The organism is Mycobacterium scrofulaceum (assembly GCF_001667885.1).
Classification (GTDB): domain Bacteria; phylum Actinomycetota; class Actinomycetes; order Mycobacteriales; family Mycobacteriaceae; genus Mycobacterium; species Mycobacterium scrofulaceum_C.
In genome coordinates, this window is record NZ_LZJW01000075.1 from 57005 (window position 1) to 113229 (window position 56225).

Annotated in this window: 57 protein-coding genes, 2 pseudogenes and 1 riboswitch (2 of these 60 running past the window's edge); of the genes and pseudogenes, 25 read left to right on the forward strand and 34 right to left on the reverse strand. The window is 68.4% G+C overall.

The window, feature by feature from the left end; translation table 11 throughout:
- The 12 genes and pseudogenes from A5681_RS10680 to A5681_RS10730 all read right to left on the reverse strand — a co-directional run.
- A protein-coding gene (locus tag A5681_RS10680; protein WP_082968304.1) for a cytochrome P450 crosses the window boundary here: on the reverse strand, nt 1-314 show its start. 934 nt of this gene lie to the left of the window's left edge; the window shows 314 of its 1248 coding nt (coding positions 1-314); it begins with the start codon at nt 312-314; the stop codon falls past the left edge of the window.
- Nucleotides 286-1488 carry an acyl-CoA dehydrogenase family protein gene (locus A5681_RS10685; protein ID WP_067273411.1) on the reverse strand — a complete coding sequence of 401 codons (1203 nt, stop codon included), beginning with the start codon at nt 1486-1488 and terminating at the stop codon, nt 286-288. The genes A5681_RS10680 and A5681_RS10685 overlap by 29 nt, the downstream gene beginning before the upstream one ends.
- Nucleotides 1485-2510, reverse strand: coding sequence for an acyl-CoA dehydrogenase family protein (locus tag A5681_RS10690; protein ID WP_067273415.1), 1026 nt, complete (start codon nt 2508-2510; stop codon nt 1485-1487). Before A5681_RS10690 ends, A5681_RS10685 begins: the two co-directional genes overlap by 4 nt.
- Nucleotides 2511-2521: 11 nt before the next feature.
- Entirely contained in the window at nt 2522-3664 is a 1143-nt protein-coding gene (locus A5681_RS10695) for an amidohydrolase family protein (protein WP_156737933.1), read from the reverse strand.
- A complete protein-coding gene (locus A5681_RS10700) occupies nt 3627-4898 on the reverse strand; it encodes an amidohydrolase family protein (RefSeq protein ID WP_067273422.1) in 1272 nt (423 codons plus the stop codon). The genes A5681_RS10695 and A5681_RS10700 overlap by 38 nt, the downstream gene beginning before the upstream one ends.
- A 145-nt stretch (nt 4899-5043) precedes the next feature.
- On the reverse strand, nt 5044-5733 hold the full coding sequence (locus A5681_RS10705; protein WP_067273423.1) for a TetR/AcrR family transcriptional regulator: 690 nt from the start codon (nt 5731-5733) through the stop codon (nt 5044-5046).
- Between the two features lie 116 nt (nt 5734-5849).
- Nucleotides 5850-6287 (reverse strand): nuclear transport factor 2 family protein, encoded by a 438-nt coding sequence (locus tag A5681_RS10710; RefSeq protein ID WP_067273425.1) that lies wholly within the window; start codon nt 6285-6287, stop codon nt 5850-5852.
- A pseudogene (locus tag A5681_RS10715) lies at nt 6284-7507 on the reverse strand (CaiB/BaiF CoA transferase family protein). Before A5681_RS10715 ends, A5681_RS10710 begins: the two are co-directional and overlap by 4 nt.
- Before the next feature lie 25 nt (nt 7508-7532).
- A complete protein-coding gene (locus A5681_RS10720) occupies nt 7533-9128 on the reverse strand; it encodes a GMC family oxidoreductase (protein ID WP_067273427.1) in 1596 nt (531 codons plus the stop codon).
- A 238-nt stretch (nt 9129-9366) separates the two neighbouring features.
- Nucleotides 9367-9600 (reverse strand): hypothetical protein, encoded by a 234-nt coding sequence (locus A5681_RS10725; RefSeq protein ID WP_067273429.1) that lies wholly within the window; start codon nt 9598-9600, stop codon nt 9367-9369.
- Nucleotides 9601-9646: 46 nt separating this feature from the next.
- Nucleotides 9647-9787 carry a hypothetical protein gene (locus A5681_RS27085; RefSeq protein WP_156737934.1) on the reverse strand — a complete coding sequence of 47 codons (141 nt, stop codon included), beginning with the start codon at nt 9785-9787 and terminating at the stop codon, nt 9647-9649.
- A gap of 84 nt (nt 9788-9871) precedes the next feature.
- The gene (locus tag A5681_RS10730) at nt 9872-11353 is read right to left on the reverse strand and encodes a DUF4185 domain-containing protein (RefSeq protein ID WP_067273434.1); all 1482 of its coding nucleotides are present in this window, start codon (nt 11351-11353) and stop codon (nt 9872-9874) included.
- Nucleotides 11354-11701: 348 nt separating this feature from the next.
- On the opposite strand from A5681_RS10730, the gene A5681_RS10735 reads away from it, so the two are divergent.
- The 5 genes from A5681_RS10735 (at nt 11702) to A5681_RS10755 (ending at nt 17196) form a co-directional block, all read left to right on the forward strand.
- A complete protein-coding gene (locus A5681_RS10735) occupies nt 11702-11971 on the forward strand; it encodes a hypothetical protein (RefSeq protein WP_156737935.1) in 270 nt (89 codons plus the stop codon).
- Between the two features lie 336 nt (nt 11972-12307).
- The gene (locus A5681_RS10740; protein ID WP_067273449.1) at nt 12308-13720 is read left to right on the forward strand and encodes an MFS transporter; all 1413 of its coding nucleotides are present in this window, start codon (nt 12308-12310) and stop codon (nt 13718-13720) included.
- 254 nt (nt 13721-13974) lie between these two features.
- Entirely contained in the window at nt 13975-15201 is a 1227-nt protein-coding gene (locus A5681_RS10745) for an acetyl-CoA acetyltransferase (RefSeq protein WP_067273452.1), read from the forward strand.
- 1 nt (nt 15202) lies between these two features.
- On the forward strand, nt 15203-16717 hold the full coding sequence (locus tag A5681_RS10750) for a carotenoid oxygenase family protein (RefSeq protein ID WP_067273455.1): 1515 nt from the start codon (nt 15203-15205) through the stop codon (nt 16715-16717).
- The gene (locus A5681_RS10755; RefSeq protein ID WP_067273457.1) at nt 16717-17196 is read left to right on the forward strand and encodes a VOC family protein; all 480 of its coding nucleotides are present in this window, start codon (nt 16717-16719) and stop codon (nt 17194-17196) included. The genes A5681_RS10750 and A5681_RS10755 overlap by 1 nt, the downstream gene beginning before the upstream one ends.
- A gap of 4 nt (nt 17197-17200) precedes the next feature.
- On the opposite strand, the gene A5681_RS10760 is transcribed toward A5681_RS10755, so the two are convergent.
- The 7 genes from A5681_RS10760 to A5681_RS10790 all read right to left on the reverse strand — a co-directional run bounded on the left by A5681_RS10760 (nt 17201) and on the right by A5681_RS10790 (nt 24394).
- Nucleotides 17201-17635 carry a hypothetical protein gene (locus tag A5681_RS10760; RefSeq protein WP_067273460.1) on the reverse strand — a complete coding sequence of 145 codons (435 nt, stop codon included), beginning with the start codon at nt 17633-17635 and terminating at the stop codon, nt 17201-17203.
- A 117-nt stretch (nt 17636-17752) separates the two neighbouring features.
- Nucleotides 17753-18226, reverse strand: coding sequence for an SRPBCC family protein (locus A5681_RS10765; protein WP_067273464.1), 474 nt, complete (start codon nt 18224-18226; stop codon nt 17753-17755).
- A 4-nt stretch (nt 18227-18230) separates the two neighbouring features.
- Nucleotides 18231-18419 (reverse strand): antitoxin, encoded by a 189-nt coding sequence (locus A5681_RS10770; RefSeq protein ID WP_067273466.1) that lies wholly within the window; start codon nt 18417-18419, stop codon nt 18231-18233.
- A gap of 61 nt (nt 18420-18480) precedes the next feature.
- Nucleotides 18481-20853, reverse strand: coding sequence for a cation-translocating P-type ATPase (locus A5681_RS10775; protein WP_067273470.1), 2373 nt, complete (start codon nt 20851-20853; stop codon nt 18481-18483).
- Nucleotides 20850-22427 carry a serine hydrolase gene (locus tag A5681_RS10780; RefSeq protein ID WP_067273473.1) on the reverse strand — a complete coding sequence of 526 codons (1578 nt, stop codon included), beginning with the start codon at nt 22425-22427 and terminating at the stop codon, nt 20850-20852. Before A5681_RS10780 ends, A5681_RS10775 begins: the two co-directional genes overlap by 4 nt.
- 117 nt (nt 22428-22544) lie before the next feature.
- On the reverse strand, nt 22545-23657 hold the full coding sequence (locus tag A5681_RS10785) for an MBL fold metallo-hydrolase (protein WP_156737936.1): 1113 nt from the start codon (nt 23655-23657) through the stop codon (nt 22545-22547).
- Between the two features lie 5 nt (nt 23658-23662).
- Nucleotides 23663-24394, reverse strand: a complete 732-nt coding sequence (locus tag A5681_RS10790; protein ID WP_067273475.1) for an enoyl-CoA hydratase — start codon at nt 24392-24394, stop codon at nt 23663-23665.
- A 27-nt stretch (nt 24395-24421) separates the two neighbouring features.
- Here A5681_RS10790 and A5681_RS10795 point away from each other — a divergent pair, with 27 nt between their 5' ends.
- Nucleotides 24422-25894 carry an acetyl-coenzyme A carboxylase carboxyl transferase subunits beta/alpha gene (locus A5681_RS10795; RefSeq protein ID WP_067273478.1) on the forward strand — a complete coding sequence of 491 codons (1473 nt, stop codon included), beginning with the start codon at nt 24422-24424 and terminating at the stop codon, nt 25892-25894.
- A 67-nt stretch (nt 25895-25961) separates the two neighbouring features.
- On the opposite strand, the gene A5681_RS10800 is transcribed toward A5681_RS10795, so the two are convergent.
- Nucleotides 25962-26525 carry a TetR/AcrR family transcriptional regulator gene (locus tag A5681_RS10800; protein ID WP_067273489.1) on the reverse strand — a complete coding sequence of 188 codons (564 nt, stop codon included), beginning with the start codon at nt 26523-26525 and terminating at the stop codon, nt 25962-25964.
- Between the two features lie 104 nt (nt 26526-26629).
- Here A5681_RS10800 and A5681_RS10805 point away from each other — a divergent pair, with 104 nt between their 5' ends.
- From A5681_RS10805 to A5681_RS10825, 5 genes are all read left to right on the forward strand, one after another.
- Entirely contained in the window at nt 26630-27769 is a 1140-nt protein-coding gene (locus A5681_RS10805; protein WP_067273492.1) for an FAD-dependent oxidoreductase, read from the forward strand.
- A gap of 226 nt (nt 27770-27995) precedes the next feature.
- Nucleotides 27996-28706 carry a two-component system response regulator PrrA gene (prrA, locus tag A5681_RS10810; RefSeq protein WP_007168707.1) on the forward strand — a complete coding sequence of 237 codons (711 nt, stop codon included), beginning with the start codon at nt 27996-27998 and terminating at the stop codon, nt 28704-28706.
- A gap of 14 nt (nt 28707-28720) precedes the next feature.
- Entirely contained in the window at nt 28721-30061 is a 1341-nt protein-coding gene (locus A5681_RS10815) for a sensor histidine kinase (protein WP_067273495.1), read from the forward strand.
- 115 nt (nt 30062-30176) lie between these two features.
- A complete protein-coding gene (locus A5681_RS10820; protein ID WP_067273496.1) occupies nt 30177-30440 on the forward strand; it encodes a DUF2630 family protein in 264 nt (87 codons plus the stop codon).
- The gene (locus tag A5681_RS10825; protein ID WP_067274067.1) at nt 30437-31999 is read left to right on the forward strand and encodes a phytoene desaturase family protein; all 1563 of its coding nucleotides are present in this window, start codon (nt 30437-30439) and stop codon (nt 31997-31999) included. The genes A5681_RS10820 and A5681_RS10825 overlap by 4 nt, the downstream gene beginning before the upstream one ends.
- 103 nt (nt 32000-32102) lie before the next feature.
- Here A5681_RS10825 and A5681_RS10830 read toward each other — a convergent pair whose 3' ends face one another.
- Nucleotides 32103-33395 carry a citrate synthase gene (locus A5681_RS10830; RefSeq protein WP_067273497.1) on the reverse strand — a complete coding sequence of 431 codons (1293 nt, stop codon included), beginning with the start codon at nt 33393-33395 and terminating at the stop codon, nt 32103-32105.
- Nucleotides 33396-33524: 129 nt separating this feature from the next.
- Complete coding sequence (gene pdxH, locus A5681_RS10835; protein WP_067273498.1) at nt 33525-34184, reverse strand: pyridoxamine 5'-phosphate oxidase; 660 nt, start codon at nt 34182-34184, stop codon at nt 33525-33527.
- A gap of 72 nt (nt 34185-34256) precedes the next feature.
- Here pdxH and A5681_RS10840 point away from each other — a divergent pair, with 72 nt between their 5' ends.
- Nucleotides 34257-35378 carry a citrate synthase 2 gene (locus A5681_RS10840; RefSeq protein ID WP_067273501.1) on the forward strand — a complete coding sequence of 374 codons (1122 nt, stop codon included), beginning with the start codon at nt 34257-34259 and terminating at the stop codon, nt 35376-35378.
- A 132-nt stretch (nt 35379-35510) separates the two neighbouring features.
- Nucleotides 35511-35969 carry a VOC family protein gene (locus tag A5681_RS10845; RefSeq protein ID WP_067273505.1) on the forward strand — a complete coding sequence of 153 codons (459 nt, stop codon included), beginning with the start codon at nt 35511-35513 and terminating at the stop codon, nt 35967-35969.
- On the opposite strand, the gene A5681_RS10850 is transcribed toward A5681_RS10845, so the two are convergent.
- On the reverse strand, nt 35966-37657 hold the full coding sequence (locus A5681_RS10850; RefSeq protein ID WP_067273510.1) for an FAD-dependent oxidoreductase: 1692 nt from the start codon (nt 37655-37657) through the stop codon (nt 35966-35968). The genes A5681_RS10845 and A5681_RS10850 overlap by 4 nt on opposite strands.
- 20 nt (nt 37658-37677) lie before the next feature.
- Nucleotides 37678-38703: an AurF N-oxygenase family protein gene (locus tag A5681_RS10855; RefSeq protein WP_067273514.1), complete on the reverse strand. Its 1026-nt coding sequence runs from the start codon at nt 38701-38703 to the stop codon at nt 37678-37680.
- 244 nt (nt 38704-38947) lie between these two features.
- Here A5681_RS10855 and serC point away from each other — a divergent pair, with 244 nt between their 5' ends.
- A complete protein-coding gene (gene serC / locus A5681_RS10860; RefSeq protein ID WP_067274071.1) occupies nt 38948-40066 on the forward strand; it encodes a phosphoserine transaminase in 1119 nt (372 codons plus the stop codon).
- Between the two features lie 118 nt (nt 40067-40184).
- Nucleotides 40185-40958 (forward strand): septation protein SepH, encoded by a 774-nt coding sequence (gene sepH, locus A5681_RS10865; RefSeq protein ID WP_067273518.1) that lies wholly within the window; start codon nt 40185-40187, stop codon nt 40956-40958.
- Between the two features lie 13 nt (nt 40959-40971).
- Here the strand turns inward: sepH and A5681_RS10870 are convergent, their stop codons facing one another.
- Genes A5681_RS10870 through A5681_RS10880 form a run of 3 tightly spaced genes read right to left on the reverse strand, consistent with a single transcriptional unit; the run spans nt 40972 to nt 42502 of the window.
- On the reverse strand, nt 40972-41244 hold the full coding sequence (locus A5681_RS10870) for a DUF2537 domain-containing protein (RefSeq protein ID WP_067273521.1): 273 nt from the start codon (nt 41242-41244) through the stop codon (nt 40972-40974).
- Nucleotides 41241-42074, reverse strand: coding sequence for a TrmH family RNA methyltransferase (locus A5681_RS10875; RefSeq protein WP_067273525.1), 834 nt, complete (start codon nt 42072-42074; stop codon nt 41241-41243). Before A5681_RS10875 ends, A5681_RS10870 begins: the two co-directional genes overlap by 4 nt.
- Nucleotides 42071-42502, reverse strand: a complete 432-nt coding sequence (locus tag A5681_RS10880) for a MarR family transcriptional regulator (RefSeq protein WP_067273529.1) — start codon at nt 42500-42502, stop codon at nt 42071-42073. The genes A5681_RS10875 and A5681_RS10880 overlap by 4 nt, the downstream gene beginning before the upstream one ends.
- Nucleotides 42503-42701: 199 nt before the next feature.
- Here A5681_RS10880 and A5681_RS10885 point away from each other — a divergent pair, with 199 nt between their 5' ends.
- Both A5681_RS10885 and A5681_RS10890 read left to right on the forward strand, forming a co-directional pair.
- Nucleotides 42702-42977: a DUF2530 domain-containing protein gene (locus tag A5681_RS10885; protein ID WP_067274074.1), complete on the forward strand. Its 276-nt coding sequence runs from the start codon at nt 42702-42704 to the stop codon at nt 42975-42977.
- A 29-nt stretch (nt 42978-43006) separates the two neighbouring features.
- The gene (locus A5681_RS10890) at nt 43007-43462 is read left to right on the forward strand and encodes an SRPBCC family protein (protein WP_067273532.1); all 456 of its coding nucleotides are present in this window, start codon (nt 43007-43009) and stop codon (nt 43460-43462) included.
- 224 nt (nt 43463-43686) lie between these two features.
- On the opposite strand, the pseudogene A5681_RS10895 reads toward A5681_RS10890, so the two are convergent.
- A pseudogene (locus tag A5681_RS10895) lies at nt 43687-44472 on the reverse strand (DUF3027 domain-containing protein); the annotation flags it as partial.
- A 131-nt stretch (nt 44473-44603) separates the two neighbouring features.
- On the opposite strand from A5681_RS10895, the gene A5681_RS10900 reads away from it, so the two are divergent.
- The gene (locus tag A5681_RS10900; RefSeq protein WP_156737940.1) at nt 44604-46250 is read left to right on the forward strand and encodes an MFS transporter; all 1647 of its coding nucleotides are present in this window, start codon (nt 44604-44606) and stop codon (nt 46248-46250) included.
- Complete coding sequence (locus A5681_RS10905; RefSeq protein WP_082968308.1) at nt 46247-46735, forward strand: DUF2771 domain-containing protein; 489 nt, start codon at nt 46247-46249, stop codon at nt 46733-46735. The genes A5681_RS10900 and A5681_RS10905 overlap by 4 nt, the downstream gene beginning before the upstream one ends.
- 8 nt (nt 46736-46743) lie before the next feature.
- Here A5681_RS10905 and A5681_RS10910 read toward each other — a convergent pair whose 3' ends face one another.
- Both A5681_RS10910 and A5681_RS10915 read right to left on the reverse strand, forming a co-directional pair.
- Entirely contained in the window at nt 46744-47748 is a 1005-nt protein-coding gene (locus A5681_RS10910) for a glutathione S-transferase family protein (RefSeq protein ID WP_067273542.1), read from the reverse strand.
- A 47-nt stretch (nt 47749-47795) separates the two neighbouring features.
- Nucleotides 47796-48209, reverse strand: a complete 414-nt coding sequence (locus A5681_RS10915) for a cold-shock protein (protein WP_067273548.1) — start codon at nt 48207-48209, stop codon at nt 47796-47798.
- A 162-nt stretch (nt 48210-48371) separates the two neighbouring features.
- On the opposite strand from A5681_RS10915, the gene A5681_RS10920 reads away from it, so the two are divergent.
- The 4 genes from A5681_RS10920 (at nt 48372) to A5681_RS10935 (ending at nt 51365) form a co-directional block, all read left to right on the forward strand.
- On the forward strand, nt 48372-48770 hold the full coding sequence (locus A5681_RS10920; protein ID WP_067273552.1) for a YccF domain-containing protein: 399 nt from the start codon (nt 48372-48374) through the stop codon (nt 48768-48770).
- On the forward strand, nt 48767-49840 hold the full coding sequence (moaA, locus tag A5681_RS10925) for a GTP 3',8-cyclase MoaA (protein ID WP_067273556.1): 1074 nt from the start codon (nt 48767-48769) through the stop codon (nt 49838-49840). Before A5681_RS10920 ends, moaA begins: the two co-directional genes overlap by 4 nt.
- Nucleotides 49833-50120 carry a MoaD/ThiS family protein gene (locus A5681_RS10930; protein ID WP_419866310.1) on the forward strand — a complete coding sequence of 96 codons (288 nt, stop codon included), beginning with the start codon at nt 49833-49835 and terminating at the stop codon, nt 50118-50120. Before moaA ends, A5681_RS10930 begins: the two co-directional genes overlap by 8 nt.
- A gap of 208 nt (nt 50121-50328) precedes the next feature.
- A riboswitch (cyclic di-AMP (ydaO/yuaA leader) is annotated at nt 50329-50543 on the forward strand.
- 12 nt (nt 50544-50555) lie between these two features.
- Nucleotides 50556-51365, forward strand: coding sequence for a transglycosylase family protein (locus tag A5681_RS10935; protein ID WP_067273564.1), 810 nt, complete (start codon nt 50556-50558; stop codon nt 51363-51365).
- 77 nt (nt 51366-51442) lie between these two features.
- Here the strand turns inward: A5681_RS10935 and A5681_RS10940 are convergent, their stop codons facing one another.
- The 4 genes from A5681_RS10940 to A5681_RS10955 are packed head-to-tail and all read right to left on the reverse strand — an operon-like array spanning nt 51443 to nt 53083.
- Nucleotides 51443-51868 carry a molybdenum cofactor biosynthesis protein MoaE gene (locus A5681_RS10940; protein ID WP_067273568.1) on the reverse strand — a complete coding sequence of 142 codons (426 nt, stop codon included), beginning with the start codon at nt 51866-51868 and terminating at the stop codon, nt 51443-51445.
- Nucleotides 51865-52347: a MogA/MoaB family molybdenum cofactor biosynthesis protein gene (locus A5681_RS10945; RefSeq protein ID WP_067274081.1), complete on the reverse strand. Its 483-nt coding sequence runs from the start codon at nt 52345-52347 to the stop codon at nt 51865-51867. Before A5681_RS10945 ends, A5681_RS10940 begins: the two co-directional genes overlap by 4 nt.
- Complete coding sequence (gene moaC, locus A5681_RS10950) at nt 52347-52874, reverse strand: cyclic pyranopterin monophosphate synthase MoaC (RefSeq protein WP_067273571.1); 528 nt, start codon at nt 52872-52874, stop codon at nt 52347-52349. The genes A5681_RS10945 and moaC overlap by 1 nt, the downstream gene beginning before the upstream one ends.
- 8 nt (nt 52875-52882) lie before the next feature.
- Nucleotides 52883-53083, reverse strand: coding sequence for a hypothetical protein (locus A5681_RS10955; RefSeq protein WP_197498572.1), 201 nt, complete (start codon nt 53081-53083; stop codon nt 52883-52885).
- A 118-nt stretch (nt 53084-53201) separates the two neighbouring features.
- Between A5681_RS10955 and A5681_RS10960 the strand changes: the two genes are divergently transcribed.
- Together A5681_RS10960 and A5681_RS10965 are read left to right on the forward strand one after the other, a co-directional pair.
- On the forward strand, nt 53202-55460 hold the full coding sequence (locus A5681_RS10960; protein ID WP_067273577.1) for a helicase-associated domain-containing protein: 2259 nt from the start codon (nt 53202-53204) through the stop codon (nt 55458-55460).
- 48 nt (nt 55461-55508) lie between these two features.
- A protein-coding gene (locus tag A5681_RS10965; RefSeq protein WP_067273581.1) for a DNA repair helicase XPB crosses the window boundary here: on the forward strand, nt 55509-56225 show its beginning. The gene runs 933 nt beyond the window's last position; the window shows 717 of its 1650 coding nt (coding positions 1-717); it begins with the start codon at nt 55509-55511; the stop codon falls past the right edge of the window.

Sequence of the window (56225 nt, forward strand, 5' to 3'; positions counted from 1 at the left end):
TTGGTGTGCTCGGGCCGGTCGATGTCCAGCGGAATCAGCGGGCGATCGGCGCTCTGCGTATTGCCCAGTGCCCCCGATCCGCGCACATCGTGGCTGCGGGTCAGAGCGTCGACACTCTTGGCAGCGCCGACAATGTGATTGCCGTCGATCACGATCATCGGCGTCGATCCGATGCCTGCGTACACTTCCTGTGGTTCGGGGACAGTCAGCATCGCTGCGAAGTCACCCCCGAAGGCCTCGGCGGCAATGCCCTCCGTTACGGCATCGTCGGACTGTTCGTCGTGGCTAGCCGACAGCGCTGTCGTTTCGCTCATCTTTGTTCCTTCGCGGTGTACTACGGGGCAGCCCCAGGAATCGCTCGGCAATCACGTTTCGTGCCACGTCGGTGGATCCGCCATAAATGCCGGTCCCCGGCGCGAATCGGAATCCCGCTTCAAATGCACCGTCGCCGGCACTCCCCTCCGCTCCGCGCGCCAGAAGGGCTGTCGGACCGATGAGATCGATCAACTCCGACGCCGTCTGCACCAACACGTCGGAGGACAGGATGCGAGCCGCCGGTCCCGAAGCCGAACGCGTCATCTCGACCTTGACGAGCGCTTCGCCGATGCGCTCGGCCACTGCTGCGTCGTCGAGCAAGGATTTGCCTGCGGGATCCGGTTGCGTTGCGGCCCAATGAACGAACTCCGCGAGGAGTTTCTCGCACTCGGCCAGGTAGGGTCCTCCGATGGTCGGGTCACTGCCGTCGGCGGAGATGCCGTGTTCCTGGCTGAGCGGCGCGGCGACCACGGTCCAACCCGCGTTGACGTTGCCCAGGCGCCAGCGGTCGTTGACGCGAACATCTTGCAAGTAAACGAAATTGGTACGTTCGCCGCCAAGTGTGCCGATCGGCCGGATCTCCACCCCCGAAGTGTCCAGGGGCAGAAGGAAAACGGTCAGGCCCTTGTGCATGGGCGCCGACGGGTCGGTGCGCGTGAGGAGAAAGCAGTATTGGCTGAACTGGGCACCCGTGGTGAACATCTTCTGTCCGTTGATAACCCATTCGTCGCCATCCCGCTCTGCGCGGGTGCGCACCGCGGCCAAATCCGATCCGCAGTCAGGTTCGGTGTAACCCAGACAGATGCGAACGGTGCCGTCAGCCACCCGCGGCAGCACCTCGGCCTGGATGTCCGGCGAGCCGAACATTCGGATGGCGATCGGTGGTAGCAACGTCGTGGAGGCCAGGATGTAGGGCGCACCGCTGCGCGCCCATTCGGTGGCGACGATGCGCGCCCGCAAGGCGTCCAGGCCCGCCCCTCCCTCAGACGTCGGCCATTGCGTCGCGACCCATCCGCGCGCCCCCATCGCCAGGTGCAGGCTCTCGTTGAATCCGCCGCCGTGCAGCCGTTCGTCTTCCAGCACCGCCGGGGTGACGTGTTCGCCGAAGAAGGCGCGTGCCCCCCGCCAGAACGTGAGGGTGTCGTCGTCGAGGTCGATGGTTTCGAAATTCACGCGAGAACATCCTTCAACGCGTGCGGCGCCCACCGCGCGACGCGTCGCAGATGGGTGCGACGGTCGCCGACGGCCAGCGCCCAGCCTTTGGCCCGACGGTAGTAGAGCTGAACGTCGGATTCGAGCGTGAACCCGAAGCCGCCCTGGGTGTGGATGGCGGTGGCCCCGGCTTGCTCGGCGGCGTCGCCGGCGGCCAGCACTGCGCACAAGGCCAGGGCACCAACGGATTCGGGTTCATGGTCGCAGAACCAGGCAGCGCGCCACAGTAGCCGCCGGGCCGCGCCCACGCTGTTGGCGGCGTCGACCAATGGATGAGCGATGGCTTGGAACGCTCCGATCTGGGAGCCAAATGCCGTGCGCTCTTTGGCATATTGCACACCGAGGTCCAGGGCGGCCTGACCCAGCCCGACCAGCGCGGCCGCCGTCAAAACGTGCCATTCCCGTTCAGCTAGGTCCCACTCGTCGGCCGAACCCACCCGTGCGCCACCGGCAACCTCGCGCCAGCCCAGCGGAGCGCACGCCAGGTTGGGCTGGGTCGGCGCCGGCGGGCTGGTGACCAGCGTCAGGTTGGCGCCCTGCGGCGCGAGCACGGCCTCTGCGATCGCTCCGGCGGGTGCCAGCCGACGGTCGGCGGTGCCCGGGGCGAGGGTGACAACCGCGCCACGATCGCGCATGGCGGCCAGCAGCCGCGATGACGGGTCGATGCGGGCGAGCGCGCGAGCCGCCGCCAACACCTCGGCCAGGGGTACCGGCGCCGCACGGCGGCCGGCCTCTTCGAGCACGAGCGCCAGCTCGACCAAGCCGGCCCCGTCGCCACCGACCGCTTGGGGCAGCGCCATCTCAACGACGGCACGTTCCTGGAGCTCATCCCACAGCGCCGCGTCGAACCCCACCGGTTCGGCCGAGCGAACCCGTGATGTTGGGATGGTCTTTTCGAAATAGGCCCGGAAAGAATCCCGCAGTGCGGCCTGCTCCTCGCTGAGCGAGTAATCCTGTTGGCGAAGCGAGAACTCTGCGTTCATCCGACGGCCACTCAGGGGGCGTCCTTCAGGACGCTTTCGTCAAAACCAAACAGCCTGCGTGCGTTTCCGCCGACGATGGCCCGCGCACTGTCGATGTCGACGCCGTCGAAGAGTCTGTCGAGGATCTTCTCCGACTCTGGGTATGTGCTCTCGGGGTGGGGATAGTCGTTGCCCCACAACAGGCATTCGGCACCGGTATCCGCGAGGTTCGTAATGGCGACGGGATCGTCCTGAAAGGTCGAGTGGATCTGATGCCGGATGTAATGACTGGGCAGTTCGGCAAGTTTCGGTTTGGTCCAGCCGATCTCGTCGTGCGCCTGGTAATAGTAGTCCAGCGTCTGCATTGCCCACGAGATCCAGCCGCCGTTGCACTCGACGAAGACGGCGTGCAGGTCTGGATGCCGTTCCAGGATGCCGCTGCAGCTCAACAAGGCGGCTGCGCGCGGCGCCATCGATTGCGTAGCAAGAAGATTCGCCGTGCCGCTCCCCCACCCTCGATAAAAGATCATGTCGTGGCCGCTGCCCTGATGCATGACGGCCGGCCGGCCCGTCGACGCGATCACGCCCCACAGCGGTTCCCACTCTTTGGAGTTCCACTCCGGCTTGCCAACCAGCGGCAACAGCAGTCCACCCACCGACGGATCGGCAGCCACCCGCTCGACCTCGGCGATGGCCATGTCGGCATCCCAGGTGGGGATCATCATCGCAAGTTTGATCCGGTCGTGTCCCCCGATCTGCTCGCGAATCCAATCGTTGTAGACCTGGCATACCGACTGCCCGGCAAGGGGATTGGCGATGTCCCACGCGTATAGCCCGATGGTGGGAAAGACGATTTCGGCGTTGATGCGGTCGGTGCGCATCATGTCGAGCCGCACGTCGGGCGAGGCGGCCGCCACGCGCTCGGCCTCCTTGACCGCTGCCTCTTCTGCCGACAGTTCGTTCCAACCGATGGGGCTGCCGTTGACGACCAGGCTCCACCCGCCGGCATCATCGGCCAGGATGCGGCGCGGGGCGTGATCGCGCAGGTCCACGCTGAGGCGCTCGTACCAGAGGTCGTGCGGCTCGTCGACGTGCGCATCGGCCGAGATCTTGGGCAGATCGACGGTATTCGTCATATCAGACCTGCACCGTCTCCCGGCCGGCCGCCTCGGCACGGGCCCGGTACTCGGCCTTGCTCACCGTCGACAGGTCGACGTCGGTGGCCCTGGCGCGTAGCGCACCCACCGTCGCGTCTTTCTTTGCGGTGTGCTTGAACGGGTCGAAATCAAAGAAACGACAGCTATTTTCGTGAGTGATCTTATTGATTTCCTCGTCGGTTGCACCGGCAGCCGTGAACTCGCCAAATAACTGCTCTGGGCCGTTAGGCCACGTCGAGTCGGTGTGCGGATAGTCGCACTCCCACGCCAAATTGTCGATGCCGATCTCGTTGCGCAGCTTAACGCCGGCCGGGTCGGTGATGAAGCAAGCCAGGACCTGGTCCCGAAATATCTTGCTGGGCATGCGATCCGACCAGTCCTGACCGATCCAGAGTTGATTCTTAGCGTGTCGGTCGGCCCGCTCGAGGTAGTAGGGGATCCAACCGATGCCACCCTCGGAAAGGGCGATACGCAGGTCCGGGAATCTGCGCAAGGTGCGGCCGAACATGAGGTCCTGCAAGGCCATCAGCGTGAGCTGGGTGGGCAGGATGATGTGATGGTCGATCGGAGCGTCAGGCGCCAGCGTGATCAGGCCGCCACTGGCCCCGATGTGCATGCACAGCACGCTGCCCGTCTCCGACATCGCGGTCAGCATCGGGTCCCAGTGCTCGCTGTGAAAGCTGGGGAAGCCGAACGCGTGCGGTGCCTCGAGGAAGCTGATGGCCTTGCAGCCTTTGTCGGCCAGACGCCGCACCTCGGCCGCACACAATTCTGGATCCCACATCGGCACAATGCCGATCGGGATGAACCGGCCCGGATGCGATCCGCACCACTCGTCGACGTGCCAGTCGTTGTAGGCCTTCAACATGATCAGCGCGAGGTCCTTGTCCTCCGCCTCGCAGAACGTACGCGCGTTGAACCCCGCCATCGTCGGGAAGTTCATCGAAGCGAGGACGCCCCCGGCGTCCATATCGCGCACCCGCAGGTTGACGTCGTAGCAGGCGGGCCGAATCTCGGAGAACACGCCGGGGTTGAAGCCCCATTCCTCTTTGGGCCACGTGACCACCGCGCACATGCCGAACGGCGTCGAGGTCTCGATGCCCTGAAATACCCAGCGATCAATACCCTCCGGGCTGCGCTCGACCTTTGGCGCCTGGTCCGCCCACTTCTGGGGGACATGACCTTTGAACATATCCGGCGGTTCGATCACGTGGTCATCGATGCTCACCAAGATCATGTCGTCAAGATTCACCGCAAACTCTCCTCGCAGTCCGATTCGGTGTATCCGCTATAGAAGAACACCGTTCTCATGCGAGGCTAGCCGACCCCGCAGCCTCAGGCAATGCTTGCGCTACCCGGTGCAGATCTTGACCGGGTGCGCGCCTTTCGCGCCCCGATCAGGGCCGGGTAAAGGCGGTTTCCAAGAACGTCCAGAACTGGTCGAACGCGACGTTCTCGCCCACGTAGAAGCCGAGCACGCGCGCCTGCAACATCTCCATCGTCGTGTGCAGCAAGATCGACGCGATCGTCGAATCATCTAGCGGCGGACTGGACATGCCGGCGCCACGGCAGGCGGCAAGTAGCTCGGTCAGCGCTCGGTGCTGGGGCTGCAGCAAGGCCGAAAGCTCGGCCGGACGGGTTTCGCTGAGCCGCTGATGAAAGCTGACCAACGAGCGCTGCAACAGTGGCGGGGCCGGATCGGACGCCAACCACTCGGCTTGCATGAAGGCCCGAAGGCGATCCAGCGGGTCAGTGCCCGCTTCGGCGACCGCGGCCAGCTGCCGCTCAAGGCCGCCGAGCGTGGCTTCTTCGTAGATGGCCAGGAAAAGGTCGTCGGTACCGCTGAACGATTGGTAGAAAGACCGCAGTGACATGCCGGATCGTTCGACGACCTTTCGGACGGAGAGATTTTCCGCGCCTCCCTCGCTGAGCAATTCCAGCGCGATGTGCAGGAACCGGTCGCTGCGCGCCTGAGCCCGTTTGCGCACGTCCTCGGTCGCCCGCTCCGTCGAGCGCACCCGCCAGCGCGACTCCGGCCGTGGCGCCGACGTCAACCAGGCCGATACGTCGGTGCCCGATTTGCTCACACACCACAGCGTAGCGATTCGGCGTTTCCATTAGCCGATAACGTTGGCCTCGGCTCGCGGATACACGTAGTGCTCCCGATGAGAACATGCCATGATTTCGGTGGCGCACAGGCCCGTCACGTGGGTTGTTCGGCCGTCGTCGCCGGCCGGGCAAGGGTCTGCACGCGGCGATCGGTGAAGCGCCACACCCCGTCGGATCCGCGGGCCAAGCTATCCAGGTAGCGCCCCGCCAGAGCGATGACCGTCGTACCTGCCTGACCGCTTCGGTCGAGCATTGCCCAACCACTCACAGCGCTCGCATGGTCGCCGTCGACGGTGATGACGGGATTGACGACGGCATGCAGGGTGCCAGGGCGGTCGGTGGGGCGCAGACCCGCCCACAGCGCCGCAAGCTCGGCGCGGCCCCGGTAGCTACGTCCCATCGCGGCGAAGGAACACCCCTCGTCGAACAAGTCGAGCAGTTCATCGGTCGCACCGCTGTCGAGTAACGCGCAGTAGCGCTCGATCACCCCGCGGATACGCAGCTCGTCGACCAACGCGTCGGCGGCGGTCACGCGACAACACCCTTGACCTTTAGATCAATGATGTCCTCCCAGTCCATGCCGAGGTCGTCGGTCAAAATAGCGTCCCCATGTTCATTGAAGTCGGGCGCGCGTCGCGTCGGCGCCGACTCCTCGTCGAACTGGACGGGCGTGGCCACCAGCGGGTGCTTCTCACCCGAGGCGGCCTCGGCCTGAACCACATACCCGTTGGCGATGACCTGTGGGTCGGCGGTCACCTCGATAGAGTCCTGCACCGGCGCCCACTGGCCACGGAAGTCGCCAAGGCGTTGCTTCCATTCGGCCAGCGGCGCAGAGGCAAATCGCTCGGCGAGGATCGACCTCGCGACGGGGCTGTTCGCGGCGAAGCTTGCGACATCGGCGAACCGCTCGTCATCGACCAACTCGGCCAGGCCCATCACCCGACAAGTCTCGGACCAGTAGTGGAATCCCTGCAGGCACGCCAATTGCAACCAGTGCCCGTCCGATGTCTGGTAGGTGGCCACCAGCGGGTTGCCCACATCTGTGCCGACCGGGAATGGGCCCCACGGATGGTTCAACTCGTGCGACAACGCGATGGCGGCCCCCATCGCTCACATTCCGGTGGCGAGAAGCGACACGTCGACAACCGGCGGCTGGCCCGTGCGTTCGCGATGCAGCAGTGCCGCCGAGATGCCGCCCGCGATGGTCATCGCGCCGATCGAATCGCCGTACGCGGGGGCGGGTTGGCCCGGAATCGCCTCGAACTCAACGGGTTTGGCCCCGTAGGCGACCCCGGCGCGGCACCAGTATCCCAGCACGTCATATCCCCCGCGATCGGCGTCCGGGCCGCGCGAGCCGAACCCTGATCCACGCACGTAAACGATGTTGGGATTGGCGGCCCGGATGTCGTCGACGTCGATGCGCAGCTTAAACCGAACCGCGGGCAGCTTGTTGGTCAGGAAGACATCGCAGGTCGCTGCCAACTTGTAGAGGATGTCGACGCCTTCGGGCGTGCTCAAATCCAAACCGATGCTTCGCTTTCCGCGATTCGAATGTTGAAGCAGCGGATGCCACGCACCACCGTCGAGGCCTAGGTTGCCGGTTGACATGATGCCTCGCATCGCGTCGCCGCGCTCGGCGGGTTCCACCTTGATCACGTCCGCACCCCAGTCGGACAGGATTGCCGAAGCCGCGGGAACGAAGGTGTGCTCGGCGACCTCGAGTACGCGGATCCCTTGCATCACAGCGGTCATGGCAACTGTCCTAACTGTCGATCGGTCATCGGTCCTCGAGGATCATTTCGGCGGCCCGCCATGCCATCCCCATGATGGGGCCGTTGAGATTGCCCGCCACCATCGTCGGCAGGATGGACACGTCGACGACGCGCAGCCCGGGCACCCCACGCACACGCAGGCGGGAGTCCAACGGGTCGGATTCCGCCGGGCCCATCGCGCACGCCCCGGACGCGTGATACCCGGCGCCGCCGTAGAGCAGTCCTGCCCGCAGGATGCTGTCGTCGTCGTCGACCGCGGGCCCAGGTTCGATCTCGGAAAAGATCATGTCGACCACGGGATGCTGCTCGACGATCTCCCGCATGCGCCGGAACATTGCCACCGATACCCTTTTGTCGTAATCGGTTTCGAGGTATGCGACCTCGATGCGCGGCGGTTGACTGGGATCGGCCGATCGAATCCGCACCGAGCCCTGACTGGTCGGCCGCAGTACGAAGCCCAGGAGGGATAGCCCCGCCCGGCCTTCGATGCCCCCGTCAACGGGCCCGACACCCAACGAGAAGGGTGTCATAAGCACTTGCGCGTCGGGCCGTTCGCCGGCCGGGTCGGCGCGGATGAAGGTGAGCATGTCGTAGGCGGCGGTGCCGATCGGCCCCTTGCGGGTGGTCAAATATCGCAGCCCCGCGCGTGCCTGGCCAACAGGAGTGGACAGAAACCGGTTGTAGCCTTTGTTCTCTTTGAGCCGCATCTGCAGCGGTATGCACCGGTGCTCGCGCAATCCCTCGCCGATCCGCGGGCTGTCCACCCTGACGTCGACGCCGGCCGCGGCCAATACTTCTTTCGGCCCAATCCCAGACAGTTGCAACAGCTTCGGAGTTGCCAAACTCCCGCACGAAATGATCACCTCGCGGGAGGCTCGAAGCTCCTGCTTGCCCTTGGCCGAACTCACCTCCACACCCACGGCGCGATCGGATTCGAAGACGATTCGTTGGGCGATGGCGCCGGTCAGCACCGTCAGGTTGGGCCGCTTCAAAGCGGGATACAGAAAAGCCTTCGCGGAGTTGACTCGTTTACCCTTCCGCATCGTGGCCGCGGTGTACCCGGTGCGCTCCTCGTCGGAGGCGTTGATGTCCTCGACCCGCTTGATGCCCAGAGTGGTCGCGGCATCCATCAGCGCCTCGGAGACCTCGTCGTGGGTGTTGATAACGCTTACACCGAGGGGGCCGCCGGCGCCGCGGACCGCGGAGGGGCCCAGACTGTGATCCTCGATAGTCCGGAAGACGCGCAGCATCTCGTCCCAACCCCAGCCGGGATTGCCGCGGGCGACAATATCGTCGTAGTCGGCCGCCTGTCCTCTGTTGTAGACCAGCCCATTGATCGAACTCGACCCGCCGAGTAGCTTGCCCCTGACCCAATGCTCCTGCTGTCGGTGCGGCCCAAACGGTTCCACGTCGTATTCCCACACGTAGCGCGGGTTTTTCATCAAGAACGCGAAGCCCTTGGGCATCGACACCAACGGGTTGCGGTCGGTGCCGCCAGCCTCGAGGAGCAAGACTTTGTTGCCAGGGTCCGCACTGAGCCGATCAGCCAATACGCACCCCGCAGACCCGCCACCCACCACGACGTAGTCGAACTCGCTCACCGTCAGCCTTTCCCGATTCGGTGTACTCGCTGTACGAGAACAGCGTTCTCAGCAGAGTAGCCTCGGCGGCTCAGCGACGGAAGTACCTCAGCGAATCCCCAGCGTCGAGGCGGTCCTGCGCGCGCCTGACGATTTGAGATGATCGGCAGCAATTCTCGAACCCAGTGGCATCGTCACCGGGCGCGTTGCGTGTTGGTGTAGTCGGCCTAGGAACCGGCAAGCCTTTCGGCCGCAAGGCTTACGGTCGAATGCCGTAGCCCTCGCCATCGTCGGCCAGGTAGGTGACGTCGTACCACCGCCTCGGCGGTTGGGCGGCGGTGTCGTACTCCTCGGTCGGGGTCGCCCGCTCCAGCCGGACGTCAGTCAACTGCGGATTGTGTGCGCGGACATAGTCTTCCAGCTCGGCGAGCAACGCGTCGCCGGTCAGACTCGTCTCCGCGAGCGCCCTCGCGTCGCGCTTCGCCCAACTCACGCGTATATATTGCCCCGGCCCGTCCGGCCGGCCGCGATGCGCTGGGCTATGTGGCCATCCGACCGTCGAGCACGATGCCCAGGCGGACGGCGCCGTCTCGGCGGTGCACACCCTCGATGCGCACCTCGATGTCTGGCCGCCGCGGCTTGCCGGCGGTCGACGTGGCCGGGTTCTCGAAGGTGATCATCGCCGATCTCCTCTCTCGCTGGGCCCCCGCTTTCTTCAGGGTGCGCCTGCTTTGCCGACTATTTGGGGTGCGACACGGTCACGATTAGGGCAAGACGGTGTGCATCAGCATCACGTCGTATGCCGACCACAGCGACAGGTTGAAGTAGAGATCCCGGCCCGACGACCACGGGTGGATCATCGGCGCGTAGATGCCGCCGGGCATCGAGAAGGACGACACGAGCGGTTGCTCCGGGCTCCACGGCCCCTGCGGGGCCGGTGCGGTCCGCGCCACCACGTCATTGCTGCCGCCGTTGGTGTAGAGCACCAGGTACTGCTTCAGATAGCTGTTGTACTGGGCCGACATCTCGCCCACCGGGCCGGGGAAGATCGGCGTCGCCGCGCCCGGGTTGTTGGGCACCCAGCGGCCGCCCTCGTCCCCGTTCCAGTACTGATATTTCGTCAGGTCGGGCAACTGGCCCGGTGGCACCCGCGACAGGAATGCCGCGCCGCCGCGACCCGACGGGGTCCCGAACTGGTAGAGGTAACCGTCGTTGCCCTTCATGAAGGCACCCATTTGGAAGTTCTCGTTGCCCGGGGTGAACCCGGCTCCCGGAATGGCGTCCGCGGAGGCCGTTCGGATCGAGGTCGGAAAGATGCCCCAGTTCTGGCCGTTGTCATTGGATCGGGCGATCGCCGAATAGTTCGTGCTCCATTCGCCGTCGCGGCCCCACTGCCGGATGGACATGTAGCTCATGTATTGCGTGCGGCCGATCGAGATGCCTGCGGTCGGGATGATCCCGGTCTCGTGCGCGGCCTTATGGATGGTGTTGACGACCTGCTTGGAGAGGCTCGTCGTCCACACCGGCGAACCGGAGTACCGGTCGTTGGGGACGCCGTCCGCGATGTGGATGCCGTGCGACAGGTCATGGTCCGAGCTGCGGAACAGCGTGTTGTAGCGCCACTGCTGACCCTTGACCTTGCAGTAGCCGAAGGTGTCGCCGAACGCCATCAGAACCTGGCGATTCATCGGATCGCCGTTGTCCCAGGCGATCCCGAGGTCGGTGCCCGAGATGCTGAAACGCTGCAGAGTTTTGTTGGGGCCGTCAGGGCCGGTCACCCAGTCGACGAGCGACGTCGGCGCGCCCGCGATCGAGGGCGGCGGCGGCGCCGGCTGGGGTTGCGGCTGCGGAACCGGGGCGGCGTTGGGTTGGAGCTGACCGGCGTTCGGCGGCTGCGGCAGACCGGGGACGGGCGGATTGGGACCAGGGGGAAGGACCTCCGCTTGCGGGCGCATCGGGGCGACCTGGCGACCCGGAGTTGTCGGCTTGAGGAATTGGGAGATCAGCGGGCCGAGCCGGGGCAGCGGCGCCTGGTCATTCGTGTGGGTCGGCCGGCGTCCGGTGGGCGGCTGAACGACCGGCTGCGGTGCGGGCATCGCCGGCGGTGCGACGGGCGGCTCCACGTTCGCTTCCGGTGCGCCACACGGGGTGGCGAAGGCCGACGGCGCTGGCCCGACCACGAAGACGAGTCCGACCGCGGCCGCCGACGCCATCGAGAGCGACACACTTCGAAGAATCGCCGACATGTAACACCTTTCGAGCGGCGGGGGATCGTATTGACGTCCGCAGTTGGCTCATGTGACGATAGTGATTAGAGCGTCTGTTGTGACTAGTGATGCGTTGATAGGTATCCATCCGTGACCGTGTCGCAACGCAGCGAGTCGGACGTGAACTCCGCCGGACCGCCAATTAGCTTCTGCCCCTTGTGGGCTAATGACACAGTCGTGCGAGTCATCCGCCATTTGCCGTAGTAGGCGCGCAGGATTCGCCGTAGCCCAGGCTTGGCGAGCGACGTTATCGGCGCGTCCGTGGGTGTTGCCAGCGCCGGATCCGGTGTTATTCTTCCGTGATGCTGTGATCCGTAATACGGATTGATGAGATTCGTATTACGGATCCAAGTCTCGTCGATAAGGAAGATGCCGATGAAATATCAGCGCTCCGCACTGCTGGCGGTCGCCGGCGTTTCCGTCGCTACGGCCGCGTGGCTCGGCCACGATCCCGGCCCCGTCACGTCGGCGGCGCCGGCCGGCACCGAAACCCAGGCACCCACCACCACGCCAACCCCGCTCACCACCCTGGCGCCGCCGTCGACGCTCTCGGCGCCGCCGGCCCCGTCGGCTCCGCCGGCACCACCGCTGCCGTAGCGATCGCCGGCGACACAACGCCCTTCGCGCGCGTCACCGCGCGGGTAATTGCCCGCCTCCGAGCGACAATCCGCTCGTGACGTTGCGGTCATCCCCGGTGTCGCTGTGAGGCGGGCACGGCCGCGTGTGACCGTCTCGCAGTGACTGCTGGGACGCCCGAGTCCCACGGGCGTGCCAGGCGCCCGGGTGACCGCCCGGACGCCGTGCGTCGGGCGCCCGCGCCAGGTACGCTCCCATCCGCCAGCACACCCACCGTCGCCGCGGTGTGGCGACAACGCCGGTCTCGGCAAACTCGGCCGACGCCCCGGGTGGGCGGCCCGCCAAGGAGGGCGACCGATGAGTGACCGTAATGGTTTGCGTGGCAAGCTCTTCGAAAGCCAGGCGTATCTGCGCCGGGTGGTCGCGGCCTCCATGGCCGGCACGGTCGTGGAATGGTATGAATTCTTCCTCTACGGCACCGCCGCGACCCTGGTCTTCAGCAAGGTGTTCTTTCCCCGCGGCGGCAACGAACTCGACGCGATCCTGGCCGCCTTCGTGACCTACGCCGTGGGCTTCGCCGCCCGCCCGCTCGGTGGCATCGTCTTCGGTCAGCTCGGCGACCGCTACGGCCGCAAGAGGCTGCTGCAGCTGAGCCTCTTGCTGGTCGGCGTCTCCACGTTCGCGATGGGATGCCTGCCCACCTTCGACCAGATCGGGTACTGGGCCCCCGCCCTGCTGGTGGCGCTGCGGTTCGCGCAGGGCTTCGCCGTCGGCGGCGAGTGGGGCGGGGCGGTCCTGCTGGTCGCCGAGCACAGCCCGCAGTCCAGTCGCGGCTTCTGGGCCAGCTGGCCGCAGGCCGGCGTGCCGGGCGGAAACATGCTGGCCACGGTCGTCTTGCTGGTTCTTACCTCCACACTCTCGGACCGGGCATTCCTGAGCTGGGGCTGGCGCGTCGGCTTCTGGCTGTCCGCGGTGGTCGTGCTGATCGGCTATTACATCCGCACCAAGGTGACGGACGCGCCGATCTTCTACGAAGCGCAACGCCAGCTCGAGGGCGTCAGTACCGCCCGGCTCGGCGTGGTCGAGGTGTTAAAGCGTTATCCACGTGGTGTTTTCACCGCCATGGGCATGCGGCTCGGCGAGAACACCATGTACTACCTCGTCGTCACCTTCTCCATCACCTACCTGAAGGTCCACGTGCACGCCGACACCAAGACCATCCTGTGGTGGCTGCTGGTGGCGCACGCCGTCCACTTCGTCGTCATCCCGTTCGCCGGGCGGCTCAGTGACCGATTTGGCAGGCGCCCAATCTATTTCATCGGCGCGGTCTGCGCCGGCACCTGGGGCTTCTTCGCCTTCCCGATGATGAACAGCGGCCGCAACGCCATCATCTTGTCGGCGATCGTCCTCGGCCTGGTCATCCACGGCCTGATGTACGCGGTCCAGCCCGCCGCCATGGCCGAGATGTTTCCCACCCGCATGCGCTATTCGGGGGTGTCGCTCGGCTACCAGGTCACCTCGATCGTGGCCGGTTCCCTGGCACCCATCATCGCGGTGCGCCTGCTCGAGACCTACAAATCCGCGGTGCCCATCTCGTGGTACCTGGCGGCGACCGCCGCGGTGAGTGCCGTGGCCGTCGTCACCGCCGTCGAGACCAAAGGCATCGACCTGGCGGCGATCGACTTGGCCGACGCCCGCAAACAGTCGGGCATCACGGCAGGTCAGCCCGATGGGCCCGACCCCACCGAGCTCGTCCCGGGCGCCGTCTAGGCCGGCGCGCGGCCTCGACGCCCGCGCGATCGCGCCGTCGAACAGGGCGCGAGGTTGACTCCGCATGTTTGTCGGCCGTCATACGGGGCAATGTTCCATGAGAGGCGAACGCGTCGGCCGGCCTTCGCGTCCGCCTAGGTCCCGTCGGTTCAGCCCGAGAGCCGACGGGGCCGCCCCATTTTGGGCGCCCCTCCGCCCCGCCCCCTCGCGGATAGGCCTCAACGTCGACGCGATCCAGGAGTACCGTGCGGCGTATGGATGGCTCGGCGGGCGTGTGGATCCTGGGCGGCTGGCAAACCGACTTCGCCCGCAACATGACCAAAGAGGGCCGCGACTTCGCCGCCCTGACCGCCGAGGTCGTCGACGGCACGCTCGGCGCGGCCAAGGTGAGCGCCGCCGACATCGAGGTGGTGCACGTCGGGAATGCCTTTGGCGAAATGTTCGCCGCTCAAGGCCACCTGGGCGCCATGCCGGCCACGGTCTGCGCCGACCTCTGGGACACCCCCGCCTCCCGGCACGAAGCGGCGTGCGCGTCGGGCAGCATCGCGACCTTGTCCGCGATGGCGGATCTGCGGTCGGGCGCCTACGACACGGCGCTGGTGCTGGGGGTCGAGCTCGAGAAAACCGTGCCCGGCGACACGGCCGCCCAGCACCTTGGTGCCGCCGCCTGGACGGGTCACGAGGGGGCGGACGCCCGCTACCTGTGGCCGTCGATGTTCGCTCAGGTTGCCGACGAATACGACCGGCGCTACGGGTTGGACGACGCGCACCTGCGGGCCATCGCGCAGCTGAACTTCGCGAACGCGCGGCGCAACCCCAACGCCCAGACGCGCGACTGGACGGTCCCCGACCCCATCACGGACGACGACGCGACCAACCCGATCACGGAGGGCCGGTTGCGCCGGTTCGACTGCAGCCAAATGACCGACGGCGGCGCGGGATTGGTTCTGGTCGGCGATGCCTATCTGCGCGCTCATCCCGAGGCGCGCCCCATCGGCCGCATCGACGGGTGGGGGCACCGCACGGTGGGATTGGGTCTGCGCCAGAAGCTGGACCGAGCCGCCGACGACCCGTACGTGCTCCCGCATGTGCGGGCCGCCGTCCGGGACGCGTTGCGGCGCGCGCGGCTTGCCCTCGACGACCTCGACGGCTACGAGGTGCACGACTGCTTCACCCCCAGCGAGTACCTGGCGATCGACCACATCGGGTTGACCGGCCCGGGTGAGTCGTGGAAGGCGATCGAAAACGGCGAGATCGAAATCGGCGGCCGGCTGCCGATCAATCCGAGCGGCGGGTTGATCGGCGGCGGCCATCCGGTCGGGGCCTCGGGCGTGCGCATGCTGCTCGACGCGGCCAAACAGGTCAGCGGCGCGGCCGGTGAGTATCAAGTCGACGGCGCCAAGACCTTCGGCACCCTCAATTTCGGCGGCAGCACCGCCACCACGGTGAGTTTCGTTGTCAGCTCGGCAGAAGGTGTGTGACGTGGACGTCGCGATCGTCGGCAAGTTCTTGTCCACCCTGCCCGAGGACGACGACCACCCGTACCGGACCGGACCGTGGCGTCCCCAGACCACCGAGTGGGACGCCGACGACCTCACCGCCGTGGAAGGGGAAATCCCGCGCGACCTGGATGGCATCTACCTCCGCAACACCGAGAACCCGCTGCACCCGGCGCTGAAGACCTATCATCCGTTCGACGGCGACGGCATGCTGCACATGGTCGGCTTCCGCGACGGAAAGGCGTTCTACCGCAACCGTTTCGTGCGGACCGACGGCTTCCTGGCGGAGAGCGAGGCCGGCGAGCCGCTGTGGCCGGGGCTGGCCGAGCCGGTGCAACTGGCCAAGCGCGAGAAGGGCTGGGGCGCACGCACCCGGATGAAGGACGCATCGAGCACCGACGTCGTCGTGCACCGGGGCGTCGCGCTGACCAGCTTCTACCAGTGCGGCGACCTCTACCGCGTCAATCCGTATTCGGGTGAAAACCTGGGCAAGGAGACCTGGAACGGGCGGTTCCCCACCGAGTGGGGCGTGTCCGCGCACCCCAAGGTCGACGCCAAGGCCGGCGAGCTGCTGTTCTTCAGCTACAGCAAGCGCGACCCCTACATGCGCTACGGCGTCGTCGACCAGAGCAACGAGCTGGTCCACTACGTCGACATCCAACTGCCCGGACCGCGGCTGCCCCATGACATGGCCTTCACCGAAAACTACGTCATTCTCAATGATTTCCCGTTGTTCTGGGATCCCGCCCTGCTCGAACACGACGTGCACGTGCCGCGCTTCTATCCCGACATCCCGTCGCGCTTCGCGATCCTCCCCCGCCTCGGCGGCCCCGGTGACATTCGGTGGTTCGAGGCGGACCCGACGTTCGTGCTGCACTTCGTGAACGCGTATGAAGAGGGTGACGAGATCGTGCTCGACGGCTTCTTCGAGGGCGATCCCTCGCCGGCCGACACCGGTGGATCGAAGTGGGACAAGCTGTTTCGCTTCCTGGCGCTGGACCGGCTGCAGTCGCGGCTGCACCGTTGGCGGTTCAACCTGGCCACCGGCACCGTGCGGGAGGAGCGGCTGTCGGACTCCATCACCGAGTTCGGCACCATCAACCCCGACTACGCCGCGGGCAATTACCGCTACGCCTACGCCGCCACCGGCAAACCCGGCTGGTTCCTGTTCGACGGGCTGGTCAAACACGACCTACGGACGGGAAGCCAACAGGAATTCTCCTTCGGCGAAGGCGTCTACGGAAGCGAGACGGCGATGGCGCCGCGGGTCGGCGCCACCGGTGAAGACGACGGCTACCTCGTCACGCTCACCACCGACATGAACACCGACGCCTCCTACTGCGTGGTCTTCGACGCCGGCCGAATCGCCGACGGACCGGTGTGCAAACTTCAACTGCCCGAGCGCATCTCGAGCGGCACGCATTCCACGTGGGCACCCGGGGAACAGCTGCGACACTGGCACACCGCGGAGTCGGCGGCCGGAGCGGTTGGGCTGTGATGGCCCACCATCCCCGCCGCACCACGCACTGGCCGCCGGAGCTGGCGCCGATCGGCGGCATCCGGTTCGCGCGCCGGTCATCGAATTTCCAAGACACGGTGCGGTTCTACCGCGAGGTCGTCGGGCTGCCGCTCTTCGAGACGTTCGGCGAGAGCTACGGCAGCAACGGCGCCATCTTCGGCCTACCCAGCTGGAACCTGACCCTGGAGATCGTGGAGTCCGTCGAGCCCGTCGCGGTGGACCACCACGAACAGCTGTGCCTCTACTTCCCCGACCGCCAGGCACAGCAGGCGGCGATCGCGCGGCTGCAGGCCGAGGGACACGAGCCGGTCGAACAGCATCCGTACTGGGAGGCGACGGGCGCCGTCACCTACCGAGACCCGGACGGCCGGGAAATCGTGTTCGCGCCCTTCGTGTTCGGCGTCAACGAGCCGAGCGAGAGCGCCAGCTCCGGCAAACACGAGTTTCCGTCGCCGTAGGTCCTCAGCGGCCGGACCGCCGCGAAGCCACCGCCGCGATGACCGCGGCGATCGAACACACCACCGCGCACACCGCCGCCACCGCGCCGACGTAAAGGCCGTACTGCGCCGACACCGGCGGATTGACGTTGAGCTTGTAGTACCATGCCGTGAGCGCAACGATCAGCAGCGAGATCAACAGTGCGCCAATCGAAGCCAGCCGCACCGACAGGCCGCGCCCGACCATCGCGCCGGTGACCAGCAGCGCCGACGACAGCAGCACTATGAGCTGGCCGGCGCCGAACCCGCGCGGAAGTTCCAGGTTGCCGTGCGCGCCCCCGATGGCGTTGGCCCAGCCCCCGCCGTTGACGGCCGTCGTCAGCCACGGCAGCCACGCACTGGCCGAGATCACCAACGCGAAAAGCGCCACCAGCCAACCAGGGCGCAGCCGGCGAGTCATGCTAGGGAGATTAGCCCACGTGAGACCGCCGCCGTGGGATCGAACGTCACGCTCGCGTGGCGCCCGACGACGGCCGCCACGCTGGCGTGACACTCGAGCGAGCGAGGCGCCCGAGGCTCAGCGGCGAGCGGCGCCGTGTCCGTTCATGCCGGGGTCGGGCCGGGTGAACACCGTGACGAAGTTTCGCAGTGACGTGTCGATGTCGCCCCGCAGGGCGGCGGCGACGATCATGCCGATCGGCCCGAACAGCGCCGGGCCGCCGAGGTGGACGTCGAAGCTGACGATGGAGCCCTCCTCGGCGGGCTGCACCTTCGCCATCAGCTTGACCTTCACGCCGCCGACGCCATCGCCGTTGAGCGTCATGCCTTCCGGCGGCTTGTACCGCACCACCGTCCACTTGATCCGGTTGTACATGCCCTTGACTTCGACGATCGACTCCACGACCGTGCCCTTGTCGATGTCGTCGGGCAGTTTGCTGCGCCACACCCGGTGGATGGTCAGCCAGTCCTTGTACCGGGACAGGTCGGAGGCATGCTTCCATGCCACCTCGGGTGGCAGCGGGACGTCGATGGATCCGGAGAGTTTCGCCATGAGCTCAGTTCTGGTTGTCGCCTTTTGCCGCGGCCTCGGCCGCCTTCTTGGCCTCTTCCTGCACTTTGTGAATGGTGTCGGAGTACTTGCCCTGCGTCTTGTCGTCGACGAATTCGCCGGCCTTGTCGATCGCCGACTCGACTTTGTCGGCGTTCTGCGACAGCAGGTCTTTGGCCTTGTCGAAGAATCCCATGTACCCCGTCCTTTCCCCGCCGGAAATCCTACTAACCCTGCGGGCCCGCGCTCTCCGGTGGTCAGCGCCACAGCCGCGGCTGCACGCCCAGCATCCGGGCCCGGATCCACCACATCGCCTCGACGGCGGCGGCGCCGAGCACACCGATCCCCACGGCGGTCGAGGTCACCACGACATCGGACGGGTCGAGCAGGAACGCCTTGCGGGCCAGCGGGATGCTGAAGATCACGACGTAGGCCGCGGCCGAGCCGATGACCAGCGCGACCCGCCACCACTGATAGGGGCGAGCGACCACCGCGAGCACCCACAACGCCGTCATCAGCAGCGTGATCAGGGCCGCGGTGGACGCCTGCTCCTGTTGCTGAAAGCTGGCGTGCCGGCCGTGGTAGGCCAGCAGGTAGGACGCGAAGGTCGCGGTGCCGACAATCAGCCCAGACGGGAGCGCCGAGCTCAGCACCCGTCGGACGAAGCCCGGATTGGCGCGTTCGTTGTTGGGGGCGAGCGAGAGGATGAACGACGGGATTCCGATGGTGAACCACGCCGCGATGGTCACGTGGATCGGCTGAAACGGGTAGAGCAGGGGGTCGGCCTTGATCGCCTTGGAGAACAGGCACTCGATGCCGACCAGCAGCGCAAGCAGCACCGAGTAGACGGTCTTGGTCAAGAACAGGTTGGCGACCCGCTCGATGTTGCCGATCACCCGCCGGCCCTCGGCAACGACATACGGCAGGGTGGCGAACCTGTTGTCCAGCAACACGATTTGCGCGACGGCACGCGACGCCGGGCTGCCGGCGCCCATCGCGACGCCGATGTCGGCATCCTTCAGGGCCAGCACGTCGTTGACGCCGTCGCCGGTCATCGCGACGGTGTGCCCGTGCGATTGCAGGGCATGCACGATCGCCCTCTTCTGGTCGGGCCGCACCCGGCCGAACGTGGTGTAGGCATCCAGCGCGTCGGCCAGTTGCGCGGGCTCCGACGGCAGCCGGCGCGCGTCCATCGTCTCACCGCGCAGCCCGAGTTTGTCCGCGACGGCACCGACGGACACCGCGTTGTCGCCGGAGATCACCTTCACCGAAACACCTTGCTCGGCAAAGTAATCCAATGTATCCGCGGCGTCCGGGCGTACCCTCTGTTCGAGGATCACCAGCGCCTGGGGGGTGACGCGGCCGGGGGCGTCCCGGTGGTCGACGGCCACGTCACCGGTGCCGACCAGCAACACCCGCAACCCCTGCGCGCCGATGCGCTCGGCCCGCTCGGCCGCCGCCGACGCCGGGTCGAGCAGCACGTCGGGCGCCCCGATCACCCAGTTGCCGTGGTCCCCGTAGGACACCCCGCTCCACTTGGTCGACGACTTGAACGGCGCGGTCGCCGTGGCGGTCCAGTCGGGTGGCCGTTGATAGGTCTCGGCAATCGCCTGCATGCTGGCGTTGGGACGCGGGTCGGCGGCGGCCAACGCCGCCAGCGCCTGCTCGACGTTGTCCCGTTGCGCCGCTTCGAGTTCCTCGACCCCCGCCACGCGCATGCCGTTTTCGGTCAGGGTGCCGGTCTTGTCGGCGCAGACCACATCGACGCGGGCCAGCCCCTCGATGGCGGGCAGCTCCTGCACCAGGCACCGGCGCTGGCCGAGCCGGATCACCCCGACGGCGAATGCGACCGACGTCAGCAAGACGAGTCCTTCGGGCACCATCGGCACCAGCGCGCCCACCGTCCGCAGCACCGACTGCCGCCAGCCCGCATGGGTGGTGAAGAACTGGGTGTAGATCGTCAGCAGGCCGGCGGGCACCAACAGGTAGGTGATGAACTGCAGGATGCGGTTGATGCCGTTGCGCAGTTCGGATTTGACCAGGGTGAACTTGCTGGCCTCCTCGGCGAGCTTGGCGGCGTAAGCCTCCGGTCCGACCTTGGTGGCCCGGTAGGCGCCGGTCCCGGCGACGACGAAGCTGCCCGACATCACGGCGTCGCCGGTGGCCTTGCCGATCGGGTCGGCCTCACCGGTCAGCAGCGACTCGTCGATCTCGAGGTTCGTCTCTTCGACGACCTCGCCGTCCACGACGATCTGGTCGCCAGGCCCGAGTTCGATGATGTCATCGAGCACCACCTCGTCCGGCGGCAGAGTCCGAGTCCCGGACTGCCTGCGCACCAACGGTTTCGCCTGCCCCACGATCGCCAGTGCATCGAGCGTCTGCTTGGCCCGGATCTCCTGGACCATGCCGACGACGCTGTTGGCGACGATGAGCAGGCCGAACATCCCGTTGATCACCGAGCCCGTCGCCAACACGATCAGCAGCAGCACGCCCAGGATCGCGTTGATCCGGGTGAAGACGTTGGCCCGCACGATGTCCGGGATGCTGCGGGTGGCGCGTTCCCGGACGGCGTTGCTCTTGCCGTCGGCGACCCGCTGCGCCACCTCGGCATCGGTCAGACCGGCGATCATCGGGTGAACGTTCCCAGCTTGTCGGAGTCGTAGTACTCCAGGTACAGCGTATTGCCGGAGAACACCGCTTTGGAAACCGTTCCCGGCGGGGCGTTTTCGTTGGTCAGACCGAAGGTGAAGGTATCGCCGTCCCAATGCGTCAGGGCGACCGGGGGGTTCTTCGGTCCGATCGCCAGCTGCAGGACGCCGTCGCGTTCCGTGACGACGGCCGGACCCCAGTAGTCGCTGGCGTACACGCCGGTGTAGTCGCCGAGCGGCCGGGCCGGGGCGGGGTTGGCCGGCGGCTGCTTGCCGACCAGCGAGCCCTCCGGATTGTTCAGCCAGCCGATCGCCTTCTTGTACAGCGCACCCCAGTCCTCGCGGATCTGGCCGTACTCAACGAGATCCACGAATTGGGCGGTCAGCGTTTCCGGGATGCCGTAGGGCGAACCGTTCGTCAGCGCGATGATGGCCAGGTCCTGCGAGGGCAGCGCCACGAAGTTCGTGGCCGCCCCCAGATCGAAAGCGCCGGAATGGCTGTATTGGGTGCGCCCCGAGGAATCGACCGACGCGTTGAAGCCGTATCCGTAGAACCCGGACCGCGCCCCGGGCACCTTTGCGGGCACCGAAACCACCTGCGGGCTCACGGCAGGCAGCAGCGCCTCCGGCGAGCTGATCCGCTGGCCATTGTGAGTTCCGTTGCCCAGCAACATCATCAGCCAGCGGGCCATGTCGTTCACCGACGAACTCACGCCGCCCGCCGGTGACTGGGGGTCGGGGTCGCGCTGGAATCGGGGCTCCCACCTGTCGGCGATCTTGATGTGGTTGACCGCGCGGTTGGGCCGGGCGACGAAGTCGGCGAATCGCGAACTCGTCGAGGCCATTCCGAGGGGCCGGTAGAGCACCTGGTCGGACAGGTCCTCCCAGGACTTCCCCGCCGCGGCGGCCACCGCCTCGGCGGCCGCTGTCACGCCATAGTTGGTGTAGGCGTAGCTGGCCCGAAAAGGGGCCAGCGGCAGGAACTTCAGTCGCTCGAGGGTCTGCCGTCGGTCGTACCCCAGATCTTCGAGTTTGTCACCGGCGTGGTCGGGCAGCCCGGACCGGTGCGAATAGAGGTCAGCGACGGTCACGTGGCCGGTGACGTAGGGATCGCTGAGCGTGAACCACGGCAACTTGGCCACGATCGGGGTGTCCCAGGCGACGACATTGTCACTGACTTCGTGCGCAACCACCGTGGAGCCGACCGATTTCGACACCGACGCCAGCTGGAAGACGGTGTCGGCATCGACCTTGTTGTCCTGGCCCTGCCCCTTGCTGGCATCCTTGATGCCGAAGCCCTTGGCGTACAAGACTTTCCCGCTGTGGACGATGGCCACGGCCATTCCCGGGACGCCGGTGCCCTTCATCAGGTCGCCGACCAGGCCGTCGACTTTTGCGACGGCGTCGTCGATGCGGCCGGCGGGGATCGCAACGCCGGACACCTCGTTGGGCGGTGCGTCAGAGAGCGCGGGCGGGCTGGAAGCCGGCTGCGCGGGTCCGCATCCGGTCACGCCGAGCAGCACCGCGACAGCGGCCGCGGCCGCGCGTTTGGTCATGGCGGAACTCTAGCCCGGTGACGATGCCCGCCGGGGCTGACGTGTGGTCGCAGCACCCCCCTGCGAAAGAAGCAAGCGAATCATGGGCGGTGGCGTGAGAAGGCGCTCGGCCCCGAATCAGAGCCGCCACCAGGCGTTCGATTTGACCGGCGCCGCGTGATCGACGCGCTGGCCCGGGGCGGGCACCGCGACGTTGACCCGTTCCGGTTCCGCGGCCGTGAGCAGCCGCTCGACCGGCTCGGACCACGGATGGGGGGCCAGCCGGAAGGTGCCCCAATGGATCGGTACCAGCAGCCCGGCCTCGGTGAGGTCGCGGTGCGCCCGGACCGCCTCCTCGGGATTCATGTGGACGTCCGGCCATGCGGTGTTGTAGGCCCCGATGGGCAGCAGGGTCAGGTCGAACGGTCCGTGCTCTTCGCCGATGTGCGCGAAGCTCTTGGTGTAGCCGGTGTCGCCGCCGAAATACGCGCGACGATTCGGCCCGACGAAGGCCCACGATGCCCAGAGCGTGGTGTTGCGGTCCAGGAAGCGACCCGAGAAGTGCCGTGCCGGCAGGCAAGTCACGATGAGCTCGTCGACCTTGGCGCTCTGATGCCAGTCGAGTTCGACGATGCGGTGCTCGGGTATGTCCCACGCTCGCAGGTGGGCGCCGACACCGAGCGGTACGAAGAAGGGGGCCCGCTGCGTGCGGGCCAAAGCCATCACCGTGTCGATGTCGAGGTGGTCGTAGTGGTCGTGGCTGATCACCACCGCATCGACGGCGGGCAGCCCTTCCAATTGCACCGGCGGCGGATGCAGCCGCTGCGGCCCCACGATGTCCGACGGTGAGCACCGGTCGCTCCATACCGGGTCCGTCAGCACCCGGTAACCGTCGATTTCCAGTAGCGCCGTCGAGTGGCCGAACCAGCTGACGGCGAGCCGGTGGGGATCACCATCGAAGATCGCCGGCGCGGCCAACGGGATCGGCGAAGCCGGCCGGCCCACGCCGCGATTGCCGATCAGCTCCCAGACGACCAGCCGCAGTTCCTCGCGGTCCATGACGAAGTCCGAGGCGGGGTCGAGGTTGACGAACACGCCGTCGCGGTAGTTCGGTGATCCCTCGGCCACCGCCCGGATGGCGGCGGGGTGCGCACCGAGGGCCGCCGGCGCCCCGTGCAGCGCCCGGACCACCCAGCTGCCGGCCGCCAGCGACGCCGTACCCGCGGCCAGCCGCAGCGCCCCCCGCAGCATGACGCTCAGGCCCCCTGGAACTTCGGCGGCCGCTTTTCGATGCGGGCCACCTGGGCCTCGATGACGTCCTGGCTCTTCCACGCTTTGTCGAAGAGCTCCTTGTGCTCCGGCAACGAGTCCTCCATGGCACCGTCGTCGTTGAGCACCCGCTTGGCGTGCTGGATTGCCAATGGGGCCAGGCCGGCGATTTCGGCGGCCCACGCCTGGGCGTCCGCCAACGTGCCGATGCGGTTGGCCATTCCGGTCTGCAACGCGGCGTCGGCGGTCAGCTTCTCGGCGGTCAGCAGCATCGCACTGGCCCGGCCGTGACCGACCAGCGAAGACAACCGCCGGATGCTCCAGTTATCCAGTGCCAGACCGTATTTCGACGTCGGGAACTGAAAGAACGCCTCCGGTGCGACGACCCGCAGATCGCATCGCATGGCCAGCTGCAGGCCCGCGCCGATGGCGGGCCCGTTGATGGCGCCGATCAGCGGGATCAGCGTGGCATCCATCATCTTGTGCAGCTCGATGAGCCGGTCGGGGTAGTCGGCGGCGAACGCATCACCGCTCAGGTCCGCGCCGGCGCAGAACACCGTGCCCTCGCCGGTCAGCACGATGGCCCGCACCGTGCCGTCGCTCGCTTTCTGGAAGGCCTCCCGCAACTCCTCGACGAGCTGGGAATTGAGGGCGTTGCGGCGTTCGGGCCGCTGCAGCTCAAGGGTCAGCACGGCTTCGGCCTGGGTAACACCGATCATGGCAGCCACCCTATATAGCCTCGTGTCGTGAGTCGTATCACGGCTGCTCAGCTGCGCGACGCGGTGCTGGACGACGGTTCCTTCGTCCGCTGGGACAGCGAGCCGCTCGCCATCCCGGTCAGCGAGGCGTATTCGCGCGAGTTGGCCGACGCGCGGGCGGCGACCGGCCTGGACGAATCGGTGCTGACGGGCGAGGGCCGCATCTACGGGCGCCGGGTGGCGGTCGTGGTGTGCGAGTTCGGCTTCCTGGGCGGCTCGATCGGCGTGGCGGCGGCCGAGCGGATCACCGCCGCGGTGCAGCGAGCGACCGCCGAGGGCCTGCCGTTACTGGCCTCGCCGAGTTCCGGCGGCACCCGCATGCAGGAGGGCACGGTCGCGTTTTTACAGATGGTGAAGATCGCCGCCGCGGTGCGACTGCACAAGCGGGCCCACCTGCCCTACCTGGTCTACCTGCGCAACCCGACGACCGGCGGGGTGTTCGCGTCGTGGGGATCGCTGGGCCATGTCACGGTGGCCGAGCCGGGTGCCATGGTCGGCTTCCTCGGGCCCCGGGTGTACCAGCTGCTCTATGGCGAACCGTTCCCCGAGGGCGTCCAGACGGCGGAGAACCTGCACCGCCACGGCGTGATCGACGGTGTCGTCGCGGTCGACGAGCTGCGCCGGATGCTCAACCGCGCGCTGACCGTCATCGCCGACGCGCCCGAGCCGCTACCGGCGGCTTCGCCGGCCGAACCCATCCCCGACGTGCCGGCGTGGGACTCCGTGGTCGCGTCCCGGCGCCCCGACCGTCCGGGTGTCGGGCTGTTGTTGCGCCACGGGGCCACCGATCTGGTGCTGCTGTCGGGGACGGGGCAGGGGGAAGCGGCGACGACCCTGTTGGCGCTGGCCCGCTTCGCCGGTCAGCCCGCGGTGGTGCTGGGCCAGCAGCGGGTGACGGGCGGGATGGTGGGCCCGGCGTCGCTGCGCGAGGCCCGGCGCGGGATGGCGCTGGCCGCCGAGCTGCGCCTGCCGCTGGTGCTGGTGATCGATACCGCGGGGCCCGCGCTGTCGGCCGAGGCCGAACAGGGCGGGCTGGCCGGCCAGATCGCCCAGTGCCTGGCCGAGCTGGTCACGCTCGATACCCCGACGGTGTCGGTGCTGCTCGGCCAGGGCAGCGGCGGCCCGGCGCTGGCGATGGTGCCCGCCGACCGGGTGCTGGCCGCTTTGCACGGCTGGCTGGCGCCACTGCCGCCGGAAGGCGCCAGCGCGATCGTCTTCCGCGACACCGATCACGCCCCCGAACTCGCTGCCGCGCAAGGCATTCGGTCGGCCGACCTGCTGGCCTCTGGCATCGTCGACGCCGTCGTGCCCGAGCATCCCGACGCCGCCGACGAACCGGTCGAGTTCTGTCAGCGCCTCTCGCGTGCCATCGCCGCCGAGGTGCACGGGCTGCGCGCGCTGCCGGCCGACGCGCGGCTGGCCACCCGATTGCAGCGTTATCGGCGCATCGGGTTGCCCTGAAATCGCGCCAGAGCGACTCGCGACACTTAAACCATGCACACGACACGCCGGAAAGCGCCGCCATGGTTTAAGTCTCGCGCTCCCCATCCGGCAGTCCGAGGTAGCGCGCGATGGTGGGGCCGAGCCAGTCGACGATCTCGTCACGGCTCATCTGCACCACCGGGGGCAGCCGTAACACGAAGCGGCACAACGCCATCCCCAGAATCTGGGTCGCGATCAGCCCGGCCCGCAGGCCGGACTCCGGGGGCGGCACGAAGGCATCGACCAGTGGCCGGATCTGGGCACCGAAGATTTGGTGCATCCGTTGCGCCGCTTCGCCGTTGGTGGTGCTGGACCGCAGCAGAATCACCAGCGCCTCGTCGCCTTCCCAGCGTTCGAGGAAGTGCCGAACCAGCGACCGCCCGACCTGCGCCCGGTCGATCGTCGTGAAGTCGGGAAACCGCAAGTCGAATTCGGCCGCGGCGGCGAACAGCTTGTCCTTGCTGCCGTAGTAGCGCATGACCATCGCGGGGTCGATCCCCGCGTCGGCGGCGATGGCCCGAATCGTCGCGCCCTGGAAGCCCACCGCGCCGAAGCGCTCGCGGGCCGCCGCCAGGATCACCGCCTTGGTCTCGTCCGACGACCTTCTCATGTCAACAATTGTAGGCCAACAACTGTTGACATCGGGCCATTGGCGCGCCAGCATGGAGATATGCCAACAAGCGTTGACTAAAAGAGCGAGGAGAAGGGCCGACCATGAAAGACACCGATGTCCTGGTGGTAGGCGCAGGTCCGACCGGCCTGACACTCGCCGCCGCACTCCTGCGCCGAGGCATTCAGGCGACCGTGGTGGACAAGCTGGCGGCGGGCGCCAACACGTCCCGCGCCGCGGCCATCAACGCCCGCACCCTGGAAGTTCTCGAAGAGCTCGACGTCACCAGGCGGATGGTCAAGGCCGGGGTGATCGCGCCGCGATTCACCATGCGGCAAGGCCGGCGCGTCTTGATCCCCGTCGACTTCAGCGAGCTGCCGACCGAGCATCCGTACACCCTGATGCTTTCTCAGGCCGACACCGAGCGGCTGCTGCTCGAGCGGCTGCGGGAACTGGGCGGCGAGGTGATCCGCCCCAAGACTTTGCACCGCATCACCCAGGACGCGAACGGGGTCACAGCCACCTTCGACGACGGCGACATCGTCAGGGCCGACTACGCGGTCGGGGCCGACGGCATGAACAGCGCCGTTCGCAACCAGGCCGGAATCGGCTTCGCCGGTGGCGAATTCGCGGAGTCTTTCACGCTCGCCGACGTCCGCGTGACCGGCGAAGCGCCCGGCAACGAGGTGATCCTGTTCTACGCCAAAGACGGCCTGACCGTCCTGGCGCCGCTGCCCGGTGACATCTTCCGCGTCGTCGCCCCCACCGCCGATGCGCCGCAACAACCTTCGGCGGAGTTTGTCCAGGCGCTACTGGACACCCGCGGCTTCGGGCCGGGTCAAACGGTTGTGACCGAACTGGTGTGGGGATCGCGCTTCCACATCCATCACCGCGTCGCGGACAGCTATCGGGCCGGCCGACTGCTGCTGGCCGGCGACGCGGCCCACGTGCACAGCCCGGCCGGCGGCCAGGGGATGAACCTGGGGATCACCGACGCGGTGGCGCTGGCCGGGGCGCTCGCCGAGGTCCTGCGGGGAGGCTCGGACACCGCGCTCGACGCCTACAGCGCCGCGCAACGCCGACGCGCGGAGCGGGTGCTGACACTGACGGGGCGCCTGACGCGGGTGGCGACCCTGCCACGCCCGTTGCGCCCCCTGCGCAACACCGGAATGCGCCTGGCCGCAGGGGTTCCGGCGGTGCGCCGGCGGCTGGCGCTACGGTTGAGTGGGCTCACCACCGAATGATCCAAATCCACACCGGTCCAACAGGAATAGCAGGCCCGGTGCGCTGGACGGTCACCACGACCGCGAGTCGCGGCGGAACGACTGACAAGCGAATGTCCAGTCCCGCCAAAGATATTGACGCGGTCGCGCCGATACCAGCGCGCAGTTTCGGCGCAGCGTCGAAAACGTAACCTTTTAGGCACCGGCGACCCATCCAGGGCACCGCCCCACTCGACAATCAGGCAAGATGGGCGGCATGGACACTGGTGGGACTTCGCCTCGCGTCTTGGTCGTCGACGACGACTCCGATGTGCTCGCCTCGCTGGAACGCGGCCTGCGGCTGTCCGGATTCGAGGTGTCGACCGCGGTCGACGGCGCCGAAGCCTTGCGCAGCGCCACCGAGACCCGGCCGGACGCGATCGTGCTCGACATCAACATGCCCGTGCTGGACGGCGTCAGCGTCGTGACGGCGCTCCGGGCGATGGACAACGACGTCCCGGTCTGCGTGCTGTCCGCCCGCAGCTCGGTCGACGACCGGGTGGCCGGACTGGAGGCCGGCGCCGACGACTACTTGGTCAAACCGTTCGTGTTGGCCGAGCTCGTCGCGCGGGTGAAGGCGCTCCTGCGCCGCCGCGGCGCGACCGCAACCTCCTCCTCCGAGACCATCACCGTGGGCCCGCTCGAGGTGGACATCCCCGGCCGGCGCGCCCGGGTCAACGGCGTCGACGTCGACCTGACCAAGCGGGAGTTCGACCTGCTCGCCGTGCTGGCCGAGCACAAGACCGCCGTGCTGTCCCGCGCCCAGCTGTTGGAGCTGGTGTGGGGTTACGACTTCGCCGCCGACACCAACGTCGTCGACGTGTTCATCGGTTACCTGCGCCGCAAGCTCGAGGCCAACGGCGGGCCCAGGCTGCTGCACACGGTCCGCGGAGTAGGGTTCGTCCTGCGCATGCAGTAACCAGGCGAGCGGCCATGAATTTTCTGTCTCGGATCCTGACCCGTACGCCGTCGCTACGCGCCCGCGTCGTGGTCGCGACGGTCATCGGCGCGGCGATTCCCGTTCTGATCGTCGGCGTCGTCGTCTGGGTGGGCATCACCAACGACCGCAAGGAGCGGCTGGACCGTCGCCTTGACGAGGCCGCCGGCTTCGCCATCCCTTTCCTGCCGCGCGGCCTCGACGAAATCCCGCGCTCCCCCAACAACAACGACGCCATCATGACCATCCGCCGTGGCGACCTGGTCAAGTCGAACTCCAACGTGACGCTGCCCAAGCTGGACGTCGACTATGCGGACGCGTACGTCAACGGCGTGCGGTATCGGGTGCGGACGGTGGTGATTCCCGCGCCGGAGCCCACGTCGCTGGCCGTGGGCGCGACGTACGACGCGACCCTCGCCGAAACCAACAACCTGCACCGGCGGGTGCTGCTGATCTGTGGCTTCGCCATCGGCGCGGCCGCGGTGTTCGCCTGGTCGCTCGCCGCGTTCGCCGTGCGCCCGTTCAAACAGCTCGCCGAGCAGACCCGATCGATCGACGCGGGAGACGAGGCACCGCGGGTGGAGGTGCACGGCGCCACCGAGGCCGTCGAGATCGCCGAGGCCATGCGCGGCATGCTGCAGCGCATCTGGAACGAGCAGAACCGGACCAAGGAGGCGCTGGCGTCGGCCCGCGACTTCGCCGCCGTGTCGTCGCATGAGCTGCGCACCCCGCTGACCGCGATGCGCACCAACCTCGAGGTGCTGTCCACGCTGGACATGACCGACGACCAACGCAAAGAGGTGCTGAGCGACGTCATCCGCACCCAGTCACGGATCGAAGCCACCCTGAGCGCACTTGAGCGGCTGGCCCAGGGCGAATTGTCGACCTCCGACGACCACGTGCCCGTCGACATCACCGAGCTGCTGGACCGCGCCGCTCACGACGCGATGCGCATCTACCCCGACCTCGACGTGTCGCTGGTGCCGTCGCCGACGTGCATCATCGTCGGCCTGCCGGCCGGGTTGCGCCTGGCGGTGGACAACGCGATCGCCAATGCCGTCAAGCACGGCGGCGCGACCCGTGTCCAGCTCTCCGCGGTCAGCTCGCGCGCCGGGGTCGAGATCGCGATCGACGACAACGGCACCGGCGTCCCCGAGGACGAACGCGACGTGGTGTTCGAGCGGTTCTCCCGCGGGTCGACCGCCTCGCATTCGGGCTCGGGGCTGGGGTTGGCGTTGGTGGCTCAGCAAGCCCACTTGCACCGCGGGACGGCGGCACTGGAAAGCAGCCCGCTGGGCGGCGCCCGGCTGGTGCTGCGGCTCCCCGGCCCGAGCTAACTCGATTCGCCAAGGGCACAAGGCTTTTGACCGGCTCGCGGCGCGCGCCCGTCCGGCCGGCCCGCGATTGGTGACCTACCGAGCCGCCCCCTGCCGGGTCGGGCACACTGGAGCGATGGCCAACGGCAAGAAACCGACCGACAGCGAAACCCTGGCACACATCCGCGACCTGGTCGCCGAGGAGAAAGCCCTGCGGGCACAGCTGCTCCAGCGCGACATCTCCGAATCGGAGGAGCACGATCGCCTGCGGCGGCTCGAGGTCGAGCTCGACCAGTGCTGGGACCTGCTGCGGCAGCGTCGCGCGCTGCGCGACAGCGGCGGCGACCCGCGCGAGGCGGAGGTGCGTCCGCCCGACGAGGTCGAGGGCTACCTGAACTGAGCCACGCCGCGGATGTCGACGCCGTCGTCATAGGCGGCGGCCACAACGGCCTGGTGGCCGCGGCGTATCTGGCCCGGGCGGGCCTCCGGGTGCGGTTGCTGGAGCGGCTCGGGCACATCGGCGGAGCAGCCGTCTCGGCGCAGCCCTTCGACGGGGTAGGTGTGCGGCTGTCGCGGTACTCCTACCTGGTCAGTTTGTTGCCGCCCCGCATCGTCGACGACCTGGGCGCCGGGGTGCGGCTGGCCCGGCGGCGGTACTCGTCGTACACGCCGGATGCCGCCACCGGGGGCCGCCGTGGGCTGCTGATCGGGGCGGCCGGTGACACGTTCGCCGCGATCGGCGCCGGCCCCGATGAGCACGGGTTCGCCGCGTTCTACGAAAGCTGCCGGCTGGTGACCCAGCGGCTCTGGCCGACGCTGCTGGAACCGCTGCGCACCCGCGAGCAGGCCCGCCGACGGGTAGCTGAAGGCGGTGAAGCGGCGGCCGCGTGGCGCGTGCTGATCGACGAGCCGATCGGCGGTGCCATCACCGCGGCCGTCGGCAACGACGTCGTCCGCGGCGTGATCGCGACCGACGCGCTGATCGGAACGTTCGCCCGCCTCGACGACGCGTCGCTGATCCAGAATGTCTGCTTCCTATATCACGTGCTCGGCGGCGGGACCGGGGACTGGGATGTCCCGGTCGGCGGGATGGGCGCGCTGACCGAAGCACTCGCGGGCGCCGCCGTGCGTCATGGCGCCGAAATCACCACCGGCGCTGAGGTTTACGCCGTCGAACCGGACGGCGTCGTCCGGTTCCGCGCCCGCGACGAGGAGCACCTGATCCGGGCCCGGTTCGTCCTCGCGGGAGTGACGCCGGCGGTACTGGCCGGCCTGCTCGGGGAACGACCGCCCACCCGCGCCCAGGGCGCACAAGTCAAGGTCAACATGGTGCTGCGGCGGCTGCCCCGGTTGCGGGACGACGCGGTCACGGCCGAGCAGGCCTTCGCCGGGACGTTTCACGTCAACGAGGCCTGGACACAACTCGATACGGCATACGCGCGGGCGGCCGCCGGGCACGTCCCTGATCCGCTGCCCTGCGAAGCCTATTGCCATTCGCTGACCGACCCGAGCATCCTGTCGGCCGACCTGTGCGAGGCGGGCGCCCACACGATGACGGTGTTCGGCCTGCACACCCCGCACTCGCTGTTCGACGGCACCTACTCCGGCGCGCTGCGCGACCGGCTGACCGAGTCGGTGCTGGCGTCGCTGAATTCCGTTCTGGCCGAACCCATTCAGGAGCTGTTACTGCCCGACGCGCACGGACGCCCCTGCATCGAGACGACGACCACCCTCGACCTGCACCGCACGCTGCGGATGACTGCCGGCAACATCTTCCACGGCGGCCTGGCCTGGCCGTTCGCGGACGACGACGACCCGCTGGACACACCGGCGCGGCAATGGGGGGTGGCCACCGCGCACGAGCGGGTCATGCTGTGCGGCTCCGGCGCCCGCCGCGGGGGTGCGGTGTCCGGCATCGGCGGGCACAACGCAGCTATGGCCGTGCTGGCCTCGCTGTGAGCAGCTTCTGACCCGCGTCGCCCGGCTACGCCGCGCTCGCGATCACCACTAGCTCGACGGTGGCGACCCGCGTCGCCCGGCTACGCCGCGCTCGCGATCACCACTAGCGCGCGTCGATGGTCTTATAGTCCCGCTCGGTGTAGCCGGTGTAGATCTGGCGCGGACGGCCGATCTTGCTGTCGCCCTCGTCGTGCATCTCGCGCCAGTGCGCGATCCAGCCGGGCAGCCGGCCCAACGCGAACAGCACCGTGAACATCCGGACCGGGAAGCCCAGGGCCCGGTAGATCAGCCCGGTGTAGAAGTCGACGTTGGGGTACAGCTTGCGCTCGATGAAGTAGTCGTCGGTCAGCGCCGCCTCTTCCAATTCCTTGGCGATCTCCAGCAGCGGGTCTCCGCCGAGCTTGGCCAGGATCTTGTCAGCCTGTTCCTTGACGATGCGGGCGCGGGGGTCGTAGTTCTTGTACACCCGGTGGCCGAAGCCCATCAGCTTCACGCCCTCTTCGCGGTTCTTCACCTTACGGACGAACTCGCTGACGTCGTCGCCACTTTCGCGGATCTGCTCGAGCATCTCGAGCACCGCCTGGTTGGCGCCGCCGTGCAGCGGTCCCCACAGCGCGTTGATGCCACCGGAGATCGAGGTGAACAGGTTGGCCCGCGACGACCCCACCAGCCGCACCGTCGACGTCGAGCAGTTCTGCTCGTGATCGGCGTGCAGGATCAGCAGCATGTCCAGCGCCCGGACCACCTCGGGATCGGCCTGATACGGCTCGGCCGGCAGCCCGAACGTCATCCGCAGGAAGTTCTCCACCAGCGACAGGTTGTTGTCCGGGTACAGGAACGGCTGGCCGACGGACTTCTTGTAGGCGTACGCGGCGATGGTGGGCAGTTTCGCGAGCAGGCGGATCGTCGACAGCTCGACCTGGTTGTTGTCCATCGGGTCGAGCGCGTCGGGGTAGTAGGCGCTCAACGCGTTCACCACGCTGGACAGCACCGGCATGGGGTGCGCGTTGCGGGGGAAGCCGTCGAAAAAGCGCTTGAGGTCCTCGTGCAGCATGGTGTGCAGCTGGATCCGCTTGGTGAATTCGGCCAGCTGGTCGGAGTCCGGCAGCTCCCCGTAGATCAGCAGGTAGCTCACCTCGATGAAGGTCGACTTCTCGGCGAGCTGCTCGATCGGGTACCCGCGGTAGCGCAGGATGCCGGCGTCACCGTCGATGTAGGTGATGGCGCTCTTGCATGCGGCGGTGTTGACGAAGCCGTTGTCGAAGGTGGTGTGCCCGGTCTTGGACAACAGGGGACCGAGCGCAATGCCGTCAGCACCTTCGGTGGCGTGAACGATTTCTAAATCGATCTCGCCCCCCGGGTACTTCAGAGTTGCGGTGTCGTCGGTGTCGGCCACGAGAACCCCTTTGCGCTCTGGCTGGTATGGCTGCCCTGACTAGGTGCTTATAGGTGAAGGTAGTCGTTGTTGCGTTCGCGTGCCTGCCCGGGGTCGAGTCTGCGGCGTCGCGACGACCCTGGGCGCGGGCTAGGGCTGGAGGCGCTCGACCTGAGCGCCGGTGACCCGGATCCGGTTATGCAACCGGTTCTCCCGCTCCTGCCAGAATTCGACCGACTCGGGAGCGAGCAGGTAACCGCCCCAGCCCGGCGGCACCGGGATCCGGTCCTGGTCGACGAAGCGCGCGGTCACCTCCGCCAACTGGTCGAGCAGCGCCGCACGCGACGCGACCGGCCGGGACTGCTGCGACGCCCACGCGCCCAGCTGCGAGCCGCGCGGCCGCTTGGACCAATAGTCCTCGGTGGCCTCCGGGGTGACCTTGCTCACCGGGCCGCGCAGGTGCACCTGCCGCCCCAGCTGGTACCACGGAAACGTCACCGACGCGTACGGCGTCGCGGCCAGGTCGGCGCCCTTGGCGGAGTCATAGTTGGTGAAAAATGTGATCCCGGACTCGTCCACGCTCTTGCACAGCACCGTTCGGCTCGCCGGCCGGCCGTCCGTGACGGTGGCCAGCACCATGGCGTTCGGCTCGGCAATGCCGGCACGCTCTGCGTCGTCGATCCATTTGCGCAACAAGGCAACCCAACCGTCGTCGAGCCAATCCGCGTCGAGATCGGGACTGCCGTCCTTTTCCACCGATCCGTATTCCACGCGCATCCTTTGCAGGTGCTCGGGGTCTGGTCCTGCCATCGCGCCAACGCTACCGGGGCTTGCTACCGGCCGGTAGCGTCGGCCCGAGGGTGGGGTGCGAGAATTTCGCCTATGACTGTGGTCCCCGAAGACTTTGTTCCCGGCCTCGAGGGCGTGGTCGCCTTCACGACCGAGATCGCCGAACCGGATAAAGACGGCGGCGCGCTGCGCTACCGCGGCGTGGACATCCAAGACCTGGTGAATCAGCAGGTCACCTTCGGTGATGTGTGGGCCCTGCTGGTCGACGGCAAGTTCGGCCACGGATTGCCGCCCGCCGAGCCGTTCCCGCTGCCCATCCACACCGGCGACGTGCGCGTCGACGTGCAGGCGGGCCTGGCGATGCTGGCCCCGATCTGGGGATACCGGCCGCTGCTCGATACCGACGACGCCACGGCGCGCGACCAGCTGGCCCGGGCGTCCGTGATGGCGCTGTCCTACGTCGCGCAGTCCGCCCGCGGCATCTACCAGCCGGCGGTTCCGCAGCGGATCATCGACGAATGTTCAACCGTCACAGCGCGTTTCATGACGCGCTGGCAGGGCGAGCCCGACCCGCGGCACGTCGAGGCGATCGACGCCTACTGGGTGTCGGCCGCCGAGCACGGCATGAACGCCTCGACGTTCACCGCGCGCGTGATCGCGTCCACCGGGGCGGACGTCGCGGCGGCGTTGTCCGGGGCGATCGGGGCCATGAGCGGGCCGCTGCACGGCGGCGCGCCGGCCCGCGTCCTGCCGATGATCGAAGAGGTCGAGCGCACCGGCGATGCCCGCGCCCTGGTCAAGAGAATTTTGGACAGCGGGGACAAGCTGATGGGCTTCGGCCACCGGGTCTACCGCGCGGAGGACCCGCGTGCGCGGGTGCTGCGCGCGACCGCGGAGCGCCTCGGCGCGCCGCGGCATGAGGTCGCGGTCGCGCTGGAGCAGGCCGCCCTGGCAGAGCTGCGTGAGCGCCGCCCGGACCGCGCGATCGAGACCAACGTCGAGTTCTGGGCGGCCGTGATCCTGGACTTCGCCCAGGTGCCCGCCAACATGATGCCCGCGATGTTCACCTGCGGGCGCACCGCGGGATGGTGCGCGCACATCCTCGAGCAGAAGCGGCTGGGCAAGCTGGTTCGCCCGTCGGCGATCTATGTGGGACCGGGTCCGCGCAGCCCGGAATCCGTCGAGGGTTGGGACCGCAGCCTCACCCACGCCTGAGGCGGGTCCTGTTGTCGGTGCCCGGCGATTAAATGAATGTCGCCGCGATGAGTTTGTGTCGCGGGCGCAGTCATAACTCGCGAGCCTGCCCGCCCGAGGCCGGCCTGGGAACTGAGAACAAGGAGAACCACAATGGCGATCAACATCGAGCCCGCCCTGTCCCCGCACCTGGTGGTCGACGACGCGGCCGCGGCGATCGACTTCTACGTCAAGGCCTTTGGCGCCGAGGAAATCGGGCGTGTGCCTCGCCCGGACGGCAAGCTCGTCCACGCCGCGGTGCGCATCAACGGCTTTCTGGTCATGCTCAACGACGATTTCCCCGAGGTGTGTGGCGGGAAGTCGATGACGCCCAAGTCGTTGGGCGGCACCCCGGTCACCATCCACCTGACGGTCACCGACGTCGACGCCAAGTTCCAGCGCGCGCTGGATGCCGGCGCCACCGTGGTCGCTCCGTTGGACGACCAGTTCTGGGGTGACCGCTACGGCGTGGTCGCGGACCCGTTCGGCCACCACTGGTCGATGGGACAGCCGGTCCGCGAGGTCGGCTACGACGAGATCCAGGCGGCGATGGCCGGGCAGGGCGCCGGTTAGCCAAGCAGGCGGTCCAGCAGCCGGCGTCGCGGCGGCGGCCCGGCTGCTGCGGCGGCGGCGAGCATGTCGGCCACGTCGGTGAATTTTCCGCGCGGCCGGCCCTCGGCGCTGCCGCGAGCGATCTCGGCGGCGTCGATGGCTCGCCAGCCGCGAGCATCGACGGCGTCGGGCTGCCGGTCCCCCACCAACTCGGCCAGCGCCTCGGGCTCCGCCACCGGATCGCCGAGCCTGCCGGCGTTGAAGTCGGCGACCAGGGCGTGCACGGTCTGCAGCGAACACGATTTGTTCGTGCCGATGAATCCGCTCGGGCCGCGCTTGATCCAGCCCGCGACATAGGCCCCGGACACCGGTTCCCCCGAGGCGGGGTCGACCACCCGCCCGCCTTCGTTCGGGACGACAGCCGCCGACTCGTCGAACGGCAGACCGGCAATCGGCTTGCCACGGTAGCCAATTGACGTCAGCACCAGACCCGCGTCCAATCGGCGCAGCTCGTCGCTCCCGGTGGCTTCGAACTCCACGCCGGTGGCGCGTCGCTCACCCAGAACCCGCCTTGGGGTGAGCTGGTAGGCCAGCCGGATCCGCGGCCGGCCGGTTCCCTGCGCCGGCGACGAGTCATCGCCGAGCGTGGTCAGGATTTCCAGCTTGCGCTTGGTCAGGCCGTCCCTGGCGCTCGCCAGGTCGGCCGCCACCAGTGCGTGATCGGCCGCGCTGAGCACGACATCGGACGAACCCGTGAGCCCGATCAGTTCGGGCAGGGTGAATGCCGACTGGGCGGGTCCCCGCCGGGCGGCGACCACCACTTCGCGGACCGCCGAAGCGCGCAGCGCCGCCAGCGCACGATCGGAGATGTCGGTGCGGGCCAGGTCGTCGGGGTCGGCCGTGAGCACCCGGGCCACGTCCAGGGCGACGTTCCCGTTGCCGACGATCACCACCCGCTCGTGGCCGAGATCGACTGGCAGATCGGCGAAGTCGGGATGCCCGTTGATCCACGCGACCAATTCGGTGGCGGTTCCGGTGCCCGGCAGGCCCATGCCCTCGATGTCCAGGCGACGGTCGTCGGGCGCCCCGACGGCGTACAACACGGCGTGGTGGTGGGCGAGCAGATCCGAGTGGCTCAGGTGCTTGCCGACCTCGACGTTGAGGTAGAACCGGAAGCGCCGATGCCCGGCGACGCGGTCGAACAGCCGCGTGACGCGCTTGGTGTTCTGGTGATCGGGCGCCACCCCCGCGCGCACCAGGCCGTAGGGCGTCGGCAGCTTCTCAAACACGTTCACCCGCACGCCATGCTGCGTGAGCAGTTCGTCGGCGGCGTACATGGCCGCCGGCCCGGACCCGACGATGGCCACGGTCAGCGGCCGGCGCCGCGCACGCACCTGGGCGGCCGGGATCACCGGGGCCAGCTTCGAGGTCGGGGGCAATTTCTCACCTTCGGGACGCTCGGGGTAGAAGGATGCGTTGATCTCGACGAACGGCAGCTGCTTGATGTCCAGCCGGGTGTCCGGCGCGATCGCGCCGACGGGGCAGGCGCTCACGCACGCGCCGCAGTCGACACACGCCACCGGATCGATATAGAGCATCTCCGAAGTGGCGAAGCCGGGCTCGTCGGGCGTGGGGTGAATGCAGTTCACCGGGCACGCGAAGACACAGGACCCGTCGTTACAGCACGACTGGGTAATGACGTGCGGCATAGGCGATTACCCGTGCGGTCCTAGGCGGCCGGCGCCGCGGCCAGGTGCTGGCGCTGCGGCTCGCTGCGGTAACGGGACGGCTTGCCGTCTATCTTGCAGAGCCGCCACATGAGCCGCGCCGACCGGGTCTCCATCAGTCCGGTGTCGTGGGCCAGCATCCGGACGTCGCCGAACATGTCGCTCAGCCACTTTCGCGATTCCGGCGACCGGAAGAACAGCTCCCGCTTCACCTCGCGCGGAATGTCGAACTCCTGCCAGAAGGCCTTGGGCGGCACCACGATTGCCCGGCACAGCACCTTCATCGTCAGCGGCAGGTACAGCGCTGTCCAGAATCGCTGGCGACGCGTCAACTGCGGCACCCGCTTGCGCAGGAACTCGTGGGCGAAGGAGATGTGCCGCGCCTCTTCGGCGACGTGAATGGCCATCACGCGCTCCATGATCGGGTGCAGCGACTTGCCCTCGCGCAGAACGTTTTTCTGCGTGTGGTCGATCGGCTCCTCGCCGGCCAGCACGCCGATGAAGAACGCCACCGGCAACGGACCGGCCACCAGCGGAACCAGCGGCGAGAGCCACTTGAGCAGGCGCGGCATGCCCGGCACGTCGGCGCCGACCCGGTTGACCATCTCCTGGAACATCATCGTGTGGTTGCACTCTTCAACCGACTCGTGCAGGCAGTACCGGTACTCCGGGGAGCCGTTCGGCACCCAGAACGTGTAGTTCATCAGGCCGCGGATCAGGATCGACTCGAAGTGCAGCCCGACCTTGGCGACGTTGGCCTGGCGCCACATGCCGATCTTGATCTTGCGCTCGTCGGACTGCGCCTGATACCAGGGATGGCGGCCCAACGGGTCGGTCGCCGGCAAAATCCACCGAGGATCGTTCTCCGTGACGGCGAATTCCGGCGAATCCCAGTCGATGTCGGTGTACGGGTTGAAGTTCCGCCGCACCGACCCCTCGGACAGTGTGGCGAGCGTGTTCACGTACTCGGTGTCGTCGCGCACTTCCATATTGCGGCGCCAACGCCGAACCATGCGTGTCCTGGCCATATCCAAGCCTCCCCAACGAGGTTTACATTTGGACGTGCTGTGTCTAGACAGTACCGCAGGTACCGCATATCTTCCAGACCCCTTGCGGGCACTGTGGCCTGACCAGTGGTCAGGGTTTTGATGTGCCCTGCCTCACACCTCGCGAAACACCACACCCGCCGCGCCAGCGGTTTTGCCCCGGCCGCCGGGTTCGGCAGTCGGACCGCTGCGTGGCGGGTCACATCCGCTCACTACCCTGATGGGCATGGCTGACCAGCTCGAGCTTCCCTCCGATATCAAACCCCGCGATGGCCGCTTCGGATGCGGCCCCTCCAAGGTGCGGCCCGAACAGTTGCAGGCCCTGACCACCACCGCGGCCCCGCTCTTCGGCACCTCGCACCGGCAGTCGCCCGTCAAGAATCTGGTCGGGCGGGTCCGGTCCGGGCTGGCCGAGCTGTTTTCCGTGCCGGACGGTTATGAGGTCATCCTCGGCAACGGCGGCGCGACGGCGTTCTGGGACGCGGCGGCGTTCGGGCTGATCGACAAGCGCTCGCTGCACCTGTCCTTCGGCGAGTTCAGCTCGAAGTTCGCGTCGGCGGTCACCAACAATCCGTTCATCGGGGACCCCATCGTCATCAAGGCGGATGCCGGCAGCGCGCCCGAGCCGCAGAGCGACCCCTCGGTCGACGTGATCGCCTGGGCGCACAACGAGACGTCGACCGGGGTGGCGGTGCCGATCCGCCGGCCCGCCGACTCGGGCGAGGCCCTGGTCGTCATCGACGCCACCTCCGGCGCCGGCGGCCTGCCGGTGGACATCGCCGAGACCGATGCCTACTACTTCTCGCCGCAGAAGAATTTCGCCAGCGACGGGGGCCTGTGGCTGGCCATCATGAGCCCGGCCGCCCTGGCGCGGGTGGAGTCCATCGCCGGATCCGGCCGCTGGGTACCCGACTTTCTGTCGCTGCCGATCGCGGTGGACAACAGCCTGAAGAACCAGACGTACAACACCCCGGCGATCGGCACCCTGGCTCTGATGGCCGAGCAGATCGACTGGATGCTGGGCAACGGCGGCCTGGAGTGGGCCGTCAAGCGCACGGCCGACTCGTCCCAGCGGTTGTACTCCTGGGCCCAGGAGCGGCCCTACACCACGCCGTTCGTCGCCGACCCGGCCCTGCGGTCCCAGGTGGTGGGCACCATCGATTTCGTCGACGACGTCGACGCGGCGGCAGTCGCGAAGATTCTGCGGGCGAACGGCATCGTCGATGTCGAGCCGTACCGCAAACTCGGCCGCAACCAGCTGCGGGTCGGGATGTTCCCGGCGGTCGAACCCGACGACGTCAGCGCCCTGACCCAGTGCATCGACTGGGTGGTCGAGAAGCTGTAACCGCCTCGCAATCAGCACGCAACCGCCCAGCGTGTCAGCACCGGTTATGGGCGTTAGCTGAACTAGAGTGCGCACGAGACGGGTCCGTCGACCTGCACGGAGCCTGCGAGGAGAAGCCATGCGGGAACTCAAAATGGTTGGGGTCGATGCCGACGGCAAACACATCATCTGCGAAGCCGGCGACCCGGGGGAACCGTTCAAGCTCGCGGTCGACGATCAGCTGAAAGCCGCTGTGCGCGGCGAGACGGTGTCACCGGAGCAACCGCAACTCGACATACAGGTCACAAACATGTTGAGCCCCAAAGAAATTCAAGCCAGAATCCGAGCCGGTGCGTCGGTCGAGCAGGTGGCCGCGGCGTCGGGCTCCGACATCTCACGGGTTCGCCGGTTCGCGCATCCGGTGTTGCTGGAACGTGCGCGCGCCGCGGAGCTGGCAACGGCCGCTCATCCGGTGCTCGCCGATGGCCCCGCGGTTCTCAGCCTGCTGGAGACCGTGAGCTCTGCCCTGGTGACGCGGGGTCTGGAACCCGACCGGCTCAGCTGGGACGCCTGGCGCAACGAGGACAGCCGCTGGACCGTGCAGCTTGCCTGGAAGGCCGGCCGGTCCGACAACATCGCGCACTTCTCGTATGCGCCCGGCGCGCACGGCGGAACGGTGACGGCGATCGACGACGCGGCCAAGGAGCTGATCGACCCGAACTTCGACCGTCCGCTGCGGCCGCTGGCCCGGGTGTCCCACGTCGACTTCGAGGAGCCGGCGAAGCCGGCAGCCGCGGCTCCGGAAGAGCCGCCCGCTCCCCCAGAGCAGCCGGTGCACACTCGCCGGGGCAAGCCCGTCATCCCCGCTTGGGAGGACGTGCTGCTCGGCGTGCGCTCGGGGGGACAGCGCTAGACGGATGGTGGCGCTACCGCGCCACCGTCAGCGCGAGCAGCGTCAGCCAGGCTCCCGCCACCCCGACGCCCGCGCCCAGCAGGAACCAGCGCAGTACCAGCTTGTGCCGCCAGCCCCACAGCGTGGGCGCCAGCCCGCCGGCGGCGACGACGTTGAGTCCGACCGCCAGCAGCGGATGCACCCGGACCAGTCCCAGGCTCAGCACAACGATGGCGGCCCCGGTGACCGCGGCGACGAACCCGGCGACCGTCAAACCCGTTGCCCAGGGCACGGAATCGTTGGTCACGACCCGAGCCTAACCCGCTCGTAGAACGCCAAGGCGGCCGCGGTGGCGACGTTGAGGGAGTCGGTGCCGCGCGACATCGGGATGCGCACGCGCACGTCGCTCGAGCGCAGAGCGGCCGGCGTGAGGCCCGGCCCCTCGGCGCCCACCAGCACCGCGACGCGTTCGTCGCGGACGGCCGCCATGGCCTCGGGCAGGGCGCACGCCTTCTCGTGCGGGGTCATTGCCAGCAGTCGAAACCCGTTGTCTTTCAGCACCGTCAAGTCCGCGGGCCAGTCCGACGCTCGCGCATACGGGACCAATAGGACGTGGCCCATGGAGACCCGCACGGCGCGACGGTAAAGCGGGTCGGCGCAACCGCTGCCGAACACCACCGCGTCCACGCCCAGTCCGGCCGCGTTGCGAAAGATCGAACCGAGGTTCTCGTGGTCGTTGACGCCCTCGAGCACCGCGACGGTGCGGGCACGCTGGATCAGTTCGGCGAGGCCGGGCTCCGGCACCCTGCGGGCCGCCGCCAGCACACCGCGGTTCAGGTGGAAGCCCACCACCTGGGCCATGACATCGGCGGAGGTCCGGTAGAACGGCACGGCGCGGCCCACCAGGTCGCCGGCGAGCTCGGCGAGCCGGCGGTCGGTCCCGAGCAGGGCGTGCGGGGTGAACCGGGAGGCGAGCATGCGCTGGACGACGAGCACGCCTTCGGCGATCACCAGTCCCTTGCCGGACGGCAGGTCGGGGCGGCGGTCGACGCTGTTCAGGTCGCGGAAGTCGTCGAGCCGCGGGTCGCCGGGATCGGTGACGTCCTGAACGTTGAGGCGATCGGTTCCGTCGCTCACGGGCCTTCGTCGACCAAGGCCAACATCAGGTCGGCCGCGTTGCGCAGGGTGTCGCGCTGCTCGTTGTCCAGCGTCGCAAGCCGCTTGGCCAACCACTCCTGGCGGGCGCGCCGGGTCGCCTTGACCAGCTCGGCGCCGGACTGGGAAACCGAGACCAGCACCTGTCGGCCGTCGATGGGATGCGGGGCGCGGTCCACCAGGCCCATGTCGGCCAGCGAAGCGATCACGCGCGTCATCGACGGCGGCCGGACGCGTTCGCGGATTGCCAGCGCGCCGGGCGTCATCGGACCCTCGTTGGCCAATGTCGCCAGCGCCGACAGTTGGGACAACGAGACTGGCGACGACGGGTTTCGGAACCGCAGTTGGCGGGCGAGCCGCATGACCGCCAGCGACAGATCGCTGGCCAGCCGCGCATCGCTGTCAGGCATGGCGCGAGGTTACACGGAACCTCGAGGAATCGGGATACGAAACGGTGAACGACGGGCTGTGGTCGTCACCGCCGGGTGGGTCAACGATCGCCGAACCGCTTGGCCGGGCGCTCAACCCGCGCTGCGCAGGCGTTTTGGGTTCGCGCCGGCGCGCATGTGGGTGTTTTGAACCAGCCCGGCGGCGGCTATGTTAATCGCGATGCCTGTCGAACCCGGCCCGAACCGCGAGCCCCCGCCGCTGCCGCCCGCGCTGCTCAACGCGTGGCCGTTCCTCACCCTCGGCGCGCTGGGCTGGGTGGTCGCGGCGGTTGCCGCCTTTCTGGTGCCGTCCCTGCAGAGTTGGCGTCCGCTGACGCTGGCCGGGCTCGGGGTGACAGTGCTCGGCACGAGCATCTTCGTGCTGCAACTCGCGGAAGCCCGCCGCGGCGCGCGCGGTGCACAAGACGGGCTCGAGAACTATTTCGACCACGGCTAGTTTCGCAACCAGGGACTCGGGAGGGATCGATGGTAGCCCCGCTACTGCAAGCCCAAATCGACATCGACGCACCGGTTTCCACGGTGTGGGGGCTGATTTCCGATCTCCGGCGGATGCCGGAGTGGAGCCCGCAGTGTCGTTGGATGAAGACGTTCGGTCCGCTGCGGCAGGGCGCGCGCACGCTCAACATCAATCGCCGTAACGCAATGTTCTGGCCCACCACTTCCACGGTCGTCGAGGTCATCCCCGAGACCAAGCTGGCGTTCCGCGTCAACACCAACAACACGATCTGGAGCTACGAGCTCCAGCCCACCGGCGGGGGCACCCGGGTGATCGAGAGTCGCCATGCCGAGAACGGCGTGACCGCGTTCTCCAACCTGTCGGTGAACGCGCTGTTCGGCGGGACGACGAACTTCGAACGCGAGTTGCTCGACGGCATGAACGCCTCGCTGGCCAAGATCAAGGCCGCCGCCGAGAAGGCCTAGTCCGCTTCGGGCCGCGACTCCGGCGTCTCGGTTCCGGCCTCCGGCGTCTCGGGTTGGGGCTCCGGCGATTCGGCCTGGGGTTCGGGCGTCTCGGCCTGGGGTTCCGGCGTCTCGGAAGTCGTTGCCGCCGAATCCGATTCGGCCTGTGGGCCATCGTCAGACTGGGCGTCCCCGGGCCGGGATTCCGCTTCCTCGGTCGGCGTGTCCGCAGCCTGCGGCTCCGAAGTCTCCGCCGGCGGCTCCACGACGTCGAGCACGCCGTCGTCGAAGGGCTCGTACATCGGCGAACCGGTGCCCGCCGGAGCCGGGGTGTCCGAGTGGGCGCCGCAACCGTACTGCTTGTCCACGATCTGCCCGTCGGCCGACAGCTCGTTGCCGCACACGCCGAACATCGCGCCGAGGGATCCCGCCAACGGCAGGTAGAAGCCGCAGTCACGGCACACGCGTTTGGTGGAGCGCGCCATCGGCGAGTCGGGACCGTGCTCTCCGGTGTGCCATCGTTCGGCCGCCTCGGCGCGGCCCAAGGCGCTCATGACCCAGCGCCGGCCCAGCCCGATTTCGGCGGCGGTCTCGTCGACCTGCGGGTCGCCGCTGGCGGTGTAGCCGGGAACCAGCCGCGGGTCGTCGGCCGCGGGCGCCAGCAGGTCCCCGGGGCTCAAGTCCCCGGGCCGCACCCGCTGATCCCACGGGACCCACTCGGGCGCCAACAACGCCGTCGGACCCGGAATCAGCACCACCTCGCTCACGGTGGCGTGGTCGGCGCCGGGATGGGCAGCGACCACGACGGCCCACTGCCAGCCCTGATAGCCGGGCAGATGAGCCAGAAACCGGTGCGTCGCGGCGGCCGGATCCTCGTAGCTGACGCCCAGGTAGTCGCCCACGGTCTCCGCGCCGCTGAACTCGACGACGGCGGCCCTGGCCTGGTCCACCGCGCCCGTCAGCACCGCGGCCAGCCCTTCCGGCCAGTCGGCCACGGTCGCGCCGGCGGATTGCTCGGTGGGTCCGGTCAAGGTGTCCTCTTTCTCCATTGCGGTTCCAATACTAGGTTGGCGAGCCACACCCCGTTACCTGCAGACGCTTGTCGTCGGCATAGGGGAGAATCTCCAACGTGTCTGGACGGCGGCGTGACCATCCGGGCCGCGTGGCCTCCACTCCGGGTCGCCGGCCCCGCAATGGGGCTGGTGGTCAACATCCCGGCATGGCCAATTACCCCGCCGACGACGCCGCCGACCGGCGTACGCGCCGGCCACCGCCGATGCCGAGCGCGAATCGCTACCTGCCGCCGATCGGCGAGCATTCGCAGCCGGATCAGCACGACACCCCGCCCCCACGCCCCACCGGTGAACGGATCACCGTCACTCGCGCCGCCGCGCTGCGGAGCCGCGAGATGGGGTCGCGCATGTATTGGATGGTGCAACGCGCCGCGACCGCCGACGGCGCCGACAAGTCCGGCCTGACCGCGCTGACGTGGCCGGTGGTGGCCAATTTCGCGGTGGACGCCGCAATGGCCGTGGCGCTGGCCAACACCCTGTTCTTCGCGGCGGCCACCGGCGAGAGCAAGGGCCGGGTCGCCTTGTACCTGCTGATCACCATCGCGCCGTTCGCGGTCATCGCGCCGCTCATCGGCCCGGCGCTGGACCGGTTGCAGCACGGCCGGCGGGTCGCGCTCGCCGGGTCGTTCGTCCTGCGGACGGCACTGGCGCTGGTGCTGATCCTGAACTACGACGGCGCCACCGGCAGCTACCCGTCATGGGTGCTCTATCCGTGCGCGCTGGCCATGATGGTGTTCTCCAAATCGTTCAGCGTGCTGCGCAGCGCCGTGACGCCGCGGGTCATGCCGCCGACCATCGACCTGGTGCGGGTGAACTCCCGGCTCACCGTGTTCGGTCTGCTCGGCGGCACCATCGCGGGCGGGGCGATCGCCGCGGGTGTGGAGTTCGTCTGCACCCACCTGTTCAAGTTGCCCGGCGCGTTGTTCGTCGTCATCGCGGTCACGGTCGTCGGCGCCTCGCTGTCGATGCGGATTCCGCGCTGGGTCGAGGTGACGGCCGGCGAGGTGCCCGCCACGTTGAGCTACCGCCAGGACAGCGAGCCGCAGCGGCGCAGCTGGCACAGAGAGGTCAAGAAGGTCGGCGGAACGCTGCGACAACCGTTGGGCCGCAACATCATCACCTCGCTGTGGGGGAACTGCACCATCAAGGTCATGGTCGGCTTTCTGTTCCTGTACCCGGCTTTCGTCGCCAAGGCGCATCAAGCCAACGGCTGGGTTCAGCTCGGCATGCTCGGGATGATCGGCGCGGCGGCCGGCATCGGCAATTTCGCCGGCAACTTCGCCGCGGCGCGCCTGCAACTGGGCCGCCCGGCCGTGCTGGTGGTGCGCTGCACGCTGGCGGTGTCGGCGGTCGCGCTGGCGGCGGCGGTGGCGGGCACGCTCGCGGCGGCCGTGATCGCCACCCTGGTCACCTCGGGCTGCAGCGCCATCGCGAAGGCCTCGCTGGACGCCTCGCTGCAGAACGATCTGCCCGAGGAGTCGCGCGCCTCGGGATTCGGGCGTTCGGAGTCGACGCTGCAGCTGGCCTGGGTGCTCGGGGGCGCGGTGGGCGTTCTCGTGTACACCGAGCTGTGGGTCGGCTTCACCGCAGTCACCGCCGTGCTGATCCTCGGGCTGGCGCAGACTCTCGTTAGCTATCAAGGGAATTCGCTGATCCCCGGACTCGGAGGTAACCGGCCCGTCATGGTGGAGCAGGAAGGCGTCCGTCCCGGCCGCCCGGCGGTGGTGCCGGAGTGAAACGCAGTGTGGCCGTGCTACTGGCCGGCCTGATGACCCTGGCGTGCGTGGCCGTCGGTGTGGGTACCTGGCTGCTGGTGCGCCCGTCCGGTCCCCAGCGCCCCGAGATCAGCGCGTACTCGCACGGCCACCTCGCCAGGGTGGGGCCGTACCTCTACTGCAGCGTGCTCAACCTCCAAGACTGCGACACGCCCCAGGCCCAGGGCGAGCTGAAGGTCAGTGAGCGCTACCCGGTGCAGCTTTCGGTGCCCGACGCGATCTACCGGGCACCGTGGCGGCTGCTGCAGGTCTATGAGGACCCGACCAACACCACCAGCACCATCTTTCGGCCGGGCACCCGGTTCGCGGTCACCATCCCGCCGGTCGACCCGCACCGCGGGCGCATGGTTGGGATCGTGGTGCAGTTGCTGACACTCGTCATGGATCCCGCTGGTGAGCTGCGGGACGTTCCGCACGCGGAATGGTCAGTGCGTCTTAGTTATTGAGCGCCGAGTTAGGCACCGTGCCCGGCGGGCACCCGCTCCCCTTCGACCGGTGGCCCCGGAGGCGTGCCGTCGCCGAACGGCTTGCCGCCCAGCGCTTCCCGGCCATGCGGTGACAGCCAGTTCGACAGGTCCGGCCCCTTGGGCACGATGCCGGTGGGATTGATGTCGGCGTGCACGATGTAGTAGTGCTGCTTGATCTGCACGAAGTCGACCGTGTCGCCGAACCCGGGGGTCTGGAACAGGTCGCGCGCATAGGCCCACAACACCGGCATCTCGCTCAGTTTGCTTCGGTTGCATTTGAAATGGCCGTGGTAGACCGGGTCGAAGCGGGCCAGCGTGGTGAACAACCGCACGTCGGCCTCGGTTATGGTGTCGCCCACCAGGTATCGCCGATCGGCCAGGCGGTCGCTGACCCAATCCAACGCGTCGAACAGCCGGTCGTAGGCCGCGTCGTAGGCCTGCTGCGAGCCGGCGAAGCCGCACCGGTACACCCCGTTGTTGATCTCGGTGTACACCCGCTTGTTCACCTCATCGATCTCGGCGCGCAGTCGCTCGGGGTACAACTCCGGCGCGCCCTCGCGGTGGTAGGCGGTCCATTCCGTGGAGAAGTCCAGGGTCATCTGCGCGAAGTCGTTGGTGACGACCGCACCGGTGGGCACGTCGACGATCGCGGGCACCGTGATGCCCTTGGGGTAGTCGGGGAAGCGCTTGAAGTAGGCGTCCTGCAGCCGAGGAATCTTCAAGACGGGGTCCACACCCCCGGGGTCGAGATCGAACGTCCAGCTGCGCTCGTCGTGCGTGGGGCCGCAAAACCCAATGGACAGAACGCTTTCCAGGCCCAGCAACCGACGGACGATGATGGCGCGGTTGGCCCAGGGGCAGGCGCGCGCGACGATCAGCCGGTACCTACCGGGCTCCACGGGGTAGCCGTCGCGCCCGTCCGCGGTGACGCGGGTGGTGATGTAATTGGTGTCCCGGTTGAAGTCACCTTTTCCGGCGACGTAGGCGGCCATGGTGACAATTCTGCCCCAGCCTTACGCCCAGGCCCGGCGGCGGCGAACTAAGCGTCGAGCTCGCGGGCGACCGCGCGAACCACTTCCGACACCCGTCGAGCCGTCTTGCGGTCCGGGTAGCGGCCCTTGCGCAGCTCGGGCTGCACGGCGCTCTCCAGCAACGTGATCATGTCCTCGACCATGCCGTGCAGTTCGTCGGGGCTGTGCTTGTGCTCGGCGGGCGTCTCGCGGCGGCCCTGCGCCTTGGTGAGGCTGGGCGGCGGCTCAATCAGCTTGAGGCTCAGCGCCTGAGGGCCGCGCCGCCCGGAGGCGATGCCGAACTCCACGCGCTGGCCCGCTTTGAGCCCCTCGACCCCGGCGGGCAACGCCGACGAGCGGACGTACACGTCCTCGCCGTCCTCTTGCGACAGGAAACCAAACCCCTTGTCGGCGTCGTACCACTTAACCTTGCCGGTCGGCACTGCTCTCACCTGCTTGTCTAACGGATCAATAGAATGGCCAACACAATAAGCGTCCCGCCTGCGCAGGACGCCGTTTGGTCCTTGATCCTACTCGGATGCTCGCCTGAGGAGCACCCCCGTTATTGCCCACTCGGTACGCTGGGCAGTACCGGTGGAGGAGATATGCGCCTGATCCTGAACATCATCTGGCTCGTGTTCGGCGGCCTGTGGATGGCCGCCGGATACCTGCTCGCGGCGCTCGTCAGCTTCTTGCTGATCATCACCATCCCCTTCGGCTTCGCGTCGCTGCGCATCGCCTCCTACGCGCTGTGGCCGTTCGGGCGCACCATCGTCGACAAGCCGACCGCCGGCACGGGCGCGCTGATCGGCAACGTCATCTGGGTGCTGCTGTTCGGATTGTGGCTGGCGATCGGCCACGTGGTCAGCGCGCTGGCGATGGCCGTCACGATCGTCGGCATTCCGCTGGCGCTGGCCAACCTCAAACTGATCCCCGTGTCGTTGATGCCGCTGGGTAAGCAGATCGTTCCGGTCAGCTCGCCTTCCCAGGTGATGGCCGCATGACGCTGACCGCGCTGGGTGTGCCGACGGTGCCGGGCCGCGCCGCCGCCGCGCCTGACGCGCCGACCGCGGGCCCGCTGGTGGACACCTACGGACGGGTCGCCACCGATCTGCGGGTCTCGCTGACCGACCGCTGCAATCTGCGCTGCAGTTACTGCATGCCGGCCGAGGGCCTGGATTGGCTGCCCGGCGAGCAACTGCTGCGGCCCGACGAGCTGGCCCGCCTGATGCACATCGCGGTCACCCGGTTGGGCATCACCAGCGTGCGGTTCACCGGTGGTGAACCCTTGTTGGCGCGGCACCTCGAAGAGGTCGTCGCGGCGGTCGCCGGTCTGCGGCCACGCCCGGAAATCTCGTTGACCACCAATGGCGTCGGGCTGGCGCGGCGGGCCGCCGGGCTCGCCGCGGCGGGGCTGGACCGGGTCAACGTGTCGATGGACAGCGTGGATCGCGACCACTTCGCGGCGATCACCCGCCGGGACCGGCTCGGCGATGTGCTGGACGGCCTGGCCGCGGCCCATGACGCCGGCTTGACGCCGGTCAAGGTGAACGCGGTGCTCGACCCCGTCACCGGGCGGGAGGACGTCGTCGAACTGCTGCGGTTCTGCCTCGAGCGCGGCCACCAACTCCGGGTGATCGAGCAGATGCCGCTGGACGCCGGGCACCAATGGCGGCGGGGCGCCGCGCTGAGCGCCGACGACGTGCTCGACACGCTGCGCCCCCACTTCCGGCTCCGTCCCGACCCGGCGCCGCGCGGTTCGGCGCCCGCCGAGCTCTGGCTGGTCGACACGGGCCCGGGCACGCCGAGCGGAAAGTTCGGCGTCATCGCGTCGGTTTCGCATGCCTTCTGTTCCGCCTGCGATCGCACTCGCCTTACCGCCGACGGCCAGGTGCGCAGCTGCCTGTTCTCGGCTGAGGAGACCGATCTTCGGACCCTGCTGCGCACCGGCGCGTCCGACGACGCGATCGAGGCGTCGTGGCGGGTCGCGATGTGGGGCAAGCCCGCCGGTCACGGGATCAACGACCCGAGCTTCGTCCAGCCCGACCGTCCGATGAGCGCGATCGGTGGCTAGCCCCGTGGGTCAGGCCGTCCACCAAGACGGGATTCAGGTGACGGTGCGCTACTTCGCGGCCGCGCGGGCGGCGGCGGGAGCCGAGTCGGAGACGCTGGTGGTTCGGCCCGGCACCACGGTGGCCGAGCTGGTCGAGCGCCTCGCCGTGCGTGGCTCCCAGCTGGCCGCGGTGTTGGGGAGATGTTCCTACCTGTGCGACGGGATCGCCGTCCGCGACGAGACCGTCCCGTTACGAACCGGAAACACGATCGACGTTCTACCCCCGTTCGCCGGCGGGTGAAACTGTGAAATATCTCACGTAACGGAAAGATAACGGCGTAATCACGCTCCGATATCGGGTGCGATGACCTGCGTGGATGCCGGGTGTCTGGCGCGTTTTCCCAGATGGCCGAGAGGGAAACGCCGGGTTTCGCAGAACGTGACGGGACCAACAGAACCCGCTACCTTTCTCCGAAGGCACGCCAAGACAACCGAATTGGCGAACCTCCCCTCCTATCGCGCCGAGCTCCATCCAGTAGGCGGGGCCCACTGACCAACGTGGATGGAGACGGGGGACCCACCGGTCCACCGTGATCGGATTGGGGCCGCGTGCGGCCCCTAGGGGTGAAGCCGATGCCGCTCCCCAGCGGATGCGACAACGGCCGGGTGGCCTCTCCAACCCGAACCCGACAGCTGACCTCGCAGGCGCGTGACGAGAGAGGATTTTTCACGGCCTATGAGTGGACGTCACCGTAAGCCCAGCACGTCAAACATCAGCGTCGCCAAGATCGCCGTCACCGGCGCGGTCCTCGGTGGCGGCAGCATCGCTCTGGCCGGCCAGGCGGCCGCGGCCACCGACGGCGAATGGGATCAGGTAGCCCGTTGCGAATCCGGCGGCAACTGGGCGATCAACACCGGCAACGGCTACCACGGTGGCGTGCAGTTCAGTTCGAGCACTTGGGCTTCGCACGGCGGCGGCCAGTACGCGCCGTCGGCCGAACTGGCCACCAAGGAACAGCAGATCGCCGTCGCCGAGCGCGTGCTGGCCACTCAGGGCCGCGGTGCGTGGCCCGTGTGCGGTGGCCCGCTGTCCGGCCCGACCCCGCGCGAGGCTCCCGCACCGGCCGGCCTGGACGCTCCGCTGGACGCGCCCGGGATCAACGGACAGCCGGCACCCCTAGCTCCTCCGCCCGCCGACGCGCCCCCGCCAGACGCCCCGTCGCCGCCTCCGCCGCCGCCGGTGCAACTGACCGGCTTCGACCAGCCTGCGCCTCCGGCGGACCTGCCGCCGGCACCCCCGGCCGACGCCATGCCGCCCGCGCCTCCCGCCGACCTGCCCCCGGCGCCTCCGGCGGACCTGCCCCCGGCACCCCCGGCCGACGCGCCGGTGGTGGACACCGACTTCCACGGCTTCGTCCCGGCCGGCATGCCGCAGGATGTCGCCCCGGCGGGCTACACGAAGCAGCTGTGGGACGCCATCCGGGCCCAGGACATCCAGGGTAACGACGCGCTCGACGCGATCGCCCAGCCGTCCCCGGCCTCCTGAGGCCGCCCGTCAGACTGCCCGGCACGCCTCGAACGTTTGCGCTTCGGGGCGTGCCGGCATTCCAATCGCTTACGCCGTTACGCCGAACCCACCCATTCTTCGGTTCCATCGTCGAAGAACTGGTGCTTCCATACCGGTAGCCGCGCCTTGATCTCGTCGACCAGCAAGGCACAGGTCTCGAACGCCGCCTGACGGTGATCGGCGGCGACGGCGGCCACCAGCGCGGCCTCCCCGATGCGCAGGACACCGATTCGGTGACTGGCCGCGACGGCGCGCACCCCGGTCGACTGCTCCGCGACGTCGGAGACCACCTTGGCCAAAACCTGTTCTGCAGATGGATGTGCGGAATACTCCAGCCGCACGACCCGCCGCCCGCCGTCGTGGTCGCGAATCATGCCGACGAAGCCGACGACGGCGCCCGCCGACTGATGGGCCACGAGCTCTTCGTGCTCGGCCAGGAAGATCGGGTGATCGGTCATGGCCGCGCGGACGACGAGCGTCATCGCTGGTGGTCTCCACCGGCCAGTTGATCCAACGCGTGATCGAGCACGTCGGCGAGCACGCCCAGGCCGTCGCGCACCCCGCCGGGCGAACCCGGCAGGTTGACGATCAGGGTCCGTCCCGCCACACCACACACCCCGCGCGACAACACCGACGTCGGCACCTTCGGCAGCCCCGACCGGCGGATGGCGTCGGCCAGACCCGGGATCATGTAGTCCAGCACCGCGACGGTCTGGTCGGGCGTGCTGTCGGTGGGCGAGATGCCGGTGCCGCCCGACGTGATGACGACGTCGACGCCGTCGTCGACACCCTTGCGCAGGGCCGCGCCGACCGGCTCGCCGTCGGCGACCACCTCCGGCTCGGCCAACGAAAACCCCCGCTCGCCAAGCCATTCCGCGATGATTGGGCCGCAGCGATCGTCATACACCCCCGCCGACGCGCGGGTCGAGGCGATGATGACGCGGGCGGATCGGGCGCCCATCACCGCACCCACGTTCCGGTCTTGCCGCCTTCCTTGCGCAGCACCCGGATGTCGTCGAGGCGCGCGGCGGGATCCACGGCTTTGATCATGTCGTACAGCGTCAAACCGGCCACACTGACGGCGGTCAGTGCCTCCATCTCCACCCCCGTGCGGTCGGTGCTGCGGACGGTCGCGATGATCTTGATGTCGGCGGGCCCCACGGTGAAATCCACGTCGACCCCCGTGAGCGCCAGCTGGTGGCAGAGCGGGATCAGCTCACTGGTCCGCTTCGCGGCGAGGATGCCCGCCACGCGGGCGGTGGCCAGCGCGTCGCCCTTGGGCAGACCTCCGGCCGAGATCAGCTCCACCACGTGCGGGGAAGTATGCAAGGCACCCGCGGCCACGGCGGTCCGTTTGGTGGTTCCCTTTTCGCTGACATCGACCATGTGCGCCGCGCCGCGGTCGTCGAGGTGTGACAGCGCGCCGGGGCCGGATTCTCCGGATGCCCAGGTGGCCGGGGGCTTAGCGGCCTCAGAGGCCTTAGCCATCCTGGCGCCTACCGGTTAACGACGGTGACCGGGTGCAGGTAGGGCAGGTCAGCGGAGGGCAGCGGGAACACCAGCTCGCCGAACGGCGACAACGCGCCCGTCCGGTCGGTCACAAGTTCGCTCACCGCGTGGTCGTCCGGGTCCGTCGTCGGCCACCCGTTGTCGACATACCTGGTTTTGCGGGCTTTGCCCTCTGCAGTGTCAGCCACGACGTCCATTCTGACAGGTCGCTCTTGCGCGTGTCGTGCAAGACCGGCACTTCGCCCGAGGAGGCGCCGGTGATCGTTGTCTACGTGCCACCCGCCGACTGTTTTACGCTGGTCAGCAATGACCGACAACACCCCGGACATCCCGCTGGGGTCGTGGCTGGCCGACTTGCCCGACGAGCGGCTGATCCGACTGCTAGAGCTGAGGCCGGACCTCGCCCAGCCCCCGCCCGGCAGCATCGCCGCGCTGGCCGCGCGCGCTCAGGCCCGCCAGTCGGTCAAGGCCGCCACCGACGAGCTCGACTTTCTGCGCCTCGCGGTGCTCGACGCGCTGCTGGTGCTGCAGGCCGACACCGCGCCGGTCCCGACGACGAAGCTGCTGGCGTTGATCGGTGAGCGCGCTCGCGAGGCCGACGTGGTCGGCGCGCTCGACGACCTCCGCGAGCGGGCGTTGGTCTGGGGCGACACCGCCCTCCGCATTGCGCCCGACGCGGGGACGGCACTGCCGTGGTACCCGGGCCAAGTCACCCTCGAGGACGCCTCCCGCACGGGCGAAGAGATCGCGGGGCTCATCGACGACCTGAACGAGGCCCAGCTCGACGTGCTGGAGAAGCTCCTCGAGGGTTCGCCGATGGGTCGCACCCGTGACGCCGCGCCGGGCGCCCCCGCGGACCGCCCGGTGCCCCAGCTGCTGGCGATGGGACTGTTGCGACGCGTCGACGCCGAGACCGTGATCCTGCCCCGCCATGTCGGGCAGGTGCTGCGCGGCGAACAACCCGGCCCGATGCAGCTGACCGCACCCGACCCGGTGGTGTCGACCACCACCGCCGAGGACGCCGACGCGGCTGCGGCCGGCGCCACCATCGACCTGCTGCGCGAACTCGACGTCCTGATCGAAACGCTGGCCGCCGCACCGGTTTCGGAACTGCGCAGCGGCGGACTGGGGATCCGTGACGTCAAACGGCTCAGCAAAACGACGGGTATCGAGGAATCGCGGCTGGGCCTGATCCTCGAGTTGGCGGCCGCGGCCGGCTTGATCGCCAGCGGGTTGCCCGACCCCGAGCCGGCCACCGGCGATGGACCGTACTGGGCGCCGACGGTGGCCACCGACAGGTTCACGGCGCTGCCCACCGCCGAGCGCTGGCAGCTGCTGGCGAGCAGCTGGCTGGACCTGCCGAGCCGGCCGGCCTTGATCGGCAGCCGCAGCCCCGACGCCAAACCCTATGGCGCCCTTACCGATGCGCTGTACTCGACCGCCGCGCCGCTGGATCGCCGGCTGCTGCTGGGCACGCTGGCCGGATTGCCGCCCGGTGCCGGCGTCAGCGCGGTTTCCGCGTCGGCGGCACTGATCTGGCGGCGCCCCCGCTGGGCCAAGCGACTACAGCCCGGACCCGTGGGTGATCTGCTGGCCGAGGCTCACGCGCTGGGCCTGGTGGGCCGCGGGGCGCTCAGCACCCCCGGCCGCGCCCTGCTCGACGACGGCGCCGACATCCAGGCCGCGGTCGACGCCATGGCGCGGGCCCTGCCGAAGCCCATCGATTACTTCCTGGTGCAGGCCGACCTGACCGTCGTCGTGCCGGGGCCACTGGAACGCGATCTCGCCGAGGACCTCGCCACGGTGGCCACGGTCGAATCGGCCGGCACCGCGATGGTGTACCGCATCAGCGAACCCTCGATCCGGCACGCGCTCGACGTGGGAAAGACCCGCGACTGGATGCACGGGCTGTTCGCCAGGCACTCCAAGACGCCTGTCCCGCAAGGGCTCACCTACCTGATCGACGACGTCGCGCGACGGCATGGTCAGCTGCGGATCGGCATGGCCGCTTCGTTCGTGCGGTGTGAGGACCCCGCTCTGCTGGCCCAGGCCGTCGCCGCGCCCGCGACGGAAGGGGTGCAACTGCGCGCCCTGGCGCCGACGGTCGCGGTGTCTCCGGCGCCGATCGCCGAGGTGCTGATCGCGCTGCGGGCGGCGGGTTTCGCCCCGGCGGCCGAGGACTCCACCGGCGCCATCGTCGACGTCCGCCCCCGCGGCGCCCGGGTCCCCACGCCGCAGCAGCGCCGGCCGTACCGCCCGATGCCGCGCCCCAACAGCGAGAGCCTCAACGCCGTGGTCGCGGTGCTGCGCAAGGTGACCGCCGCGCCGTTCGGCAACAATCGCGTCGATCCGGCGGTCACCATGTCGTTGTTGCAGCGCGCGGCCAAGGAACAAGAAACGTTGGTGATCGGTTATTTGGATGCCGCGGGTGTCGCCACCCAGCGGGTTGTGTCGCCGATCACCGTTCGGGGCGGTCAGTTGACGGCATTCGACTCGGCGTCGGGGCGTCTGCGCGACTTCGCCATCCACCGCATCACGTCGGTGGTGTCGGCCAACGGCCGATAATGGATGGCGTGCAGGCGCCTCCGCGAGAGATGAGAAGGAGTTGGGCCATTGACTGACGGCCCGTTGATCGTGCAGTCCGACAAGACGGTGCTGCTCGAAGTCGATCACGAGCAGGCCGGCGCGGCGCGCGCGGCCATCGCGCCGTTCGCCGAACTGGAGCGCGCGCCCGAGCACGTGCACACCTACCGCATCACGCCGTTGGCGCTGTGGAACGCCCGCGCCGCCGGCCACGACGCCGAACAGGTCGTCGATGCGCTGGTCAGCTTCTCGCGCTACGCGGTGCCCCAGCCGCTGCTGGTCGACATCGTCGACACCATGGCCCGCTACGGCCGCCTGCAATTGGTCAAACACCCGGCGCACGGCCTCACGCTGGCCAGCCTGGATCGCGCGGTGCTCGAGGAGGTGCTGCGCAACAAGAAGATCGCTCCCATGCTCGGCGCCCGCATCGACGACGACACCGTCATCGTGCACCCCAGCGAGCGGGGCCGCGTCAAGCAGATGCTACTCAAGATCGGTTGGCCCGCAGAGGATCTCGCGGGTTATGTGGACGGCGAGGCGCACCCGATCAGCCTGGCGCAGGACGGCTGGCATCTGCGTGACTATCAGCAGATGGCCACCGATTCGTTCTGGGCCGGCGGGTCGGGGGTGGTGGTCCTCCCGTGCGGGGCGGGCAAGACGCTGGTGGGCGCGGCCGCGATGGCCAAGGCGAGCGCCACGACGCTGATCCTCGTCACCAACATTGTCGCGGCGCGGCAGTGGAAGCGC

Coding starts and splice junctions, on each gene's coding strand:
- A5681_RS10740 (WP_067273449.1), top strand. CDS start 12,308: ATGAGTGACCGTAATGGTTTGCGTGGCAAGCTCTTCGAAAGCCAGGCG.
- A5681_RS27085 (WP_156737934.1), bottom strand. CDS start 9,787: ATGATCACCTTCGAGAACCCGGCCACGTCGACCGCCGGCAAGCCGCGG.
- sepH (WP_067273518.1), top strand. CDS start 40,185: ATGCGGGAACTCAAAATGGTTGGGGTCGATGCCGACGGCAAACACATC.
- serC (WP_067274071.1), top strand. CDS start 38,948: ATGGCTGACCAGCTCGAGCTTCCCTCCGATATCAAACCCCGCGATGGC.
- moaA (WP_067273556.1), top strand. CDS start 48,767: ATGACGCTGACCGCGCTGGGTGTGCCGACGGTGCCGGGCCGCGCCGCC.
- A5681_RS10940 (WP_067273568.1), bottom strand. CDS start 51,868: ATGACGCTCGTCGTCCGCGCGGCCATGACCGATCACCCGATCTTCCTG.
- A5681_RS10840 (WP_067273501.1), top strand. CDS start 34,257: ATGACTGTGGTCCCCGAAGACTTTGTTCCCGGCCTCGAGGGCGTGGTC.
- A5681_RS10790 (WP_067273475.1), bottom strand. CDS start 24,394: ATGATCGGTGTTACCCAGGCCGAAGCCGTGCTGACCCTTGAGCTGCAG.
- A5681_RS10890 (WP_067273532.1), top strand. CDS start 43,007: ATGGTAGCCCCGCTACTGCAAGCCCAAATCGACATCGACGCACCGGTT.
- A5681_RS10800 (WP_067273489.1), bottom strand. CDS start 26,525: ATGAGAAGGTCGTCGGACGAGACCAAGGCGGTGATCCTGGCGGCGGCC.
- A5681_RS10920 (WP_067273552.1), top strand. CDS start 48,372: ATGCGCCTGATCCTGAACATCATCTGGCTCGTGTTCGGCGGCCTGTGG.
- A5681_RS10805 (WP_067273492.1), top strand. CDS start 26,630: ATGAAAGACACCGATGTCCTGGTGGTAGGCGCAGGTCCGACCGGCCTG.
- A5681_RS10785 (WP_156737936.1), bottom strand. CDS start 23,657: ATGCTGCGGGGGGCGCTGCGGCTGGCCGCGGGTACGGCGTCGCTGGCG.
- A5681_RS10765 (WP_067273464.1), bottom strand. CDS start 18,226: ATGGCGAAACTCTCCGGATCCATCGACGTCCCGCTGCCACCCGAGGTG.
- A5681_RS10880 (WP_067273529.1), bottom strand. CDS start 42,502: ATGCCTGACAGCGATGCGCGGCTGGCCAGCGATCTGTCGCTGGCGGTC.
- A5681_RS10745 (WP_067273452.1), top strand. CDS start 13,975: ATGGATGGCTCGGCGGGCGTGTGGATCCTGGGCGGCTGGCAAACCGAC.
- A5681_RS10885 (WP_067274074.1), top strand. CDS start 42,702: ATGCCTGTCGAACCCGGCCCGAACCGCGAGCCCCCGCCGCTGCCGCCC.
- A5681_RS10760 (WP_067273460.1), bottom strand. CDS start 17,635: ATGACTCGCCGGCTGCGCCCTGGTTGGCTGGTGGCGCTTTTCGCGTTG.
- A5681_RS10730 (WP_067273434.1), bottom strand. CDS start 11,353: ATGTCGGCGATTCTTCGAAGTGTGTCGCTCTCGATGGCGTCGGCGGCC.
- A5681_RS10855 (WP_067273514.1), bottom strand. CDS start 38,703: ATGGCCAGGACACGCATGGTTCGGCGTTGGCGCCGCAATATGGAAGTG.
- A5681_RS10690 (WP_067273415.1), bottom strand. CDS start 2,510: ATGAACGCAGAGTTCTCGCTTCGCCAACAGGATTACTCGCTCAGCGAG.
- A5681_RS10735 (WP_156737935.1), top strand. CDS start 11,702: ATGAGATTCGTATTACGGATCCAAGTCTCGTCGATAAGGAAGATGCCG.
- moaC (WP_067273571.1), bottom strand. CDS start 52,874: ATGGCTAAGGCCTCTGAGGCCGCTAAGCCCCCGGCCACCTGGGCATCC.
- A5681_RS10780 (WP_067273473.1), bottom strand. CDS start 22,427: ATGACCAAACGCGCGGCCGCGGCCGCTGTCGCGGTGCTGCTCGGCGTG.
- A5681_RS10820 (WP_067273496.1), top strand. CDS start 30,177: ATGGCCAACGGCAAGAAACCGACCGACAGCGAAACCCTGGCACACATC.
- A5681_RS10755 (WP_067273457.1), top strand. CDS start 16,717: ATGGCCCACCATCCCCGCCGCACCACGCACTGGCCGCCGGAGCTGGCG.
- A5681_RS10815 (WP_067273495.1), top strand. CDS start 28,721: ATGAATTTTCTGTCTCGGATCCTGACCCGTACGCCGTCGCTACGCGCC.
- A5681_RS10775 (WP_067273470.1), bottom strand. CDS start 20,853: ATGATCGCCGGTCTGACCGATGCCGAGGTGGCGCAGCGGGTCGCCGAC.
- pdxH (WP_067273498.1), bottom strand. CDS start 34,184: ATGGCAGGACCAGACCCCGAGCACCTGCAAAGGATGCGCGTGGAATAC.
- A5681_RS10945 (WP_067274081.1), bottom strand. CDS start 52,347: ATGGGCGCCCGATCCGCCCGCGTCATCATCGCCTCGACCCGCGCGTCG.
- A5681_RS10770 (WP_067273466.1), bottom strand. CDS start 18,419: ATGGGATTCTTCGACAAGGCCAAAGACCTGCTGTCGCAGAACGCCGAC.
- prrA (WP_007168707.1), top strand. CDS start 27,996: ATGGGCGGCATGGACACTGGTGGGACTTCGCCTCGCGTCTTGGTCGTC.
- A5681_RS10845 (WP_067273505.1), top strand. CDS start 35,511: ATGGCGATCAACATCGAGCCCGCCCTGTCCCCGCACCTGGTGGTCGAC.
- A5681_RS10960 (WP_067273577.1), top strand. CDS start 53,202: ATGACCGACAACACCCCGGACATCCCGCTGGGGTCGTGGCTGGCCGAC.
- A5681_RS10935 (WP_067273564.1), top strand. CDS start 50,556: ATGAGTGGACGTCACCGTAAGCCCAGCACGTCAAACATCAGCGTCGCC.
- A5681_RS10910 (WP_067273542.1), bottom strand. CDS start 47,748: ATGGCCGCCTACGTCGCCGGAAAAGGTGACTTCAACCGGGACACCAAT.
- A5681_RS10850 (WP_067273510.1), bottom strand. CDS start 37,657: ATGCCGCACGTCATTACCCAGTCGTGCTGTAACGACGGGTCCTGTGTC.